This window comes from Moraxella sp. CTOTU47724 (assembly GCF_032014955.1).
GTDB lineage: Bacteria > Pseudomonadota > Gammaproteobacteria > Pseudomonadales > Moraxellaceae > Faucicola > Faucicola tetraodonis.
In genome coordinates, this window is the sequence record NZ_DALZSV010000011.1 from 1 (window position 1) to 53,797 (window position 53,797).

General features: G+C 44.6%; 49 protein-coding genes. 15 read left to right on the plus strand and 34 right to left on the minus strand.

Annotation, left to right across the window (positions count from 1 at the left end):
• The 15 genes from lpxA to hrpA form a co-directional block, all read right to left on the minus strand.
• Positions 1-720 (minus strand): acyl-ACP--UDP-N-acetylglucosamine O-acyltransferase (gene lpxA / locus RTR63_RS03910; RefSeq protein WP_312522764.1); only part of this gene is annotated, 720 nt, incomplete at its 3' end.
• 247 nt (positions 721-967) lie between these two features.
• Positions 968-1,483 (minus strand): 3-hydroxyacyl-ACP dehydratase FabZ, encoded by a 516-nt coding sequence (gene fabZ, locus RTR63_RS03915; protein ID WP_312522765.1) that lies wholly within the window; start codon positions 1,481-1,483, stop codon positions 968-970.
• A gap of 129 nt (positions 1,484-1,612) precedes the next feature.
• Complete coding sequence (gene lpxD / locus RTR63_RS03920; RefSeq protein ID WP_201664274.1) at positions 1,613-2,665, minus strand: UDP-3-O-(3-hydroxymyristoyl)glucosamine N-acyltransferase; 1,053 nt, start codon at positions 2,663-2,665, stop codon at positions 1,613-1,615.
• A 110-nt stretch (positions 2,666-2,775) separates the two neighbouring features.
• Positions 2,776-3,288 carry an OmpH/Skp family outer membrane protein gene (locus RTR63_RS03925; RefSeq protein ID WP_257966597.1) on the minus strand — a complete coding sequence of 171 codons (513 nt, stop codon included), beginning with the start codon at positions 3,286-3,288 and terminating at the stop codon, positions 2,776-2,778.
• Between the two features lie 13 nt (positions 3,289-3,301).
• Entirely contained in the window at positions 3,302-5,695 is a 2,394-nt protein-coding gene (gene bamA, locus RTR63_RS03930; RefSeq protein WP_312522766.1) for an outer membrane protein assembly factor BamA, read from the minus strand.
• A 330-nt stretch (positions 5,696-6,025) separates the two neighbouring features.
• Entirely contained in the window at positions 6,026-7,393 is a 1,368-nt protein-coding gene (gene rseP / locus RTR63_RS03935; protein WP_312522767.1) for an RIP metalloprotease RseP, read from the minus strand.
• 129 nt (positions 7,394-7,522) lie between these two features.
• The gene (ispC, locus tag RTR63_RS03940; protein WP_312522768.1) at positions 7,523-8,743 is read right to left on the minus strand and encodes a 1-deoxy-D-xylulose-5-phosphate reductoisomerase; all 1,221 of its coding nucleotides are present in this window, start codon (positions 8,741-8,743) and stop codon (positions 7,523-7,525) included.
• A gap of 266 nt (positions 8,744-9,009) precedes the next feature.
• Positions 9,010-9,897, minus strand: coding sequence for a phosphatidate cytidylyltransferase (locus RTR63_RS03945; RefSeq protein WP_060995103.1), 888 nt, complete (start codon positions 9,895-9,897; stop codon positions 9,010-9,012).
• 19 nt (positions 9,898-9,916) lie between these two features.
• Positions 9,917-10,657 (minus strand): polyprenyl diphosphate synthase, encoded by a 741-nt coding sequence (gene uppS / locus RTR63_RS03950; protein WP_312522770.1) that lies wholly within the window; start codon positions 10,655-10,657, stop codon positions 9,917-9,919.
• 44 nt (positions 10,658-10,701) lie between these two features.
• The gene (gene frr, locus RTR63_RS03955) at positions 10,702-11,256 is read right to left on the minus strand and encodes a ribosome recycling factor (RefSeq protein ID WP_312522771.1); all 555 of its coding nucleotides are present in this window, start codon (positions 11,254-11,256) and stop codon (positions 10,702-10,704) included.
• A gap of 61 nt (positions 11,257-11,317) precedes the next feature.
• The gene (gene pyrH, locus RTR63_RS03960; RefSeq protein ID WP_062330269.1) at positions 11,318-12,046 is read right to left on the minus strand and encodes a UMP kinase; all 729 of its coding nucleotides are present in this window, start codon (positions 12,044-12,046) and stop codon (positions 11,318-11,320) included.
• 212 nt (positions 12,047-12,258) lie between these two features.
• Positions 12,259-12,603 (minus strand): DMT family transporter, encoded by a 345-nt coding sequence (locus RTR63_RS03965; RefSeq protein ID WP_060995106.1) that lies wholly within the window; start codon positions 12,601-12,603, stop codon positions 12,259-12,261.
• A 14-nt stretch (positions 12,604-12,617) separates the two neighbouring features.
• On the minus strand, positions 12,618-14,105 hold the full coding sequence (gene rimO / locus RTR63_RS03970; RefSeq protein ID WP_312522772.1) for a 30S ribosomal protein S12 methylthiotransferase RimO: 1,488 nt from the start codon (positions 14,103-14,105) through the stop codon (positions 12,618-12,620).
• Positions 14,106-14,244: 139 nt separating this feature from the next.
• On the minus strand, positions 14,245-14,721 hold the full coding sequence (locus tag RTR63_RS03975; RefSeq protein WP_312522774.1) for a hypothetical protein: 477 nt from the start codon (positions 14,719-14,721) through the stop codon (positions 14,245-14,247).
• Positions 14,708-18,901 carry an ATP-dependent RNA helicase HrpA gene (gene hrpA / locus RTR63_RS03980; protein ID WP_312522818.1) on the minus strand — a complete coding sequence of 1,398 codons (4,194 nt, stop codon included), beginning with the start codon at positions 18,899-18,901 and terminating at the stop codon, positions 14,708-14,710. The genes RTR63_RS03975 and hrpA overlap by 14 nt, the downstream gene beginning before the upstream one ends.
• Before the next feature lie 245 nt (positions 18,902-19,146).
• On the opposite strand from hrpA, the gene RTR63_RS03985 reads away from it, so the two are divergent.
• Positions 19,147-19,815: an alpha/beta hydrolase gene (locus RTR63_RS03985; protein ID WP_060995107.1), complete on the plus strand. Its 669-nt coding sequence runs from the start codon at positions 19,147-19,149 to the stop codon at positions 19,813-19,815.
• Positions 19,816-19,880: 65 nt separating this feature from the next.
• Here the strand turns inward: RTR63_RS03985 and RTR63_RS03990 are convergent, their stop codons facing one another.
• Together RTR63_RS03990 and wrbA are read right to left on the minus strand one after the other, a co-directional pair.
• Positions 19,881-20,303, minus strand: a complete 423-nt coding sequence (locus tag RTR63_RS03990; protein WP_007116810.1) for a hypothetical protein — start codon at positions 20,301-20,303, stop codon at positions 19,881-19,883.
• Between the two features lie 13 nt (positions 20,304-20,316).
• Complete coding sequence (gene wrbA, locus RTR63_RS03995; protein WP_096488807.1) at positions 20,317-20,922, minus strand: NAD(P)H:quinone oxidoreductase; 606 nt, start codon at positions 20,920-20,922, stop codon at positions 20,317-20,319.
• A 250-nt stretch (positions 20,923-21,172) separates the two neighbouring features.
• Here wrbA and RTR63_RS04000 point away from each other — a divergent pair, with 250 nt between their 5' ends.
• Positions 21,173-23,194 (plus strand): YihY/virulence factor BrkB family protein, encoded by a 2,022-nt coding sequence (locus RTR63_RS04000; RefSeq protein ID WP_312522777.1) that lies wholly within the window; start codon positions 21,173-21,175, stop codon positions 23,192-23,194.
• Positions 23,195-23,279: 85 nt separating this feature from the next.
• Here RTR63_RS04000 and RTR63_RS04005 read toward each other — a convergent pair whose 3' ends face one another.
• Genes RTR63_RS04005 through RTR63_RS04015 form a run of 3 tightly spaced genes read right to left on the minus strand, consistent with a single transcriptional unit; the run spans position 23,280 to position 26,058 of the window.
• On the minus strand, positions 23,280-23,804 hold the full coding sequence (locus RTR63_RS04005) for a DUF2127 domain-containing protein (protein ID WP_312522779.1): 525 nt from the start codon (positions 23,802-23,804) through the stop codon (positions 23,280-23,282).
• 54 nt (positions 23,805-23,858) lie between these two features.
• The gene (locus tag RTR63_RS04010; RefSeq protein WP_312522781.1) at positions 23,859-25,025 is read right to left on the minus strand and encodes a dihydroorotase; all 1,167 of its coding nucleotides are present in this window, start codon (positions 25,023-25,025) and stop codon (positions 23,859-23,861) included.
• Positions 25,026-25,074: 49 nt separating this feature from the next.
• Entirely contained in the window at positions 25,075-26,058 is a 984-nt protein-coding gene (locus RTR63_RS04015) for an aspartate carbamoyltransferase catalytic subunit (protein ID WP_409418195.1), read from the minus strand.
• A 296-nt stretch (positions 26,059-26,354) separates the two neighbouring features.
• On the opposite strand from RTR63_RS04015, the gene RTR63_RS04020 reads away from it, so the two are divergent.
• A complete protein-coding gene (locus tag RTR63_RS04020) occupies positions 26,355-27,332 on the plus strand; it encodes a class 1 fructose-bisphosphatase (RefSeq protein ID WP_312522783.1) in 978 nt (325 codons plus the stop codon).
• On the plus strand, positions 27,332-28,108 hold the full coding sequence (locus RTR63_RS04025) for a TrmH family RNA methyltransferase (RefSeq protein WP_312522784.1): 777 nt from the start codon (positions 27,332-27,334) through the stop codon (positions 28,106-28,108). Before RTR63_RS04020 ends, RTR63_RS04025 begins: the two co-directional genes overlap by 1 nt.
• 69 nt (positions 28,109-28,177) lie before the next feature.
• Here the strand turns inward: RTR63_RS04025 and RTR63_RS04030 are convergent, their stop codons facing one another.
• The 3 genes from RTR63_RS04030 to xthA are packed head-to-tail and all read right to left on the minus strand — an operon-like array spanning position 28,178 to position 30,460.
• Positions 28,178-28,360, minus strand: coding sequence for an NF038104 family lipoprotein (locus RTR63_RS04030; RefSeq protein ID WP_159374575.1), 183 nt, complete (start codon positions 28,358-28,360; stop codon positions 28,178-28,180).
• Between the two features lie 43 nt (positions 28,361-28,403).
• Positions 28,404-29,618 carry a bifunctional glutamate N-acetyltransferase/amino-acid acetyltransferase ArgJ gene (gene argJ / locus RTR63_RS04035; RefSeq protein WP_312522786.1) on the minus strand — a complete coding sequence of 405 codons (1,215 nt, stop codon included), beginning with the start codon at positions 29,616-29,618 and terminating at the stop codon, positions 28,404-28,406.
• Positions 29,619-29,647: 29 nt separating this feature from the next.
• The gene (gene xthA / locus RTR63_RS04040; protein ID WP_312522787.1) at positions 29,648-30,460 is read right to left on the minus strand and encodes an exodeoxyribonuclease III; all 813 of its coding nucleotides are present in this window, start codon (positions 30,458-30,460) and stop codon (positions 29,648-29,650) included.
• Positions 30,461-30,746: 286 nt separating this feature from the next.
• Here xthA and RTR63_RS04045 point away from each other — a divergent pair, with 286 nt between their 5' ends.
• Positions 30,747-31,502 (plus strand): IclR family transcriptional regulator, encoded by a 756-nt coding sequence (locus RTR63_RS04045; protein ID WP_312522788.1) that lies wholly within the window; start codon positions 30,747-30,749, stop codon positions 31,500-31,502.
• Between the two features lie 103 nt (positions 31,503-31,605).
• Here the strand turns inward: RTR63_RS04045 and RTR63_RS04050 are convergent, their stop codons facing one another.
• The 9 genes from RTR63_RS04050 to RTR63_RS04090 form a co-directional block, all read right to left on the minus strand.
• A complete protein-coding gene (locus tag RTR63_RS04050) occupies positions 31,606-32,421 on the minus strand; it encodes a Cof-type HAD-IIB family hydrolase (RefSeq protein ID WP_312522789.1) in 816 nt (271 codons plus the stop codon).
• Positions 32,422-32,543: 122 nt separating this feature from the next.
• Positions 32,544-33,470, minus strand: coding sequence for a 3-hydroxyisobutyrate dehydrogenase (gene mmsB / locus RTR63_RS04055; RefSeq protein WP_312522790.1), 927 nt, complete (start codon positions 33,468-33,470; stop codon positions 32,544-32,546).
• A 34-nt stretch (positions 33,471-33,504) separates the two neighbouring features.
• Positions 33,505-34,701, minus strand: coding sequence for an enoyl-CoA hydratase/isomerase family protein (locus tag RTR63_RS04060; protein ID WP_312522792.1), 1,197 nt, complete (start codon positions 34,699-34,701; stop codon positions 33,505-33,507).
• A 13-nt stretch (positions 34,702-34,714) separates the two neighbouring features.
• A complete protein-coding gene (locus RTR63_RS04065) occupies positions 34,715-35,206 on the minus strand; it encodes a hypothetical protein (RefSeq protein WP_312522793.1) in 492 nt (163 codons plus the stop codon).
• Positions 35,169-35,945, minus strand: coding sequence for an enoyl-CoA hydratase (locus RTR63_RS04070; protein ID WP_312522795.1), 777 nt, complete (start codon positions 35,943-35,945; stop codon positions 35,169-35,171). The genes RTR63_RS04065 and RTR63_RS04070 overlap by 38 nt, the downstream gene beginning before the upstream one ends.
• Positions 35,946-35,974: 29 nt before the next feature.
• Positions 35,975-37,135 (minus strand): acyl-CoA dehydrogenase family protein, encoded by a 1,161-nt coding sequence (locus RTR63_RS04075; protein WP_312522798.1) that lies wholly within the window; start codon positions 37,133-37,135, stop codon positions 35,975-35,977.
• A 169-nt stretch (positions 37,136-37,304) separates the two neighbouring features.
• On the minus strand, positions 37,305-38,798 hold the full coding sequence (locus tag RTR63_RS04080) for a CoA-acylating methylmalonate-semialdehyde dehydrogenase (protein WP_312175248.1): 1,494 nt from the start codon (positions 38,796-38,798) through the stop codon (positions 37,305-37,307).
• A gap of 107 nt (positions 38,799-38,905) precedes the next feature.
• Positions 38,906-39,514: a LuxR C-terminal-related transcriptional regulator gene (locus tag RTR63_RS04085; protein ID WP_312522800.1), complete on the minus strand. Its 609-nt coding sequence runs from the start codon at positions 39,512-39,514 to the stop codon at positions 38,906-38,908.
• Positions 39,515-39,578: 64 nt separating this feature from the next.
• The gene (locus RTR63_RS04090; protein WP_312522802.1) at positions 39,579-41,561 is read right to left on the minus strand and encodes a propionate--CoA ligase; all 1,983 of its coding nucleotides are present in this window, start codon (positions 41,559-41,561) and stop codon (positions 39,579-39,581) included.
• Between the two features lie 335 nt (positions 41,562-41,896).
• On the opposite strand from RTR63_RS04090, the gene ppc reads away from it, so the two are divergent.
• Positions 41,897-44,752 (plus strand): phosphoenolpyruvate carboxylase, encoded by a 2,856-nt coding sequence (gene ppc, locus RTR63_RS04095; protein WP_312522804.1) that lies wholly within the window; start codon positions 41,897-41,899, stop codon positions 44,750-44,752.
• Positions 44,753-44,859: 107 nt separating this feature from the next.
• Here ppc and RTR63_RS04100 read toward each other — a convergent pair whose 3' ends face one another.
• Entirely contained in the window at positions 44,860-45,285 is a 426-nt protein-coding gene (locus RTR63_RS04100) for a hypothetical protein (protein WP_312522806.1), read from the minus strand.
• A gap of 145 nt (positions 45,286-45,430) precedes the next feature.
• Here RTR63_RS04100 and RTR63_RS04105 point away from each other — a divergent pair, with 145 nt between their 5' ends.
• Complete coding sequence (locus RTR63_RS04105) at positions 45,431-45,922, plus strand: hypothetical protein (protein ID WP_050324312.1); 492 nt, start codon at positions 45,431-45,433, stop codon at positions 45,920-45,922.
• Positions 45,923-45,990: 68 nt separating this feature from the next.
• On the opposite strand, the gene RTR63_RS04110 is transcribed toward RTR63_RS04105, so the two are convergent.
• Positions 45,991-46,383 carry a hypothetical protein gene (locus RTR63_RS04110; protein ID WP_312522808.1) on the minus strand — a complete coding sequence of 131 codons (393 nt, stop codon included), beginning with the start codon at positions 46,381-46,383 and terminating at the stop codon, positions 45,991-45,993.
• Positions 46,384-46,652: 269 nt separating this feature from the next.
• Here RTR63_RS04110 and RTR63_RS04115 point away from each other — a divergent pair, with 269 nt between their 5' ends.
• From RTR63_RS04115 to gspM, 8 genes are all read left to right on the plus strand, one after another.
• Positions 46,653-47,351, plus strand: coding sequence for an alpha/beta hydrolase (locus tag RTR63_RS04115; RefSeq protein ID WP_312522810.1), 699 nt, complete (start codon positions 46,653-46,655; stop codon positions 47,349-47,351).
• A gap of 200 nt (positions 47,352-47,551) precedes the next feature.
• Positions 47,552-48,676 carry a cell division protein ZapE gene (zapE, locus tag RTR63_RS04120; RefSeq protein WP_159374559.1) on the plus strand — a complete coding sequence of 375 codons (1,125 nt, stop codon included), beginning with the start codon at positions 47,552-47,554 and terminating at the stop codon, positions 48,674-48,676.
• 44 nt (positions 48,677-48,720) lie between these two features.
• Positions 48,721-49,374 carry an FMN-binding negative transcriptional regulator gene (locus RTR63_RS04125; protein ID WP_312522812.1) on the plus strand — a complete coding sequence of 218 codons (654 nt, stop codon included), beginning with the start codon at positions 48,721-48,723 and terminating at the stop codon, positions 49,372-49,374.
• 2 nt (positions 49,375-49,376) lie between these two features.
• The gene (locus RTR63_RS04130) at positions 49,377-49,961 is read left to right on the plus strand and encodes a nitroreductase family protein (RefSeq protein WP_312522813.1); all 585 of its coding nucleotides are present in this window, start codon (positions 49,377-49,379) and stop codon (positions 49,959-49,961) included.
• Between the two features lie 76 nt (positions 49,962-50,037).
• On the plus strand, positions 50,038-51,264 hold the full coding sequence (locus tag RTR63_RS04135) for an NAD(P)H-dependent glycerol-3-phosphate dehydrogenase (RefSeq protein ID WP_312522814.1): 1,227 nt from the start codon (positions 50,038-50,040) through the stop codon (positions 51,262-51,264).
• Between the two features lie 33 nt (positions 51,265-51,297).
• Positions 51,298-51,750 (plus strand): phosphohistidine phosphatase SixA, encoded by a 453-nt coding sequence (gene sixA, locus RTR63_RS04140; RefSeq protein WP_060995135.1) that lies wholly within the window; start codon positions 51,298-51,300, stop codon positions 51,748-51,750.
• Between the two features lie 36 nt (positions 51,751-51,786).
• The gene (gene gspL / locus RTR63_RS04145; protein WP_312522815.1) at positions 51,787-53,097 is read left to right on the plus strand and encodes a type II secretion system protein GspL; all 1,311 of its coding nucleotides are present in this window, start codon (positions 51,787-51,789) and stop codon (positions 53,095-53,097) included.
• Between the two features lie 21 nt (positions 53,098-53,118).
• Positions 53,119-53,610 carry a type II secretion system protein GspM gene (gspM, locus tag RTR63_RS04150; RefSeq protein ID WP_312522816.1) on the plus strand — a complete coding sequence of 164 codons (492 nt, stop codon included), beginning with the start codon at positions 53,119-53,121 and terminating at the stop codon, positions 53,608-53,610.
• Positions 53,611-53,797: the final 187 nt, after the last annotated feature.

Here is a 53,797-nt window from a genome sequence, read left to right on the forward strand (position 1 = left end):
AGGTTCTTGGGGTAATAGCTGCTCGGTCACCGCGACAATGGCTTCTTCTTTGGTCAGTCCTGAACGGAAAATCACCCGATAAGCTTGGCGCAGATAATCAATAGTCTGCTTTGACCAACCTTTGCGGCGCATGCCTTCGATATTAAGACCATGGCTTTTGGCAGGGTTGCCCGATACCATATTAAAAGCCGCAACATCTTTTAAAATCAAGCTTGCACCACCAATCAAACTATAATCATCAATACTACAAAATTGGTGAATACCTGAATTACCACCGACAATCACATGGTTACCGATGCGGACATGCCCTGCAATCCCCACATTATTAGCCACAATGTTGTCGTTGCCAATTACGCAATCATGCGCAATATGGGTATTGACCATAAACAGATTACGGCTACCAACGCGTGTGATGCCTTTATCTTGTACCGTGCCGCGATGAATACTACAGGCTTCGCGAATGCGATTGTCATCGCCAATTTCTAGCCACGTCTCCTCGCCTTGGTATTTGAGATCTTGGCAGTCTTCGCCAATGCTAGCGAATTGAAAAATCTGGTTACGCTCACCGATACGGGTAAACTTGCTAATGACGACATGGGGGTGAAGCACGGTCTGTGCCCCAATTGTGACATGTTCACCAATAATGCAATACGGCCCTATCTTGACCGACGGGTGTATCGTTGCAGTGGCATCAATAATCGCCGTTGGGTGAATCGTCATGAAAAATCCTTATACGAGCCTACTATTCAAGAAGAACTAAATACATCAAAAATAACTAAATATATAGATTTAGCTGAAACCATAGGCAAAGCTAACTATAAACAGTAGGTTAAAATAAAAACGACATTATAGCATTTTTACTAAAGTATGCCATTTTTATCAAGGATTTTGCTTAACTTAAACAGATTTTATCGTTATAGCTTACTCAAACGCGCCTTATTCAAGCCATGTAAAAATGACGTTAAAGTCATGACTGGTGATATTGGGTACGCTGCTCTGCAATGGTGATTTCTGCACTGGCTGCCAACTCATCACCCACGCACGCTGTACAACTAAATTTATAGATACTGTGACGCTCCATGGTTTTTTCGGCACGTAAAATAAGCTGATCACCGGGGATGACTTGACGTTTAAAACGTACTTTATCGACCCCAGCAAACAGATAAATATAACCATCTCTTGGTTTGACATTTTTGCTGATAAAACCCAGTACACCCGCCACCTGCGCCATGGCTTCAATCATTAAGACGCCTGGCATGATAGGCTCTTCAGGAAAGTGACCATTAAAAAAAGGCTCGTTAATGGTGATGTTTTTAAGACCGGTAATCCACTCATTGGGTTTTACCGCAGTGACTCTGTCTAATAGCATAAAAGGATAACGGTGAGGCAGATAATCACGTAACACAACGGCATTGAGAGGTAATGTCACCCCAATCTGTGCAAGGCCAGCGATGTCTTCATCAATCAACTTATCAAAATCCATGGATATATCCTTTATACTTTTAAATCGTCTTTATCAAAAAAATAGATTTGTGAAAAACAACCATTGTAACGGTTTTAAGATTGAGTTTACAGTTGTTTTCTCAAATTATTTGATGGATAAAGGTAACGATTAACTTTTTGGTTTGCCAAGTTGCTTAAAATTAATATACGCTCTTTTCCATAAGCTATTGGGCATCACTGGCATGCCTGAAGAATATACCCCCGGTTGGTGAATCGATTTGGTTACCATCGTCATGCCAGTAATCGTGACATCATCACAAATTTTGATATGACCTGCAAAACCTGATGCCCCGCCAATCATGCAGCGTTTACCAATTTCTGTACTGCCAGCAATCCCAACACACGCTGCAATCACCGTGCCAGCACCAATTTTTACATTATGGGCAATTTGCACCAAATTATCGATAATGACATGATTACCGATAACCGTATCATTCAGCGCACCACGATCGATACAGGTGTGGCTGCCTACGCTGACATGATCGCCCAGTATCACTCGTCCTAATTGGTGAATTTTTTGCCAACCTGCTTCATCTGTACTGCCTCTAGGGGCAAAGCCAAACCCGTCATTGCCAATGCTGGCATGACTATGCAAGCTGACATGTTTACCCAATACACAATCATGACCGATGTACACGTGCGGCGCGATTAAGCTACCTTCGCCAATCACGACATTGGGCTGAATATTGACTTGGGCATCAATCTTGACGCCATCACCAATGACGCAGTTATCACCAATTTGGCTATACGCCCCAATACGCACATTGTCGCCCAACTGCAGATTGTTACCCAAAATGGCAGTCGGGTGAATCAAACTGTCCGATAAATTAGGGTTGACTGTCTGACGATACGCTTGGGTTGGTTCAAACAATGCGGTCAGTTTGGCATACGCGGCATAAGGTGATTTGACCACGATGGCAACGCTATGGCTTGGGCTTTTTTCCTGTAAGGATGCGGGGACTAGCACGGCACCAGCGCCCGTGGTTTGCAATTTTGATTCAAATAGAGGATTGGCGATAAACGTGATATCGCTGTCGGTGGCATCCTCAAGAGAGGCGATTTTGGAAATTTGTTTCTGCAAATCTTGGTCGGTTTGCGCATTCCCTTGGTCAATGACGTCACTAGCTAAAAAATCCAAAATTTGTGTGAGGGTGAACGCCATTTGATTACTCCAATCGTTTGCTTAAAATTTGCCTTAATTTTACACACAAAATAAAAAACGCAATAGTCGAATATTGCGTTTTTGCTAAAACCTCTGAGTTTAAAAAAATATTATTTTACTTGATCGTTAATCGCTTTGGTAAAATCTGCCGTTACATCCCATTCAGGTTTGACATAACTAACCGTTCTATCACGATTATCAATGAGCACATCAATATTTTTTTGACGCACAATAGTTTCTTTAATGGCTTGGATTTTGGGGGCAATTCGCTGCATCACTTCTGCCTCATTGGCATCAATGATGGACTGGATTTGACTGGCAACCTGTTCATAATTTTGTAGGTTGGTTTGAATTTGCTTACGCAAATCATCCTTTTGTGCTTGGGTCATCTGAGCGTTTTGCGTGGCATATTGTTTTTGCAAACGCTCAATGGTCGCTTTATAGCTGTCAAGCTGCTGCTGCTTTGGTTTGACCGCCGCTTTCACCACGCCAATTTTGGTTTTGGCGATGTTAGTATTGTTAATGGCAACTTGGGAATTCCAAACCGCAACGGTATTGGCAAAAACTGGCATTGCCAATACACTCAAAATACTCGCTGTGGCTAACTGAGTCATTATTTTCATATACATAGACCTTTTAGAATGTACGTCCAATTTCGAACTGTACATTGTCGATTTTATCTTTATCTTTATCGTTGAGCGGAACGGCATAGCTTAATGAGATTGGACCAATTGGGGTAATCCAAGTGAAGCCAGCACCCGCGCTAAACCGCATGTCATTGTCTTTTTCATTTAATAGCGATACGGTATTGCCACCCACTGTGATTTTTTGGTCATATTTATTGGTGGTGTCAAACACTTGTGCCCCTTCAACAAATAACACGGGACGGATTTGGTCTGCCCAATCGCCTTTAAACGGCATTGGCAAGATTAATTCAGTACCCACTTGTGCGAGTGCATTACCGCCAATCTCTTCTGGGTAATTATCGACCCCACTATAATTCTTCACTGGGTAATAACGCTTACTGGTAGGGCCTAAAGTGGCATTCTCATAACCACGCACTGAGCCATAACCCCCTGCAAAGAAGTTTTTCCAGAAAGGTAAATCGTTACCATATCCTAACTTGGTATAACCGCGTAGTACGGTATTTTTTAGGAATGGGCGATAGTAGTTGCCTTGATAGACCAGTTTTTGGTAAGTGGCATCACCAAAAGCCAGTTCCAAATTGACGTTATGTGACATACCGTTGGTTGGAAAACGTCCACGGTCAAGCGTGTTCATATTCCAGCCTAAATTTAGGCTAGCCGTATTAAATGGGTCTGATTCGAATGATTCATTGCCATCAGAGTCTGAACCTACTTGCAGATTACCCTCGTCTTTTAAGTACTGATAGTTTGATACCGCTAACAAAGCGCCTGCTTTGATTTTGGTACTATCAAGTGTGAGACCAGCACTTAAACTCTTATTTTCATCAATCGGATAGCTAAAACCTAAGGTGCCGCCATACGAATCGGTGACATAGTTTGAAATGTTTTTTCTGTCATATTTGGTTTTGCGTGTATAGATACTGGCACTTTGCGATATCCCATCTGGCGTAAAGTACGGGTTGGTATAGCCCAAATTATAACTATCTAACGTCTCAGAACGCGATAACGAAATATTGACTTGATTACCTGTACCCAAAAAGTTAGATTGACTTAAACCTGCTTGGAAGGTGATACCACCACTTTGTGAATAACCAGCCGCAATGGTACTGGTACCTGATGGCTGCTCCTCTACTGCGACATTGATATCTACCTGATCGGGGGTATTAGGGACAGGTTTGACATCCATGTTGACAGTTTTGAAGAAGCCTGTACGCATCAAACGCGTGCGCGACAAATCGATTTTTTCATTGGCGGCCAATGCGCCTTCCATTTGGCGCATTTCTCGGCGCAATACTTCATCTGCGGTTTTATTATTGCCGGTAAAATTGATACGGCGCACATACACAGGACGCACAGGATCAATAAAGAAATCGACATCTACCGTGCGAGTGTCCTCATTGATACGGGGCACTGGGCGGATTTGGGCAAAATAGTAGCCATCGTTACCATACAGTGTGCCAAGATTTTGTAAGGTTGTAGTCATTTGACGTTGTGAATAACGCTCACCTGGCTTAAATGCCACCTGCTTACGAAGCTTGTCGGTATCGTAGTTGGGCGTACCCATAAAGTTGACATTACCAAATTTATATTGCTCACCTTCAGTAAGATTGAGCTCAATAAACACTTTGTCTTTTTCTGGACTTAAATTAATAGTGGCATCATTGATGGTGAATTTGACGAAGCCCGCGTTTTGGTACATGGCGGTGACATTTTCTAAACTTGCCGCAAGCTTTTCTTTGGCATAGCGGTCAGATTTGCTAATCACATTGATCCATGAGCTTTCTTTGATGCTCATCGCCTGTCTGATTTCTTTGTCGCTAAAATGTTTGTTACCAATTACCTTGATATCGACAACACGCGCCGCTTTACCTTCAACAAAATTAAATTTAAGCGCGACACGGTTATTATCTAAAGGCGTTTGGGTCACTTTAACTTCGCTATTATAATAACCTTGCTGATTGTATTGCTGTTTTAACTCATTTTGCACTTGCTCAACTGTCGCCTGTTTTAACACATTGCCTTCTACGATACCAATACGTTTTAGGCCTTCGGTCAATGCTTCTTTTGGAATGAGTTTATTACCCTCATAAGTGACATTTGCGATAATTGGGCGCTCTACCACGTCAAATACCAATTTATTGCCTGATTGGGATGCTTTAACGTCTGAGAAATTGCCAGTTTCATAGAGGGCTTTGATACTAGCTGCGATATTGGCATCGTTTGCTACTTCACCGGTATTGACAGCAAGCACGGGATAGAGGTTATCAGCGGATACCCGTGTCAATCCATTAAATTGAATATCGCTCACGGTAAAATTTGCCGCTTGTGCATACGAGGTAACGAGTGCTAACGGTGCAACCAAAAATAACGCTGAATTTCGCATATAACTTGTTTCCGAATTGACGACTGCCCAAAGATAATGCATGAAACCTGTCACTTTTAGGTATCCAAAATTAGTTAGCCAAAGGTATTTATCTAGGTTTGTATCTAGGTTTGGTAATCTAAATTTAGTTCGCTAAAAATGACAACTGCTATCAAAAAGGGTGACTTGATTAAACTTCTAGTAATAGTTTGTCTTTGATGGGTAACTTGTATTATCAAAGTACAAGAGATCCGTAAATAAATTTTACTGGCATAAGGTAAGCTAAATTTTGCGTAAAGTCTAGCGAAAAAACAAAACTACAAATCAATATTTTAGCCAAATTTGGGTCGGTTAAAACAAGCGTGAGATATCGTTACCAATCGCCAACAGCATGAAACCTGCAAGCAAAACTAAACCAATATTCATTCCCATCATTTGTACTTTTTCAGGCATAGGTTTACCAAAAATAGCCTCATAGGCATACATGACAATATGACCCCCATCAAGCACAGGTACGGGTAATAAATTGAGCACAGCAAGGCTTAAACTGATAATCGCCATAAATGACAATACCGCTTCCCAACCGATGCTAAAACTTTGATTGGCGACTTTGGCAATGGTAATGGGACCTGATAGGTTTTCAACCCCAATGGTGCCCGTCAACATTTTACCCATTGATTTGAGGGTCATGGCACTTAAATCGACAGTTTGATGCACGGATTTTTCGACCGCTTGGATGGGGGTATATTGAATGGTTTTTATATACTCAGGTGGCGGCGTGACCTTAGATGCTGCTGCCGCTGCGCCAATTTGTCCAAATCGATTGCCCATGGTATCTTTTTTTGCTTGTGGCATGACTTGTAAGGTAGTAATTTTGCCTTGGCGCTGTACTTCAAGGGTTAATAACTGCTCGGGGCTGGATTTGACAACTTGTGAAAACGCCAGCCAATCGCTCACTGGTTGACCGTTGACACGGGTGATGGTATCACCGACTTGCAGACCTTGACGCGCGGCAGCGCTATTTGGGACAATTTCACCGATTACCGCAGGAATTTTTGGTTGCCACGGAATCGCGCCTAGACTATCAATGGGGTTGGTTGCTTTACCCGCTTCTACTTTCATAAAGCGCTGTATTGGCACGGCGACATTGGTTTGACCTTGCGTGCCATTCACTGTTAAATTAACTTGCCCCGACTCGCCCATGCGATCGGCTAACGCATAATTAATATCTTGCCAGCTTTGAATGGGTTTATTATCGACCGCAACAATTTCGTCACCGACTTTTAGACTGGTTTGACTGACAGGTGAATTGGGCAAAATACTGCCGACTTTGGTCGCCAATACTTGGGTTGGAGTGATAAATAGCAGCCAATACAAAAAAATCGCAATCAGTAAGTTCATCACCGGACCTGCTGCGACAATGGCGATTTTTTTCCAAGGTTGTTGGTTATTAAAGGCTAAATGACGTTCAGCTGGATTGACTTTGCCTTCTCGCTCATCGAGCATTTTGACATAACCGCCAAGCGGAATCGCAGAGACAGCGTAATTAATCCCCGTTTTTTTACTTGTCCAGCTTAGCAGCTTTGGACCAAACCCAATTGAATAGGTCAATACCTTGACACCGCATAGCCGAGCAACAATGTAATGCCCCCACTCATGTAGCGCAACCAAAGGTCCTAGTACCACAATCGCAGCTAAAACGGTCAAGATGAAATTCATGGGTATCCTTTTGACAAAATCACAGGCTAAAAATAATTTAACTATCGGTATATTAATAAGTTATGTAGTCATTCTTAACGATTATCAACCAGTGTTGCCAACTATTTTTAAGCTTTTTTTAAGCATTATTTAAGCGTTTAAATCGGCAATACATTGGTGTGCTTGTTCGCGGCTTAGTTTATCGACCGCCAAAATCGCTTGCAATGACCCAATCGGCTGTTTTTCGGCTTGCAATAGCACTTTTTCATTGATATCGGCAATATCGGTTAAACAGATGTCACCATTTAAAAACGCTTGAACGGCTATCTCATTACTGGCATTTAATGCGATACACGCATAGCTTCCTTGTTGCATGGCTTGATAAGCCAACCCAAGGCATTTAAACTTTTCTAAATCAGGCCGGACAAAATTTAAATTACTTAACTTAAAAATATCTAATCGTTCCACCCCACTGCTGATACGATTGGGGTATGCCATAGCATGGGCAATTGGGGTACGCATATCAGGACTGCCTAGCTGCGCTAAAAAACTACCATCGTTGTATTCAACCATAGAATGCACGATACTTTGCGGATGAATGACCACTTCAATCTCAGAGACTGGCATATCAAATAAAAAACTCGCTTCAATCAGCTCCAAGCCTTTATTCATCATGGTGGCACTATCTACCGATATTTTTTGCCCCATGGACCAGTTCGGGTGTTTGACAGCTTCTGCAACGTTGGCGCGTTTCATATCATCGAGTGTTTTGTGTAAAAATGGTCCACCTGAGGCGGTTAACCAAAGCTTTTTAATACCATGGTTATCGTCATGAATGGCATTGCGCTGTTGTTGCACCGCGGTAGGCAAACATTGAAAAATGGCATTGTGCTCACTATCAATTGGCAGCAATTTGGCATTTGACTGCTTGACGGCTTTAATCATCAGCTCACCTGCCATCACTAACGCTTCTTTATTGGCGAGCAAAATCGTTTTACCCGCGTTAGCCGCTGCCAGCGTTGATGGCAAGCCTGCAGCGCCGACGATAGCCGCAACCACCATATCCACTTCTGCTAGCGTGGCAAGCTCAACCAGACCTTGCTCACCAATCAAAATCTTGCAGCTTAGATGAGCCTCGCTGAGCATCTGCGCAAATGCTGTTTCCTTTTCTTTGGCAACACAAACATAGCTTGGCTCAAATTGCTGGCAAATGCTCAACAGTTTATCCAGCCGCGAAAACCCTGTCACCCCGACCACGTTATACAAATCAGGATGCTGACTGACGACCGATAGCGTACTATCGCCGATAGAGCCTGTTGCGCCCATAATAGCAATGTTTTTTTGCGGTATAGTGTGACTTGAAGATAGCATTACAATGACCTAGTAAGTTGCGGGCAGACGGCGGTTAAACATAACATTTTGCGTTTACAGCGGCAAATTACCACTGTTATAAGCATATTAACATGCGAGAAGATTTTTAAGCATCAATCAACAAGCAGTTGCGCAAAAAAAGATTGAATGAAAAACAAGCTTGCACTCATTAGCGGATTGAATAAATTGATATTGGTTAAATTGGAATTGAACAAATTAATATTAAGCAGATATGAAAATTTTTGAAAAATAAACGCAATGTAGCATTAAATTAAGCCGTAAAATTTCATCGCCCAAAACCCCAACGCAAAAATTGGCACGGCTGAAAGCTGCGAGTCAATGCGATCAAGAATACCCCCATGTCCTGGCAACAATGCCCCGGCATCTTTGACGCCTGCATGGCGCTTTAGCATACTTTCAAACAAATCACCGAACACGGACATGATGATAGTGAGCAACGATAAGAGCAAAAACACGCCAATAGCCGTCATCGACCAATCGTTTAACAAGCCAAAAGAGACGCCAATCACCACCAGCGTGCCCGTAGCAAGTCCACCAAGTAAGCCTTCCACACTTTTATTGGGTGAGACGTGCGGTGACATCTTGCGTCTACCAAGTTTTCGTCCCACAAAGTAAGCACCGCTATCCGCGCACCACACCAATACAAACACATATAGTAGCCACCAAGCTGAAAGTGACCACAGATAATACATCGCAGTAATGGCGGATGACAGTATAATCATACCGATGACATACAAATGCTTACCATACCAAGCTTGCGTATTGTTAGGATAATGGCGAATCCAGCCAATCGATACCGACCAAATCAGCGCCGCAACCATCCAAAAAAATACCCAAGAGGCTATACTACCAGTTAGCTTTGCCATTACCAATAACACACTGACAATCCCTAGCATCACAAGGGTATACATATAATCAATTGGTTTGGCAGGTTTGGTGGGAATTTGGGTGGTAGGCGGTACATAACTGTCGGGATTTTGTTCAAGTGACGGCATGAGCTTTGACCACTCAAAAGCCCCAAAGCCTGCACCGACTAACAATAGCGGCAACATCAAAATAGGCTCGCGGGTGGCAAACATTGCAACGCCAACAATCACTAACAAAATAATGGCGGTTCTAATGCGTTCCCACATGACAATTCCTATTGATTAACTAAAAGCTCAAACCTAATACTTGCTCGCTGGTCTTACCAAATCGACGCTCACGACCCATGAAAATATCAATCATTTGGTCTAATTCAGCCGCCTTGAAATCTGGCCAAAGCGTTTCGGTAAAAAATAACTCAGCATACGCACATTGCCAAAGTAGAAAATTAGAAATGCGGTAATCACCCCCTGTACGGATTAACATATCAACGGCTGGTAAATCCGATAGTGACAGGTGGCGTGCAAAATCGTCTTGGGTAATGGCATCGGCAGTAAGCGCGCCTTCTTCCACTTGTTTGGCGACTTGGCGGCAGGCATTGACGATGTCCCATTGACCGCCGTAGCTGATAGCAATCACCAAACTCATTTTAGTAAAATGGGCAGTTTGCTCTTCTGCATCTTGCATAATCGCGCGTAAATGCGGCGTCAAGGCATCCCTATCGCCGATAAAGCGCAAAGAAATTTGATGACGCAGCATCCGCGGTAATTGGTCATGGACGGTTTGCTCAAGCAGCTTCATTAATAGCGCCACTTCATTGGCTGGGCGCTGCCAATTTTCGCTAGAAAAAGCAAACACCGTCAACGCACGTATACCAATATCCATACAATGCTCAACCAAAGGGTCTAAATTATCTTTGCCGGCAATATGCCCGCCACCGGTTGGTAGCCCATGTGCTTTGGCATAGCGGTTATTGCCATCCATAATGATGGCAATATGTTGTGGCATTGCTGCCTTTGACTCAACCATGACCTACTTCTTATGAATTGGTTCTTTTATTGGATAAATAACGATTAAACGGCCATCAACTCTGCTTCTTTGCTAGAGAGCATTTTATCAATGCTATCAATGTATTTATCAGTCATTTTTTGGATGTCGTCATTGGCGCGGCGTTCCTCGTCTTCTGAGATTTGCTTGTCTTTTACCAAGGCTTTTAAGGCATTGTTGGCATCACGGCGAGCATTACGCACGGATACACGGCGCTCTTCGGCTTCATGACGTGCCAACTTTTGCATATCTTTACGGGTTTCTTCCGTCAATGCGGGTAATGGCACCCGAATCACTTCTGCGCTCATTGGGTTAAGACCCAAATCTGATTCACGAATTGCCTTGTCGACTGCCTGCACCATGCTACGGTCAAAAGGCTGCACTAACAGGGTACGCGAGTCTTCAACGTTGATGCTCGCCACTTGATTAAGTGGCATCTCAGAGCCATAGTAAGACACCATCACACCCTGCAAAATACCAGGATGGGCACGGCCCGTGCGTAATTTGCTAAAGGCATTTTCTAAGGCTTCAATCGCCTTTTTCATTTTGTCTTCGCCTTGTTTTTTAATATCGTTAATCATGTTGTATCCTTTTAAAACTATGTATGTCAAATGTATAAACTATTTTAGTGTATAAACTATCTTAGTGATTGATAACTTTGGTACCTTCTGACTCACCCATCACCACATGAAGCAGCGCGTTGGGTTTTGCCATATCAAATACTTGCAGCGGTACGTTATGCTCACGCAGCAAGGCAATCGCAGTCAAATCCATCACGCCCAACTTTTGATCCAGCACTTGGTCAAAGGTAAGTTCGTCGTATTTGACGGCATCCTCATGGGTATTTGGGTCTTTGTTATACACGCCATCGACTTTGGTGGCTTTTAAGATTAAATTGGCTTCAATCTCGATGCCACGTAAACATGCTGCGGTATCTGTGGTAAAAAATGGATTGCCGGTACCTGCGACAAACACGCACACTTCATTATTCTGTAAATAGCGAATGGCATTGCGGCTGCTGTAGTTTTCAGTCACTTCGCCAATTGGCAAGGCTGACATCAAACGGCATTTGATATTACGGCGCTCCAAGGCGTCACGCATCGCCAAGCCATTCATCACGGTCGCAAGCATACCCATTTGGTCGCCTGTGACACGGCCTACCAAGCCTTGTTTTTGTAGCGCAGCGCCACGATACAAGTTGCCACCACCGACTACGATACCCACTTGCACACCCAATCCTACCAAGTGCGCAATCGCAAGACTCATATTGTCTAATACGCCTGAATCAATCCCCATATCATTTTTGCCTGCCAGGGCCTCACCAGAGAGTTTGAGCAAAATACGTTGGTAACGGGGAGCTTTATCAGACATGGTTGACCTCTTGTTGGCTGTTGGATAGCAAATAATGCAAATGGCGAAATTTTAACAAAATTAACGGTTTTTAGATAGTGTAAAGATAATTTCAACAGTCATTTTAATTTTTACCTTATTCTAACCTTAAAAATTCAATCGGCTTTAGCCATCAAACTATCAAGTCGCTACATTCAAGGTACTATATTAATGTGTGGATTATTAAAGCGTGATTAATGCGTGGCTGAATGAGAAAACAGATTAATCACAATCACACCCAATACAATTAGGCTCATACCCGCAATGGCGGGCAAATCCAATTTGTTACCCAAAATAAAGTAACCAATGATAGCGGTCAACACAATACCTACCCCTGACCAAATGGCATAAGCTATCCCCAGTGGTATGATTTTGATGACTTGTGAAAGAAGATAAAAAGCAATGCCAAAACAAATCATGGTGATGATAGTAGGCAAGGGTTTGCTAAACCCCTCTGATTTTGCCAAAAAAGTTGAACCAGTCACTTCACTAACAATCGCAATCGCTAAAAGACCATACGCTAACATTGATTGAGACATGACAATTGTTATCCTTATAACAGTTCACCTGTAAAACTGGCAAAAAGGTCATACTCATTGGCTTCATCAATGGTGACGGTCAAAAATTCACCGACTTTAACCGATGCATCAATATTATCTACATACACGTGACCGTCAATTTCTGGCGCATCGGCATAGCTACGGCAAATGGCGATATTTTCTTCTTCATCAATCTCATCAACCAGCACTTTTAAGGTTTTACCGACTTTCTCAGCCAGTTTTTCGGCACTGATTTGTTGCTGTAGCGCCATCAGTCGTTCATAGCGTTGTTGTTTGATAGCTTCTGGCACAGGGTTCGGCAAATCATTTGCCGCCGCGCCTTCTATTTCTGAATAGGTAAACGCCCCTACTCTGTCTAATCGCGCCTCTTTAAGCCAGTCAAGCAAATATTCAAAATCTTCTTCTGTCTCGCCAGGGAAACCCACCACGAAGGTGGAACGAATGATAATATCGGGGCAAATCGAGCGCCAAGTTTTGATGCGCTCTAGTACGTTTTCGCTATGCGCGGGACGCTTCATGGCTTTGAGCACATTGGGACTGGCATGCTGGAATGGGATATCAAGGTATGGCAGTAGTTTGTCTTCACTCATCAGTTTGACCACAGCATCGACATGTGGGTAAGGATAGATGTAATGCAAACGCACCCAAATACCCAGACGATTCAGTGCCTCGCACATATCGTAAAATTTGGATTTGATGGGCATGCCATTCCAAAAACTGGTTTTATATTTAAGATCTACGCCATAGGCTGAGGTATCTTGCGAGATGATTAATAGCTCTTTGACGCCTGCGTTTTTGAGCGCAGCCGCTTCAGTCATGATACTGTCAATCGGGCGACTAACGAGGTCACCACGAAAGCTTGGGATGATACAAAATGTGCAACGGTGGTTACAGCCTTCGGATATTTTGACATAAGCATAATGTTTTGGCGTAAGCTTAATGCCCGCATCATTGATTAGGTCGATTTTTGGGTCGTACGTTTTTGATGGTGCAGGTTTGGGCACATAATGCGACACGGCATTGACGACTTCTTCATAGGCATGTGCGCCAGTCACCGCAAGCACGGCTGGGTGCATGGTTTTGATTTTTTCGGCATCTTTGCCAAGGCAACCGGTGACAATCACCTTACCGTTTTTGGTAATCGCCTCACCAATGGCGTCAAGCGATTCTTGCACTGCAGATTCGATAAAGCCGCAAGTATTGACCACCACCAAATCTGCGCCATCATAGTCACTGGCGACTTGGTAGCCATCACGGCTAAGCTCAGTGATAATGCGTTCGCTATCCACCAAGGCTTTGGGGCAGCCAAGCGACACAAAACCAATCTTAGGCGCTTTTGTCGTTACTATACCTTGAGCCAGTTGGTGCGCCGTTTGGCTAGCGCTTTGACCTACAGTACGGTTTTCGTTATGATTGGCTTGGTGGTGATTGGCAGGTTTATTGGTAGCTTGGGGATTAAAAACTTGCGGTTGGCTTGGCATAGACGTCACTTTGAAAATAATTTAATCTTACTATTTTACTAGGTTTAGCATAAATTACCAAATTTTATCACGATTGTTTCGTTCAACCATCACTTCCATTTTTAGCATTATCAATTAAAAAATCATGTTCAAGAATTTTTCAATTTGTAGAAACGTATTTTATCTTTAAACTAAAATCCCTTTTAGTGTTAACCAACTCATAAATCCTATCTACAATTTTGTGACTTACTATTGTTGATTGTGAAAAATCTTTGATTGGTATTTGCTGGATACCGTATAAAGATGTTTGGGTTACTGTATCAACCATATCAAACTTTATAACAGAGATATTGCCTTGCTGAATCAATTGATTTTCAACAATATAGCGAATATTTTTAGTACCCACATTTTGTTCTACTGCATCGAATCCACCTAATGAGTTTAAATCATTGATAATAATTTTTCTCATTTTGGGGTCAAAAAACGGTTTAATACCAATGGTAATCTTGTCACTTGGTTTATCATTTAAGTGTGATAAACCGTGATTTTTAGTGATAGTTTTTGGTTCAATCGCTAAAACATTTAAACTGATGAATGGGAGTAAAATAGTTACAAATACTGTTTTAATGTTTAACATTCAACTCATCCCACAATTTTTCTAGGCGCTTATCTGAGACTGGCACGCGGGTTTTCATCGGCTGGGCAAACAGCTGAATCCGAAACTCCTCAACCAACCAACGATACGGCATAATTGTCTCATCATTACCCTTAACAGACAGCCTTTCCATGTGTTTATCGAGCTGATAAACGGCATCAAGATCGGCATCCAAATTGTGCTCAAGCCTATCAAGTCGCACCAACAACGCCTGCAAATAACGCGGATATTGCTGCCAATCTTGATAACTCATGCGATACACAAAGTCCGACAAACTCAAATCATCGAGCTGGTCTTCGATATCTTCGATACTTTCTTCAAAAATATCACGGTCAAGTAGTAGCAGTTTTTGGCGAATTTGCTGCCACTGCTCATACACCAATTTTAGCTGGGCTAGTACACTTTGCCCAACGCTTAAGAAATTGGCAAGCACCACGGCTTTGGCTTGGTTAAATTCATCCAACGTCAAAGGCAACTGATTGATGGCTATCACCAACTCTTTATCATGAATCCCTGCCGTGAATTTTTCATGGTCAAACTCTGCAACAAATTTTTCAAAAGTGGCATCAAGCGTGGCATGAATCAGTAAATCTTTGAGTCTGTCAAGCTCACCGAGTGGGGCAAAGGCAAGTTTAAAGTTTTTATCAATTTGGCTGGTAAGCTGTCTGGCTTTTGCGCCAAGTTCATTGCCGATTAAAGCAAGCAAGCCTTGACGGTGTTTGTTGAGTGCCACACTGACATCGGTAAATTGCTGAATAGACACAGCCTTTTTATCGCTATAGCTTGGCTGCCCATCAGCAACCAGCGCCGAAAACTGCTTGATCATCACGCCTGCACTGTGGCGGTTTTGCATAAAGTTAAAATGCTCGGGAAACTCGCTATGTACGCCTTTACCACTGGCGACGGCTTGGCTTGTGGTGACTTGATGGCGCAGTTTTAATGCGTCAATATCTCGCCCTTTTTCAATCAGGCGGTTTTTGTCATCGACCAACGCAATTTGTGGCTGCAAATAGGTTTCAACCTCGCTTGGGTTAAAGTCTTTTGGCTCTACAAGTTGGTTGTTTGCCCCACGCACGCCGCGCTGGTTTAAGGCTTGGCACAGTTGCCTTAGCAGTCCGCCATGGTGGTTTTTTTCAAGCGTGTCAAAAATTTGTTTGGCGGTATCGGGCACAGGCACGATTTGACGGCGAATATCTTTGGGCAACGTCTTTAATAGCTGCAAAACCAGCTGATAGCGCCACCCTGCAATACCCCATAATAATTCAACCGCATCAACCTGTGGTAAGGCAACGAGCGGGACTTTAATGGTCACGCCATCATCGTCGCTAGTCGGGTCAAAAATATACGACAGGGGTAGTTTCAGATTACCCAGTTGCCACGTTTCTGGGAAAGCTTGGGTAGCGGGTGCTTGTTCGTTGAGTACATCTTTATCACTAAAAAATAAAAACTGTGGGTCCGTTTTTTCTACTTCTTTTCGCCAATCTTCAAATACTTTACGGCTAGCGATATGCTCAGGCACTCGCTTGGCATAAAAGTCGTATAATTGCTCTTCATCAACCAGCAAGTCTCGACGTCGCAGCTTATCTTCAATCAAGGAGACATCAGCGACTTTATCTATATTATGCTGCAAAAATGGCGGCAATTTGCCCTTTTTACCATCGCCTGTGGACGGGGCATTCAGATTGCCCAACACCAAGGCATCTCGCAAAAAGATTTCTCGAGACTCAGTAAGATTGACTCGCTCATAATTCATCAGTTGTTTGTGTACCACAATCAGACCAAACAGGCTGATTTGGGCGTATGCCTTGACATGCCCCGTTTTGGCTGACCAATGCGGCTCAAAATAATGGTATTTGAGCAAATCCCCTGCCATCGCCAATATCCACTCTGGCTCGATTTTGGCAGCGGTACGCATAAACACCTGCGAGGTCTCAACCACCTCAAACGCCATCACCCATAGCGGATTTTGTTTGAACAAGGTACTGGCAGGAAAAATCTTGGCTTTGTGCTGACGCGCGGTGACATACTCGCCGCGTTTGGCTTTGATTAGCTTGCCGCTTTTATCGACGTCATTGACTTTTTGGGCAATAAACGATAGCAGACCTGTGAGCAATGCTCGGTGAATAGGCACATAACTGGCTGGCTCTTGGTTGATGGTTAATTTTAAGCCATCAACCATTTGCAACAACTGGCTATGGGTTTGTTGCCATTCACGTAAACGCGGCGAGCTTAAAAAATGTTTTTTGGCAAAGCTTTTACGTTGGCTGTTGGTTAGTTTGTCGTTTTCATACGGGCTTTGCGCGATTGGTGCGGCTTCATCATCTAGCGTTTCATTTTTTTGACGGTCAAGATCACTGCTTTTAAATCCACCGCTTTTAAATAAGGCACCATGAATTGCCTGCCAAAGACTGAGATAAAATAAAAAATCGCTGTCGGCTTGGCGAAATAATGCGTGTTTTTGGTCGGCTTGGGTTTGCTTATCGCTCGGGCGTTCTCGAGGGTCTTGTACTGACAAGCCCGATACAATCACCAATAGCTCTTTGAGACAACCGTATTGCTCACCTGCAATCAGCATACGTGCCAAACGAGGGTCAATGGGCATTTTTGCCATCATTTGACCGACTTTGGTAAGTTGATTTGGATGGCGTTTGGATTGACCTTTGCTATTGTTATTAGCTATGCTTAGGCTATTTTCAGTTTTTTTAGTGGCAATCGCACCCAATTCTTCTAATAGTTTACGCCCATCATTGACCAGTCGATTGTCGGGTGGCTGGATAAAGTCAAAGTTTTCTACCTCACCCAGACTCAAGTTTGCCATTTGCAAAATCACCGACGCCAAATTGGTACGCAGAATTTCAGGCTCGGTGAATTCGGGGCGGCTGGTAAAGTCTTCCTCTGAATATAAACGGATACAAACGCCTGCCGCGATACGACCACAGCGACCTTTGCGTTGATTGGCGGCAGCTTGGCTAATCGCTTCAATCGGCAGTCTTTGTACCCGCGAGCGATAGTCATAGCGTGACATCCGAGCAAATCCCAAATCAATGACGTAGCGGATATTGGGCACGGTCAAGGCGGTTTCGGCAACGTTGGTGGCGATGATAATGCGACGACCGCCTGTCGGGTGAAAAATCTGCTGCTGCTCGGCAAAACTTTGACGGGCGAATAACGGCAAAATCTGGGTATGACGGGGGGCATATTGATTTAAAATATCTGCCAAATCATGAATTTGCGCTTCTGTTGCCGCAAAAATCAAAATATCTGCTTGGTCAGCATGCCCTTTACTGGCAGCGTCTTGGTAGCACTCTTCCACCGCTGCGGTAATCGCTCGCGGCAAGTTATCTTCGACATCATCAAAGCTGTCATCATCCGAACCTGTGACAATCTCCTCCGTCAACGGACGGTAGCGCACTTCCACGGGATAACTGCGACCTTCAACCACAAATACAGGCGCGGGCGTCGCTTGTTTGGTTTTACTATCAACGCTAGAAAAATATTGGCTAAACCTTGCTGTGTCGAGGGTTGCCGAGGTGATAATCACCTTTAAATCGGGGCGTTTTGGCAATAAACGCTTGAGATAACCCATGATAAAGTCAATGTTAAGACTGCGCTCGTGGGCTTCATCAATGATAATGGTATCATAGCGGCTCAAAAACTTGTCATGCGCCATTTCGGCAAGCAAAATACCGTCGGTCATCAGTTTGACAATGGAATCGGATGAGCCTTGCTCAGTAAAACGCACTTTGAAGCTCACTGTCTGTCCGAGTGTTTCTCTTAATTCTTCAGCAATGCGATTTGCCACACTACGCGCCGCTAATCGTCTTGGCTGTGTGTGTCCGATTTGTCCTGTTACCCCTCGCCCTGCGAGCATGGCAATCTTAGGTAATTGGGTAGTTTTGCCCGAGCCTGTCTCCCCAGCCACGATGATGACTTGGTGGTCTTGGATGGCTTTGATGAGTCTATCGGCTTGTTGGCTGACAGGCAAATCTTCGTTGAGATGTATGGTTGGCAGACTGGCGATACGGCTTTGCACCCTGTCTTGCGAGTGTTTGAGTTGTTTTTGGTAACGGTCAAATCTTGACGTATAGTCTTCGCTTTCTTTGTCTTTGATTTGTTTTAACTGCTGGGCAAGGCGTGACAGATAATAGCTGTCTTTTGCCATGACCGGTAATTTCACACCATGGTGATTGTCTGTTTGAGGCTTGTCTGGTTGATAATCATTTAATGGTACAGCAGTCGATATAAGTTCTTTCATTCACTTAGGCTATTCTTATGGTAAACATTGCCTAGATAATGTGGTATGAATAAGCTAAAATCAAGCGTTATCCCTATTTTTAAGCTATCGGCTAATTATTTTTATGACAATTAATTTTTATGACATTTGTGTTTCACATGAAAGGAGAATTTATGAGTTTATTAAAAACGGTTGAAGTCATTCACAATCCCAACAATCTGCCTGTTGATAGAGCGGTGATTTGGCTACATGGACTGGGCGCAAATGGTCATGACTTTGAGCCAGTCGTCCCTGACTTGGGACTCGATAGCAAACATGGCATACGGTTTGTATTTCCTCACGCCCCCGCCATTCCTGTAACCATCAACCAAGGCTATGTGATGCCAGCTTGGTATGATATTTTGGAAATGTCGCTTGAGCGCAAAATCGACACCGCACAGATTGAACAATCCGCCCGCTCGATTGGAGAATTAATCGCGCGTGAAGCCGAGCGCGGTGTATCGCCTGAGCATATCGTGATTGCTGGATTTTCACAAGGCGGTGCGGTCGCCTATCAAACCGCGTTAACCTATGACAAACCATTAGCCGGACTGTTAACCCTATCGACTTATTTAGCGACCAAAGACAGCCTAACTTTAAGTGATGCCAATAAAAATCTAAACATTGCCATTCATCATGGTACACAAGACCCTGTTGTCCCAGTACAGCTTGGGCAAGAAGCCAAAGCATGGCTTGAGTCAAAAGGTTATCAGCCGCAGTTTTACAGCTATCCAATGGCGCATCAAGTGTGTATGCCGCAACTCAAAATTATCGGTAAATGGCTAAATGATGTGTTGGCCTAACGATGTTTTAGCATAATTTTTTAGCCTAAAAAGAGCGTACCTGACATGCTGCGCTCTTTTAGCAATTAGCCATTCATTTTTGGCAGTCGTTTTAACAAAATAAATAACCAGTAATTGACCCATCCTAGCAAAACAAAATCCACCAACCACACAGCCATCAATCCCCAATGCGTTTGATACCCGTATTTTAGTGCAACCATACCACTGCCCCCCAAATATACAAAAGTAAGCATACTTAGCAGAAGTAGCGCGTATGGGCTTTTGCCTTTGACAATATAAGGCGTTGATAAGAGCGCAGGTATCAACCATAAAGCTTGCCAAGCAATCCCGCCGACCATAGCAGGCTTTGCACTTGCCAACCAATGCGTCAATAGCGGTACTGCCAGCAATCGAAACCCCAGCCAAACCCACCATACTATGGTTAAGCGGCGGTGGATGGGATAAATGGGTTTGGGGGCAGATAGTGAGTGCGAGTCTTTTTCTCTCATAATGCTTGTTTTCTCATAACGCTTGTAATGCCTTGGCAATTTTGGCTAGACGCTTACCTTGGGCGATGGCTAATGTTTTTTCGTCTGCGCTCATGATGTGATCATGCTTTGCGCCACTGACATGGCTTGCACCATACGGGCTTCCACCTTGGCTCGTGGTATTGAGCGCAGGCTCACTGTACGAAATTCCCACAATTACCATGCCATGATGCAGTAGCGGCGTCATCATACTAGTCAAAGTCGTCTCCTGCCCGCCGTGCATGGTACCCGTACTGGTAAATACAGATGCCGGTTTGTTTTGCAAATCCCCCGCGAGCCAAATTGTGACGCTATTATCCCAAAAATACTTCATCGATGCTGCCATATTGCCAAAATGGGTGGGACTACCCAATGCCAGTCCCACACAGTTTTTTAAGTCATCCATGGTGGCGTACAGGTCACCTTCATCAGGAATACTTGGCGCAACTTTTTCAGTCTCGCTACTGACCTTGGGTACCGTGCGAATCCGAGCGGCTATGCCCGTGCCGCTGTCTTCAATACCTTGTGCGACCAGATACGCCAAATCTTTGGTAGAGCCATTTTGGCTGTAATACAAGACTAAAATATAAGGTTGACTCATGGTTTTTCTCACATCAATTTTGATAATTGTTACGTTAAACTATTTTGCATGGATGAATGTTAATGGATGAATTTTGATGGCAGGATCAAGGCAATCTACTAGCCAGATTGACAATTGCAAAACACCAAAACTGTTCACAGTAATTCAATAAACAATTTTTTTGAATATGATACCATACTGCCATACAATCACTGCCTTTTTCGCCGATTTGATGGTCAAACTTTGAAATTTTTTATCAATAAGAACTATTATGAATGAACTCATTGCCAAACTAAAAAAATTATCCATTTTTAAACATAAATGGGTGCAGTTTTTGATGTATCTTATCAAAAATTTTATCGATGATAATTGTAGCCAAAAAGCTGCGTTATTGACTTATACCACGCTGCTGTCTATTGTGCCGATTTTAACCTTGTTGGTGGTGATTCTCTCCACCATCCCGCAGTTAGCAGAAGCGCGTGAGCAGATTCAAAACTTGATATTTAGCAATATTTTGCCCAGTACCGGATTACAGGTCACCAAGTATCTCAACCAATTTACCAGTAATTCATCGAATCTAACCATTATCGGTGTGGGTATTCTGTTTTTTACCACCATTTCCACTTTAATGACGATTGAAACCGCGTTTAACCAAATTTGGCGTGTTGAAAAAAAAGAGACTAGCTGGCTCAATCTTGTGCGTTACTGGGTGATTATTACCCTGTTACCTATTGTGCTTGCCATCGTCATGATTATCTCAAGTACCGTGCAAAGTTTGAGCTTTTTAAATCAAAAAATTGGCGGTTATGGGATTGACTGGGCGATTTGGGTACAAATCGGCTCGATTGCGATTGTGCTGATGGGGTTGGTGACCATGTATTGGTTTATCCCGCGCTGCCAAGTGCGTTTTAAACATGCGCTGGTTGCCGGTGTTGTGGTTGGAATTATCTTTGAAATCTTAAAACTCACCTTTGGTGCAATTGTTGATAACTTTACCAGTTATAAAGCGGTGTATGGGGCATTTGCAATTTTGCCGTTGTTCTTACTTTGGATTTATATTTCTTGGAATATTATCCTGCTTGGCGTACAAATCAGCTACTGTTTGACCATTTTTGAGACCAAAGAAATTTTCCCACGTCATGCTTTGTTTAGTTTGATGGATATGCTAAACGTGTTGTACCGTGAGCATAAAAAAGGCAATGTCGTCACCGAAGCCGGTCTGCGTGATGTGCTAGGTCGCCAAGAGATGCCAAATTGGTACACTTATATTAGCTTTTTACAAGATAACAATCTCATCACCACCAGTGACAAAGATGAATATGTCCTTAAACGCTCGCTCGATGATTATAGTTTTTGGGATTTTTATCAAAATATGCCCTATCCTTTGCCGCATGAAAAGGATTTGCGAAAACTTAAAAATAACGCGCCTTGGACTGTGCAATGGATTAATACCTTAGCGCGTGGTGAAGCCATGCTCAAATATAATTTTGATGTGTCGATGGCAAGTATTTTTGACAGTATCGCACCGCGTCAGGCTCCAAATGCCGAAGACATCGAGCCAGATAAGGGAAAAAAAGATAAAGGTAAAGGCAACAAACTAGCCGGTCAACGTGAAGGCTCAGGTCTATCAGGCGGTCAAGTCAGTGACGTGGTCAATGAGGATAAACGCATCAAAGAAACCGACGCCGAGCAAGCGACTGGCTTTGATGGTACGCTTGATTTTAAAGGTCAAGGTAGCTTATCGAGTCAACCGCGTGATTTTAATGCCTTAAATAACGAAGAGTTATCGGATGAATTATCACATGAATCATCAGTTGCTAAGCAAAGTCATGATAATCAGACACACTTGTCAAATGATAAGGGGTTAGATGACAAACATCCACTAAAAACGCTTGAAGAAAGTAACAGTGAATACGACAGTCATAGCGAAAATAAAGCCAATCCCTCATCCACACAAAATGGCAATGCCCCAGACGAGCATAAATTTGCGATTGATAATTATTTAAATGCCAATAATTTTGACAATATGCGTTGGGATATTAGTAATTTAGATGACACGAGTTTTAGCAATGAAATTACTACCACCCAAACAGTCGAGTCAAAAATCCTAACGGATGATGACAAAGCGAAAGGTGATAATACAGCGGTAATGGCTAAAATTCGTCAGATTGTACCGGCTATCGTACTCGATAGCCCGTACAATCCTTTTAATTTTATCAAATCAAAAATTGCAGCCAATGCAAACAAAAAATCCCCGCGTATCATTACCGAAAAAGATAAACCAGATAGCTAGACCAGACAACTAGAACAGACAGCTAGTTTGGCGAGTAAAAAAGGGCAGATTCTGCCCTTTTTTACTCGCTTTTTTTATCGATAGCTTAAGCTTGTGTCATCTTTTTACCCAATAACCCTTTGGCGCGCATATTGCGATAGACCACCACAACAATGACGATATTGACTAGCAGTATCAAAAAGTTAAGCCAATTAAACCGATGGCTAAATAACTCATAAACCTCAAGCGGCAAAAACACGCCATAGCCCAATACACTATACCAATACGCCCATATCTTATCTCGATAAAGACCGTAGGTTTCCACAAAACGCAGCAGCGCATAGCCCATGACTATCCAAAAGGCTTTTTGCCAATTTTGGTTGGCGACCCAAGCATAGTGATTCAGTGCTTCTATTTGGTGGTGCAGTGCCATACCCATGATACGATGCAGCGCCTGTGAAACCACCCGCGCAATCCATTGCAATTTATCATGCCCTACAAAAATAATAGCCGCCACCCCCACCGCTACCAATCCTTTTACCAGCTCATAGATAGCGACCATAATGATGGCGTTCTTGGCATGATGCCTATTAGGCACTGTCGGGGGTAACTGCTTAAACGCCTTTGGCATGATTAATTACCGTATCCAATCTTGAAACAAACTTAAAACAAGCTTTAAACAAGCCTAAAAATAGACTTGCTCGACTTTCCCTGTCAGTTCGCTATTGATAAATGGCGTATTTTTGCCTTGCGATATCATCGATTCTTTTGTCACCGTCCAAGTCAGATTGGGGTCAACCAGCACCGCCCCACCCGTTTGATGATAGCTAGCTTCAATTCCAGCGATTTTGGCAGGGTTGAGTGCGATTTTTTCTACTAGCTGCTGCGGGGTTAAAATACCCTCTTTGACCAATTGACAAGCGAGCCCCATAAAAGTATCAAAATTGCTAATACCGGGTTTGCACTCCGCAAATGGCGCTTGTTTAGCGGTTTTTGCCAATGGCTCATGGTGGCTACAAATCGCATCAATCGTGCCATCTTGCAAGCCTTCTTGCAGTGCTTTTTTATCCGTATTGGAACGCAGGGGCGGCAACACATACGCCAAGGCATTAAAACCAATCAACGCATCATCGGTTAAATGTAACTGGTGCATCGCCACATCACAGGTCACCGGCAAGCCCCTTTGTTTCGCCCAGCGAATCAAATCAATCGAGGATTTGGTGGTCAGCTGACCAAAATGTGCCGATACGCCTGTTTCTTCGACAATCAACAGCTGCTTGGATAACGCCACCGTTTCAGCAATCCAAGGAATCCCTGCCAAACCGTGATAAGATGCGATGTAGCCATCATGGGCGACGCCGTTTTTGGATAAACTGGGTTCATCAGGGTAAAAAAATACTTTGATGCCATAGGTCGCTGCATAATCAAGGGCTTGCAGTAGTACGTCATCATTGGCGAATTTGCGACGAGCATTGCTGACCCCGATGATGCCACCTTGCTTCAGCCCAAGCATATTGGCGGGTTTTTCACCTTCAAGACCTGCGGTCATCGCGCCCAATATATGCAGATGAATACCACCATCTTGATAAGCCCGCTCTCGCAAGCCTGCCAGTAATGAGCCATTCTCAAGCACTGGGTTGGTATCGGGTGGTATAACTACATGCAAAAAACCGTTTTTTCGAGCCGCGGCGCCTTCTGATTTTAATGTACCATGCGACTGGTGTCCAGGTTCACGCAGGCGCGCACATAAATCCACTAGCGGCGGTAATAGCCATTTGCCATCGCTGTCGATAGGGTTAAGCTGCGTGGTATCAAATTGCCAGTTGGCAGGTAAAAGATTTTGAAGCGTCATGGTTTTGCCTACTTTGGTTTTGCCTACTTTGTCATTTTTTTCGCTAAATTTAAGATGCGCTGCGCGCGGCACGTTGCCCTTGCATAGCCAGTGCCAACACCGCCATACGTACCGCAATGCCGTTATTGACTTGTTTTAAAATCACCGATTGCTCGCCATCGGCAACAGCTGATGAGATTTCAACGCCGCGATTCATCGGTCCTGGGTGCATGACAAGCGCGTCAGGTTTGGCAAGGGCAAGGCGTTCGGTGGTAATGCCATACGCTTTAAAATACTCGGATGTCGATGGCAACAGCGGCGAGCCAATACGCTCATTTTGAATACGTAGACCAATGATGACATCACAGTCAACCACCGCCGCATTCAAATCGTTATAGACATTGACACCATAACGTTCAATGCCTTTTGGTAATAATGTCTTTGGCGCCACGACGCGAATTTCTTTAACCCCCAAGGTTTTGAGCGCTGCAATGTCCGAACGGGCAACGCGGCTATGCTTGATATCGCCGATAATCGCTACCGTTAATTCCTTAAACGGTCTTGGCGCTTCACGATAAATCGTGAGCATATCGAGCATGGCTTGGGTCGGATGCGCGTGCCAGCCGTCACCACCGTTGATGATGGCAATATTTGGGGTGACTTCGGTTGCCATAAAATGCGCAGCCCCACTCGATGAATGACGCACCACAAAGATATCCGCTGTCATGGCTTCAAGATTCCACAGCGTATCGCGTAAGCTTTCGCCTTTTTGGGTACTGGATTTGGCAATATCGATACTGATGACACTGGCGCCAAGACGTTTGGCAGCCACATCAAAGGTGGTGCGAGTACGGGTAGAATTCTCAAAGAACAAATTCATCACCGTACAGCCTTCAAGCTCATCACTGTTACGGATGCTATTGGGGCGACCGGCATTGTCGGTTAAGTAACCATTGGCTTTTTCGATGATGGCTATCAGCTGGGCTTTGGATAACCCTTCTACACCGATAAAATGCCGCAAATCGCCTGCTGCGGTCAGTTCTGGCTTTGCCATCGCTTGATCAAGCTTGCTCTGTAGCGCTTCGTTGGATAGGGTTTGGGTGTTTAAAATATTCATCAGCCACCTAGATTTGTTGTTATTTGTATAAATTTTGCCTATTTTACCGTAAATCGGCTGGAATAAATACGCCAATATTTTGCGATTATCGCTGATAAGACGGGTCAAAAAGTGCTACAATTTGCGGCAAATTGTCTATATTTTTTTTAATTCATCAGGTCTAAATTCACACTGCTTAATCGTATGTGATTGGCTTAGGGTGTTAATTTATAATTTTATAATAAGGTCTACTTATGTCAAATCTTGAAACTTATCTTGCCGCGCAAAACGCCCAACCTGCCATTGCCGACATCATTACCACCATTACCAAAGTCGGTATTCAAATTAGCGATTTGCTCAAACGCGGCGCTCTCGCAGATATTTTGGGCGAAGCGGGTAACCAAAACGTGCAGGGCGAAGAGCAAAAAAAGCTCGATGTCATTGCCAATGATTTGTTACTAGACGCTTTGAGCAGCAATCCACACTGCGCGGGTGTGGCCTCTGAAGAATTAGATAACGCCACCCCTGCCAATCAAGATGGCGACGTGTTGGTACTGTTTGACCCGCTTGATGGCTCATCCAATATCGATATTAATATGGCAGTCGGTACAATTTTCTCGATTTTACCCTACAACAACCAAGGGTACCCTGCGACAGATGAGGACTTTTTGCAAAAAGGGACGGCGCAGTTGGCATCGGGTTATATTTTGTATGGCACCTCCACTGTGATGTCAATCACGCTTGGCAAGGGTGTCGCCATGTTTAGTCTTGACCCAGACACCAAAGCGTTTGTGCAAATCAAAGACCAAGTGCAAATTAGCGCAGATACCAAGGAGTATGCGATTAATGCCTCCAACTATCGCTATTGGTTGCCACCCATGCAGCGTTATATTGACGAGTTTACGGCGGGAAAAACTGGCGTGCGCGGTAAAGACTTTAATATGCGCTGGGTGGCGGCGATGGTGGGCGATATTCACCGTATTTTGTGCCGTGGGGGGATTTTTAGTTATCCATTTGACACCAAACACCCTGATAAACCGGGTAAACTGCGTCTGATGTATGAAGCCAATCCGATGAGCTTGCTGATTGAGCAAGCAGGAGGTATGAGCACCGATGCAGTCAATCGTATTTTGGATATCGAGCCGACCAGTATCCACCAGCGGGTGCCTGTGGTACTGGGGGCAAAAAACGAAGTTGAATATGTGAAAAAATTACATAAAGAAGTCAAATAATGCTTATCACTTCAAAAGATAACCCAACCATCAAAACTGCCCATGCCCTTCTCACTGCGTCGCGCCAGCGTAAGAAACTGGGCAAAACCGTGATTGAAGGCACGCATTTGCTTGAAGCGTACCTCAACGCCAATCTCACGCCCGACACCGTGATTGTCAGTGAAAGTGGTTTGCACAATGACGAAATCAACGCCCTGCTGGGTCGGCTTAACCAGGTAAAAACGTTAACGGTCAGCGATAATCTGTATAAAGAGATTCGCACGCTGGGCGAGAGCCTGCCCATCATGGCGATGATTGACATGCCGCATTTAGACTTTGATCAGCCCATTACCAGCGATTGCTTAATCATCAATGGTGTCCAAGACAATGGCAATTTGGGTACACTATTTCGCACCGCATCCGCCGTGGGAATTAAAACCATTGTCTGTACGATGGGCACCGCATCGGCGTGGTCGCCCAAAACCTTGCGAGCGGGCATGGGGGCAAATTTTAGTTTAACGATTTATGAAGGCATCAGCGTAGATGAGATTTTGATGAAGGTCAAAGTGCCGATGTTTGCCACGAGCTCACATACCGATCATATTATTTATCAGACTGATTTGAGACAACCGCTAGCCTTGATTATGGGGCATGAAGGACAAGGCGTCGATGAGAGGTTACTTAGTCAATCTGCCCCGATTGCCCTACCACAGCCCAATGGTCAAGAAAGCTTAAACGTGGCGATAGCAGGGTCACTGTGTCTGTATGAAATGTTACGGCAAAGACGCTACGCATGATTGCCATACACGATTGCCATCAATGCCATCAGTGAATGAGTGTGACATAAATCACTAGACAGCCTGTGTTTAGTCTTTTTTGTCCTCACTATCACCTGGTATCACCGCTTTAGCGACGGCTACCGTGCCTTTGACCACCCCTTTGGTGGTCTTATAGGCAACTTTGACAGGGACAGTGACAATTTTATGCACACACCCTTGTAAGATAACAGCGGTAGTCAGCAAAAAAAGCAGGGTGGTTAGTTTTTTCATTCGTTACCTTTAATTGACTTTAAGATTGACTTTAAGATTGACTTTAAGAACGATAATCAGCATTGATTTTGACATACTCGTATGATAAATCACAGGTATAGACAGTATCACTCGCCTGCCCACGACCCAATTCAATATGAATGGTAATTTCAGGACGCTTCATTACCTCACTACCACGCGCCTCGGTATAGTCGTGTGCCAAGCCGCCACGCTCGCAGATACGCACATCATCGAGTGATACCGCCACTTTTGACTGGTCGAGCAGCACGCCCGCTTTACCTACCGCTGCCAAAATACGCCCCCAATTTGGGTCGCTAGCAAAAAATGCGGTTTTTACCAGCGGTGAATGCGCCACTTCATACGCGATTTTGGCACATTCTTCAGCGGTTTCACCACCTGTCACTTTGACCGTGATAAATTTGGTTGCCCCTTCACCATCGCGTACAATTAATTGAGCGATTCGAATCATCACCTTGTTAATTGCCTCATAAATCGCTTGATAATGCGGGTGATTTTCACTGTCAATCACCTCCCCAACTTGTCCTGTGGCAATCAACGTACAGCAGTCATTGGTCGAGGTATCGCCATCCACCGTGATGCGGTTAAATGACTGATTCACCGTGTCGGTCAAGATATTTTGTAGCAATGATTTTTCAATGTTGGCATCGGTTGCCACAAAGCCAAGCATGGTCGCCATATTGGGGCGAATCATCCCCGCCCCTTTTGAGATACCTGTCACCGTGTAAGTTGTACCATCAATTTCCACGATTTCGCTATGTCCTTTTGGGGTGGTATCGGTGGTCATGATACTGTGGGCGGCGCCAAGCCAATTATCGTCGCTTAAATTGGCTAAGGCGCTGTCTAACCCGGCGATGATTTTATCCGCCGGCAAGGTTTCCCCAATCACCCCGGTGGAATAAGGCAATACTTGCTCGGCCGCGACAGCGGTTTTTTCTGCCAATGCCACACAAGTTGTTTTGGCACGCTGTTTACCGTCTTCACCCGTGGCAGCGTTGGCGTTGCCTGTGTTGACAATCAAATAACGGGGACTGTCTTTGGCGATAAATTCTCGCAGCAACTGTACAGGCGCGGCACAAAATTGGTTTTGCGTGGTGACAACCGCGGTATTTGCGCCCGCTATGATGTCAAAAACCGTTAAGTCTTTGCGCCCTGCGTAGCGCACGTGGGCTTCGGTGATGCCAATTTTTACCCCTTTCACTGGGTTTAATTTTACAAGTTCGACATTGCCAACTGGCATGAGAGCGCTCCTTACTGTTGTTTAATTGATTAATCCAAAAAATCTGCCCAAATCGGGGCATGGTCGCTGGGTTTTTCCATGGCACGCAAATCATAGCTGACGCCTGCACCGTTGAGCTTATCCGCCAAATCAGGCGTCATCAAGATATGGTCAATCCGCAGTCCCCGTTTTGGCTCATCGTCAAATCCTTTACTGCGATAATCAAACCAGCTCAGGGCTTGACCGTCGGCATATAACGCCCGATAAGTATCATGCAAATCTGTCGCAAGCAAGGCTTTGTACCACTCTCGCTCCTCTGGCAAAAACGAGCACGTGCCATTTTTTAGCCAACGTTTGACACTATCCTCGCTAATACCAATATCAAAATCAAGCGGCGCAATATTCATATCCCCCATCAAAATCATACTGCGATGTTCTGCTTTGAGCTGCAAGATATAGTCGGTTAAATCAGCATAGAATTTGCGCTTCATCGGAAACTTGGTTTCATGCTTGCGATTTTCGCCTTGCGGAAAATAGCCATTAAGCACATCAATATATTTGCCATTAAAATCATAGCGCGCATGGATAAATCGTCGCTGCGCATCGTCGCTGTCGGTTGGAAAGCCTTTTTGTACAAAAATAGGTTTTTGTCGTGATAATAACGCCACGCCATAATGAGATTTTTGCCCAAAAAATTCGACATGATAGCCCAATTGCTGCACGCTCTTTAGCGGAAATGCGTCATCATGTACTTTGGTTTCTTGTAACCCGATGACATCGGGCGCGATGATATCGCGAATGGCTTCAAGCTGGTGTGGGCGCGCCCGCAATCCATTGATATTAAAACTGACAAAACGCGGCATGTGTTTTCCCCAAATTGATAAATGTGGCTTGGTATTGATAAATGTGGCTTGGTCAAGCGTTAAATGCCGACTATATTAGCGGATATTGCCCGCAAGCTCAATTTGAAAGCATATTGGGTCTGCAACACTGAGGTTATGCAGGATGAACCCGCAAATAGCAGGTGAAGTTTAAAAAAATTTTGGTATAATCAAAAAACCTTGCACTTTAATCACTGCCAACTTTGCAAAATTTTTTTTCAATTTTTTCTGGCGACGTGCTGACCTTAGACTTAAAAAGACAATTATAATGGCTCGAGTTTCTTCTATTACCCGTGTTTTAAAAATCATCGAAGCCGTGTCTGCGGCACAGCGTCCTTTATCGCCGCTGGATTTGTCTGAGATTTTGGATATTCCAAAACCGACCATGCACCGACTGATACAGCAGCTGCAAGAGGAAGGCTTTGTGCGGGTCGATATCAATGGTACGATTGTGCCGGCATCGCGTACGCGGCATATGGCGATTCATCTGTGGCAAAGCCAGCAAGTGGCGATTCAGCGATTTGCGATTTTGCAAATACTGGTGGATAAAATCGGTGAAACCTGTGGCATGGCGGTACCCTATTACGTCAACATGGTATATACCGACCGCGTACCTTGTCCTTCTGCCTTACAAGTGTATATGCCCACTGATTCGCAAGCACCCATTTGGTGTACGGCGGCTGGTAAAATCTACCTCAGTACGCTCACAAAAGATGATAGAGTGACGCTACTAAAAAATTTATCGTTAACCGCTATCACCCCTGCGACGATTACCGATAGGGATGTGCTCAATCAAAGCCTTGAACAGGTAGCCCAGCAGCGCTATGCAATTTCTGATGAAGAATATATTGCCCAAGCGGTCTCAATTGCTGTGGCAATCAATGACACCCAAGGTCGTTACATCGGCTCACTGTACACAACCGCACCTAAAACGCGCAAATCCCTCGATGACTTGATTGGGTTTGTACCTGATATGCAAAAAGCTGCCGATGATATTCGTGATGCGTTTTTTGGGGAAATTTAAATGTTATCCTTGACACTTTTGACAAGGTAAAGTTAAAACGCTCAAAGCAATTTTGTTGATAGATTTTATATAACATAGCGAGGCTTAAACATTTGCTGGCTAATCAATGTGGTAACAAACCCAAATGTTGTAAGCCTTGATAGATACCATCTTCCCACGCAGCTGGACATACATAGTCAGCCGCCGCTTTCACATCGGGATGGGCATTCCCCATCGCCACGCCAAAGCCGACTGTCTGTAGCATTTCGATATCATTCACCCCATCGCCAAATGCCATCGCATCTTCAAAATCCAGCCCCAGTTTATTGAGCGCCTGCGCAATGCCGCGGGCCTTCGAGCCTGTCGCATCTAGAATATCGATACCGTTTTTATGCCAGCGCATGACTTTTAAAGTCGAGGGAAATTCAAAATTTACCTGCGTGTTGTCAGGATGAAATGCCACGACTTGATAAATAGGTATCGACAAATCAATGTCATCATGACGGGCAGTACGGTAAGCTATTTTAAGTGAATTCAAAGCTTCTGACAGTGCATCATCCTCCGCTAACGCGATAATTTCCGTATCGGTCATGTAGGCATACGATAAATTGTTTGATTCAACATAATCGGTAATCAGTTTAATTTGCGCAGTGGTCATCGGATAATGCGCTAATAATTCACCTTGGTGATGACTGCATTGACCGTTGATGGTGACCAGCACATCAATACCCACGGTTTCAATGAGCTCATACACAGCTTTGGGGAACACCGCACGACCCCGACCCGTAGCGATAGCGACCATAATGCCTTGCTGCTTTAATTGTTTGAGTGCCTCAATCGCGGATTGCGGCACTCTTTCTTGCTGCTTGATGTACAACGTATCATCAATATCAAAAAAGACAATTTTCGGTTTTTTGGGGCGTGCTGTTGGCTTAGACATAATAAAACTAATGCGATAAATTGGAATTGACGCTAATTCTACCCTATTTTTGGGTTAACTTTTGAATTAACGACTAGAAAAAAGCTAGAAAAAAATCCTAGCTTTTTGCTGAATGCCAAAACTTATTGCAGAACGTTCGCATCATAATGCGCCATAATGCTTGAGAAATCTTTATCCCCATGTTGCTCGCTATGTTTGCTATACAGTGCCGTGGCTTGGTCTGCCATTGGTGTCACCACCTTGGTATCATCGGCCGTTTGTTTAGCAAGGTTCATGTCTTTAAGCATGAGTTTAGTCATAAATCCACCGGTATAACCACGGCTTGATGGCATGGCATCACCAACATCGGGATGCGGATTACACACTTCCAGCGCCCAGTTACGACCGGTGCTGGCTGACAAAATACTGGCTAAGACTTTTGGGTCTAATCCATTTTTGGCGCCCAAATTCATGGCTTCGGCTGTCCCTGTCATAATCACGCCAAGCAGCATGTTATTACAGATTTTGGCGACTTGACCTGCACCGACCTCGCCCGCGTGAAAGATATTTTTTCCCATGGCCTCTAAAACGGGTTTGACCTGCTCAAATTGCTCAGCTTGCCCGCCCACGATAAAGCTGAGTGTCCCTGCTGCTGCCCCTGCGGTACCGCCTGATACGGGCGCATCCATGAACTGAATGCCTTTATCTGCCGCAGCTTCGGCAACTTCACGCGCATCACTCGCTGCGATGGTACTACTATCGACCAGCAAGGTATTTTTACCCACCACATCGAGCAAGCCTAGATTACCGTCTTTACCCAGATACACCTCTTTGACATGTTGACCTGCAGGTAACATGGTGATGACCATATCCACCTCTTTGCTTGCGTCCACAGGTGAAGTCGCCACGTTTGCCCCTTGTTTGGCAAGGTCGTCTAGCACGGCGGTGTTTAGGTCAAATACGTTTAAGGCAAAGCCATTTTTGATGAGATTTTCTGCCATCGGTTTGCCCATGTTACCAAGTCCGATAAAGGCAATTTTTTTAATGGCTGTTTGTTGATTATTTGACATATACATTCCTTGTATGTTGTGGTGTTTGTAAACTTTATACAGCAAGTTTGGCTAATTTTGCTGAGAGTGAATCGCTACCCAACCAAGACTCAAATGGATGTTCGCTATTGGGGAAAGCTGACGCAAGATGTGACTGGATATAGCGGGCATCGCATTCATCAAGGGTTTTGCTCCATTTTGGCGATTTGTCTTTATCAATCAGTAAAGCGCGTACACCCTCACGAAAATCGGGGTAATTGACACAATGTAGCGACGCATTCATCTCCATATATAGCACTTGCTCAAGCGATAATTTGCTGGCATGTTTAAACATCTCAACCGTTAATGCTGCGCTGACTGGGCAACCGTGCCGATAAGTTTCGACTGCTTTGGTAAGCCATTTATCCGTTTCGCCGTTGACTTTGGTGAAGTTGTCATCGCGCAAGGCTGCGTCTATATCATGCACTGAGCCTTTGTTCACTAGCGTTTGGATGGTATTAAAATGCTTCATCAAATGACTGTCTGCTAAGTGCTCAGTATGATGAATTTTAGCTAAGGCTTGGCTTGCGATATCATGTAAATTGCTGTCAGCTTGCCAATTGGCTTGTTTTAGCGCGTTAATCACTTTGTCGTATTCGCTACTTGCCACGGCATACTCAGCAAGGCTAGAGAAAATCGCATCGTTGGCGTTGCAGTTCGCCCCTGTCAAGCCCAAAAATAGCCCAATTTTGGCAGGCATACGCGACAAAAACCACGAACCTGTGGCATCAGGGTATAAGCCGATGGTAATCTCCGGCATGGCAAAACGGGTGGTTTCGGTGACGATACGATGGCTACACATCGCCATCAAGCCCATACCACCGCCCATGACAATGCCATTACCCCACAAGATAAGGGGTTTTGGGTAAAAGTGCATTTGCCGGTATAGGCTGTATTCGTTTTCGAAGAATTCAACCCCGTACGGATTGGGCTGCTGCATAGGCACTTGGGGCGGGGTGTCAATCATGCTGTCGTACAGTTTGCGGATATTGCCCCCTGCACAAAAGGCTTTTTCGCCACTACCTTTGAGCAAAATGGCGACGATGCTGTCATCAGTTGCCCACTTGCCTAACTGCGCTGCCATGAGTTTGCACATATCGACGCTTAGGGCGTTTAGGGCTTTCGGGTCGTTCAATGTCATCGTGCCGATGTAGTGACCGTCTTGGGTGGCTATCGTTTCAAATATTACAGGTTGTTGATTTTCCTCGTTCATTTTTATTTTCCTATTATAGTCCGATATGTACTAAGCATTTATTTGGGTTATTTTCAACAATCTGACAAAACTCAACTAATTGATAAAGTTGCTTTAAAACAGTGGATTTATCAAAAGTTTGAGTTTGGTTAAAACGGTTTAAATCAAATGTTTGGTTTGCATTTTCAAAAAGTACAACCCAAGCCAAAATTAACTTTTTAAAACTAGTGATTTGATTTGGATAAAGCGTATTCACACCTTCAAAATCTAATCCTTGATAAACCACGTCTTTATCATCAACACTAAAATTAACCCATTCTAAACTATCGGCTAAATATCTAAGTAATTTATCATCAATATAAATATAATGATTTTTTATTAGTAGTTTATTTTCCCATTCTTCATTTAATGGGTGCTCATATGCAAAAACTAAATTGGTAATATCGGTTATGAAGAATAGTTGAATTTCACTCATAAATAGTTTTTGTTTATTTCCACTCTGGCGAGCGTTTTTCAAGGAACGCATTGACGCCTTCTTGTTGGTTATCGCCATCAAATAACTTGATAAATAACTCACGTTCCTTTATCCAGTTAAAACTTGGTGGCTGATAACGTGCCGACATAATCAAGGTTTTACTCGACGCAATCGCATCGGGGGATTGCTTCGCCACTTTTTGAGCCAATTCTAAAGCCGTTTCTAACCCTTTGCCACTTTCCACGACTTCTTCCACCAAACCAATTTGCAGCGCCTTATCTGCCTTGATACGCTCACCGCATAAAATCATACGTTTTGCCCAGCCTTCACCCACCAGCCACGGCAAGTTTTGCGTACCGCCTGCACATGGCAACAAACCAACAGATAGCTCAGGGAGTGCCATTTGGGCATGACTTTCAGCAATGCGGATATCACAGGCAAGCGCACACTCAAGACCGCCGCCCATTGCATAGCCGTTGATACAGGCTATCGACACGCCACGGAAGCTTGATAACGCTTCAAACGCTTCGCCAAACGCCATTGCCATCTCCGCGGCTTGTCCTTTGTCACCACTGGCAAAGCTGTTTAAATCCGCCCCTGCACTAAAGAACTTTTCGCCATCGCCATGCACCACCAAAGCGGTGACTTGCTTGTTGGCGTTTAAATCGCTAATGAGCTGCTTTAAACTGGCTAAGCTGTCCTTTGTCCAAGTGTGTGCAGGCGGATTATTGAGCGTCAAAACCGCAATGTGATTGTCGATGGTTAATTTTAAATTGGTGTAATTTGACATGGTAAATTCCTTTTAAAATGCCTTTAAATTCATTGCAATCTTGCTAACGCCCCATCTTCCATCATTTTGCGAGACACAATCATCCGCATCACTTCATTGGTGCCTTCTAGGATTTGATGAACGCGCAAATCGCGTACATGACGCTCTAGCGGATATTCTTGTAGATAGCCATAGCCACCGTGTAGCTGAAGCGCTTGGTTGGCGATATCAAAACTCAAATCCGTGGCAAGGCGTTTTGCCATCGCACAATACGCCGTGGCATCGGGCGATTTGCTATCCAAATGATACGCCGCCAATCGCACCATTTGGCGTGCCGACACCAAATGGGTGAGCATATCAGCAAGTTTAAACTGCACGTTTTGGAATTGGTCAAGGGTTTTGCCAAACTGGCTACGCTCCTGTACATACTGCACCGCACGGTCGAGAGCAGCTTGAGCCGTACCCACCGCACACGTGGCGATATTGATACGCCCGCCATCCAAGCCTTTCATGGCAAAGGTAAAGCCCTGTCCTTCTTCACCCAGTAGATTTTCGGCAGGGACTTTGACATCGGTAAAATGCACCGCCGCGGTCGGTTGGTTTTTCCAGCCCATTTTATGTTCATTTTTGCCGTAGCTGATACCATCGCTATTGGCATCAACGATAAAGGCAGACACGCCTTTTGCCCCATTGTCCGAGGTGCGCGCCATCACGATAAGCACATCGGTCGCCCCTGCCCCAGAGATAAACATTTTTTGCCCAGTAATGTGGTAATAGTCGCCTTGTTTGACCGCTTTGGTTTTTAATGAACCCGCATCTGAGCCAGCATTAGGCTCTGTCAAACAGTAACTACCCAATTTTTCGCCCGCTAATAGTTCAGGCAAGTATTTTTCGGCAACCTCGGGTTTGGCAAACTCGCCAATCATCCAAGCGACCATGTTGTGAATGGTCATGAATGCGGCAGTTGACGTATCGCCATATGCCAGTTTTTCAAAGATAATTGCCGCATCAAGGCGCGGCAAGCCCAGTCCGCCAAAATCAGGGTTGGTGTAAAGCCCCATAAAGCCCAGTTCACCTGCGGCTTTGAACACGTCTTTGGGAAAATAGCCCGTGGCATCCCATTCGGCAGCGTTAGGTGCTAGCGATTTGGCAGCAAATTGAGCAGCCAAATCGGCAAAGGCTTGTTGGTCTTCGGTAAGGGAAAAATTCATGGTAAATTCCTTTTTATGGCTAAATTACATCCATGCCATCAGTCGTTGCCAAGCGTTGCTTTAACTTAATGCAAAATCACGACGCTTGGCTATATTGGCTATAACGTTTTTAACCTGATAGCCCAATTTAATCAGTCTTAATCACGAAATATTAAATGTTAACGTCTATTTATTTTAATGAAATGGTAGTGTTAACGCCTTTGCTGGCTTCATCATCAAACCAACGGGCGGTGACGGTTTTGGTTTGGGTATAAAACTGCACCGCTTGCTTACCATAAGGACCTAAGTCACCCAACTTACTGGCGCGAGAACCGGTGAATGAGAACATCGGTAGTGGCACTGGAATGGGTAAATTAATACCGACTTGACCCACATCAATATCTTGTTGGAATTTATGGGCTGCCGCACCTGACTGGGTAAAGATGGCCGTGCCATTACCGTTTGGATTGGCATTGATGATGGCAATCGCTTCATCTAGGCTATCGGCGTACATGATATCAAGCACCGGTCCAAAGATTTCTTCTTTGTAGCAAGTCATATCGGTAGTGACGTTATCCAAAATAGTCGGTCCGACAAAATTACCGTTCTCAAACCCTTCCACCTTGATACCACGACCATCGAGCAGGATTTGTGCGCCTTCATCCGCGCCCGCTTGGATTAGACGTTCAACACGCGCTTTGGCCGCTTTTGAAATCACAGGTCCTAAGTCTTTGTCATCTTTACCGGCTGCCACCACCAATTTTTTGGCACGTTCCACGATGTCACCCACCCAGTTTTTGGCTTCACCGACTAGAATCACCACGGATAACGCCATACAGCGCTGACCGGCGGCACCAAATGCGGCACCGGCTAGTTGGTTAAGACATTGCTCTTTATTGGCATCGGGTAGGATGACTGCGTGGTTTTTAGCCCCCATCATACATTGGACACGCTTCCCTGCTTGGCTGGCGCGGTTATAGACGTGTGTGCCGACTGCGGTTGAGCCGACAAATGAGATGGCTTTGATATCGGGGTGGTCACAAATGGCATCAACGGTGTCTTTGCCGCCATGCACCACGTTTAATACGCCTTTTGGGATTCCCGCCTCTAACGCCAGCTCTACCAAGCGCATGGTGACCATCGGGTTTTGTTCTGATGGTTTTAATACGAAGGTGTTACCGGTGGCGATTGCCATTGGGAACATCCAAAGTGGAATCATGGCGGGGAAGTTAAACGGGGTGATACCCGCACACACGCCAAGTGGTTGCTGAATATTATACATATCCACGCCAGTTGCCACGTTTTCGATAAATGCGCCTTGTTGCAGGTTGCCAATGCCTGAGGCATGTTCGACGACTTCAAGACCACGGAACACATCGCCTTTGGCATCGGCTAGGGTTTTGCCTTGTTCTTCGGTGAGCATGGCGGCAAGCTCGTCCATGTTGTCACGAATCAGTTGTTGGTATTTTAAGAAGATGCGCGAGCGGGTGTTGATTGGGGTTTTGCGCCAAGTTTTGAACGCTTCTGCAGCCGCCGCGACAGCTTGGTTAATTTCATTGGGGGTAGTTTGGGGTACTTTGGCAATCACTTGTTGGGTAGCTGGGTTGCTCAGGTCAATCCACTCACTAGTGGTTGATTCGACAAATTCGCCGTTGATGAGTTGTTTTACAGTTTGGGTAGTCATCGTAACAATCCTTGTTTTTACCGTGTTGGGTGTATAGCGTTAGATAGCGTTAAACGCGTTGCAAAACAGTGTGAATGAGTTGGGGGGGTACTGTCAATAATACTTAATTACTTAAGTATTTTTTCTGGAGTAGTTTTGCTAGAGTGGTTTTGCTGGGCGGTTGCCATAGGGTTAATGACAATAATTTTTGAGACTAGCTCACCTTTGCTGCGAGCACCCAGTTTTTTCATTAAGTTGGCTTTATGCACTTCAATGGTTCTGGGGGATAAACCAAGTAACTTACCAATCTCTTTACAGGTATAGCCATTGACCACATACTGCGCGATTTGGGCTTCACGTGCGGTGAGCTGCGATTCGGACAATACTTGCGGTTTTTTTTCAAAATGCCAAATCGCCAGTTTGAAGGGGTCATCTGGGGTTAAGGTGCGTCCGTGGGTGGTTGCCCAAAATATCTCCCCTGTTTTGTGACGCATAAAGCGCTCATCGCAGTAATGCCTATTGGCCTGTAATCCCAAACCTGTTAATGCTTCTTTGCCAATTTTTTCAAAATCTTCGACACTGGGAAACAATTTTTGCATCGATTGATTGAGTAGCTCATCGTGCGCATAACCGAACAAATTGGCAAAGGCATCGTTGAGCGCTTTGATACGCCGATAGCTTAATACCACTATCGGCGTGGGCGCGTGCCTAAAAGCCAGTAAGGCGTAATTTTCCATGACCATCATCACCCCTGATTTTTAAGCACTAACCATTTATTAACTGACAACTTATTGATTGCCATTAATAATCCGCCATCGCTTGTCTGACCGCCTCAATCGCGGTTGGGTCATCCAGCGTACTCATGTCGCCTGTTTCTTTGCCTTCCGCCAGTGCCTTGATAGAGCGGCGTAAGATTTTGCCTGAACGGGTTTTGGGTAAAGCTTTGGGAAAATAAATAGCCGCAGGTTTAGCAAGGGCGCCCAACTGTCTTGCGACTTCACCCACGATTTGCTGCTCAATGCGGAAACGGTTTTCGGTTTCTGCTACTAAGTCATGATTTTTTAGAATACAAAAGGCAATGGGTAGTTCGCCTTTAAGCTCGTCATGGATGCCAACCACCGCCGATTCAGCGACTTCGGGGTGATGACCGATGGCCTCCTCGATTTCCTTGGTACCCAAACGGTGACCTGCCACATTGATGACATCATCGGTTCGCCCTAGAATATAGTAGTAGCCGTATTCATCCATCACGGCATAGTCTGATGTTGCGTATTGTTTGCCATCGAGTAGTGAAAAATAGCCATTGATAAAACGCTCGTCATTTCGCCAAACGGTGGCCAAACAACCGGGTGGTAAAGGTGCGGCTAACACCAGCATGCCTTTTTCATTGGCTTGGCAGGGTTCGCCTGTGGTTTCATTGATGACTTTGGCGTCATATCCAAACATCGGATAGCCGGGTGTGCCTTGTTTGTGTGGCTTGTGGTCGGGATTGTCTGCAAATTTTGGGGCATGGCTTAGGATGGGCCAGCCCGACTCAGTTTGCCAATAGTGGTCAATGATTGGCACGCCCATGTGACCTGTTAGCCACTGGGCAGTTGGCTCATCGAGTGGCTCACCTGCCAAGAAGAATGATTTTAGGCTTGAGATATCGTGACGGCTCATCCACATTTCGTCTTGTTTACGTAGCATCCGCACGCCTGTCGGTGCGGTTAACAAAATATTGACTTTATTGGCTTCGACAATTCGCCACCAAATCCCCGGGTTTGGCGTGGTTGGCAAGCCTTCATATATGATACTGGTCATGCCTGTCAGTAAAGGGGCATAGATGCTAAACGAGTGACCCACTGCCCAACCGATATCCGAAATCGCCCAAAACGTCTCGCCAGCCTTACCGTTATAGACAAAATCCATCGCAGTGGCAAGGGCTACTGCATGACCGCCTGTATCACGCTGTACGCCTTTGGGTGTGCCTGTCGTGCCCGAGGTATATAATAGATACGATGGCGCATTGGACTCTAGCCAAACACAATCGACTTTGGCATTGTTATCAGCACTTATTGCCCGCTCAGTAGCATAGTCGATGTCTTGTGGCTCAGCTGTGTATGGCATAATGCCACGGTCAACCACTAGCACCTTGGTTTTGACTTTGGCTTCTTCGACCGCTTTATTGACCAAGTTTTTATAATTAATGAGCTTACCGCCGCGCAGCCCTGCATCGACTGTAATCACCATTTTGGCTTCGGCATCGTCCATGCGTACGGCGAGGTTATGCGAGGCAAATCCGCCAAATACCACCGAGTGAATCGCCCCGATACGCACACAAGCCAGCATGGCATACGCTGCTTCCAAAATCATCGGCATATAGATGACAACACGGTCGCCTTTGTCGATGCCATGACGTTTTAGCACATCGGCAAAATAGTTCACTTCTTTGTATAGATCGTTGTAAGTTAAACGGCGTTTGGCATAGTCGGTATACAGTTCAACAGGGTTGCCGAGTGCCTTAAAAGCTTTCTGAATATTGGGGTAATTATCAATCATTTCAGCATTGATTTCGGTAGACACCCACACAAAGGCATCTTGCTCTGCCCGGTTTTCAAGATGGCGGTCGACCATGTTGTAACACAAATTGGTTTCCCCACCGACAAACCATTTGGCAAAGGGCAGCTTACTATCATCTAAAATTTGGGTAGGTTGTTGATGCCAATAGATTCGCTTGGCTTGCTCGCCCCAAAAGGCTTGTTTGTCGTTGATGGATTGATGGTATAAGTCAGAGAAATTCATTGGCTGTCCTTAGCTAGAATCTTAACGGATGGTGAAAGTCGCTTGCAGGTTTGGTTTTCAGAGGTTGGCAAAATATCTTATTGCTTAGCAAAGCCTATCATTGCATTCATTCTTTGAATTCACTCCTTGAATTCATTTTATAAACTCGAATGATACGTTTTGTATCGTTTTGAATATAGCAAATAGACTCGATAACGTCAAGCCTTGCCAAAATAATTTTAACGCTGTTTATATTTCGAATTTTTAACGATTAGTATTTCTTATAGTGATAATAGTTTGTGCTAACATAATTGTCCTGTTACACTTTTTAGACTAAAGCAAATAAGGGAAAAGTCATGAGCCAGACCAACGCAAACCCAGCTGAAAATGAAAAAAGCCTTGCACCGCCTCACGTTTTAAGCTTAACCCCTTTAAACTCGCATCCGTCAAATACGGCACTTGTTGAGCTTATCGACAATGATAAAGACTCTCCTTTGCTAGCGGATACCCAGTTACTTAGCCGCGTGCTGATAACGGTCGTTGAGCAGCAAACCTCAGAACCGGTCAAACAAACCATTAATAAACTGTTAAATGGCGAAGACCCCCAGCAGACTATTCAAGCCATTTTGCCAACGCTCAACCATCAACAGCGCAAGAACCTCATTCGGGCTTGTGGCTTATTTGCGCAAGTGTTTAACATCGCCGAAGACATGCACCATGAGCGCCGCCGCCTTGCCCACGAACAAGACGAATCTGCGTCAAAAAGTAGTTTTGCCCATGTGATTGATGAATTAAAAGCCCAAGGGATTGACAGCGATGAGTTGCAAGCACAGCTTGATGATACCTTTATCAGTGCGGTATTGACCGCGCATCCGACCGAGGTTCAGCGTCAAACTATTTTATCACTGCGCCGTCAAATCCGTGCCTTACTTGAGCAATACCACACTGCGATTGGCTATCAACGTCATCGTATCGAGCAGCAACTAGAAGCCACGTTATTGTCGCAGTGGCAAACCAATGAAACCCGCCATTTTAAAATTACTGTCAAAGATGAAATCGACAATGGCATTGCCTATTTTGATTTAAGTTTTTTTGAAGCCCTGCCAAGTTTGTATCGCAAACTAGATTATCAGTTAAAAGAGCGTTTCCCCGATACTGACATGCCAAACTTACTTAATATCGGTGGTTGGATTGGTGGCGACCGTGACGGCAATCCGTTTGTGTCAGCCGATACTCTTCGCTATGCGTTCAAACGCCAAGCGGCAACGGTGTTTTACTTTTATCGTGACCAACTGGGCAAGCTATACCAAGAATTGCCGCTGTCTATCCGCCATGTCAACGTGAGTGATGCGGTACTGGCACTCTCCGAGCAATCCAAAGAAGATAATATCTCTAGAGAAGAAGAGCCTTATCGCCGCGCCATCGGGTTTATCTCATCACGTTTAGTCGCTACCTCGCATACCTTTGATTTGTCTTACGGTTGTCGCTTTGGGCTTAGTGAGCCCTACACTGATTGTGACGAGTTTTTAGATGATTTGTACGTCGTTTATCAGTCATTGGTAGATAATGGCAGTGAGTTACTGGCTAACGAACGACTCACCGATATCATCCGCGCGGTGGAAGTATTTGGTTTTTATTTGATGCCATTGGACTTGCGCCAGTTTTCAGGGATTCATGCCGAAACGGTTCACGATTTGTTCAAACATGCCGATTTGGAAGATTATCTTTCTTTGTCTGAATCCGCACGTCAACGTGTGCTACTGCGTGAATTGGCAACTGCGCGTCCTTTATACAACCCCTATATCACTTATGAGCCACAAACCCATCGTGAGCTAGAGATTTTTCAGGCCGCAGCCGATATCAAAAATCGCTTTGGTGACAAAGCGATTACCCAAAGCATTATCTCCAATGCGGAACAAGTAAGTGATTTGTTGGCATTGGCGTTGTTATTGAAAGAATCAGGGCTATTATTGGTCAAAGATGGCGTACCCGTGAGCCGTATCAATATCGTACCTTTGTTTGAAACCATTGAAGCGCTGCAAAACAGCACCCGCATCATGAGTGAGTTACTAGATAAACCTTGGTACAAATCGGTGCTAGCCAGTCGTGACAATCTGCAAGAGATTATGCTCGGTTATTCAGACAGTAACAAAGATGGCGGTTATGTCACCAGTCAATGGTCGCTATACCAAGCTGAAATTCAGCTGGTGGAAATGGCAGAAAAATATGCCATTCAGCTGCGTCTATTCCACGGTCGCGGCGGTAGCGTGGGTCGTGGTGGTGGTCCGTCATTTGAAGCGATTTTGGCACAACCAGAAGGCTCAGTGGATGGTCAAATCCGTATTACCGAGCAAGGGGAAGTTATTACCGCAAAATATGCCGATGCGGGCAACGCGGAACGCAACCTTGAGACGCTGATTGCTGCAACGCTAAAAGCGAGCCTATTGCCAAGCCATAGCGAAAGCCCTGATAGCGACCTAATGAATCAATTATCGCATGAAGCCTTTAATTGCTATCGCGCGCTTATCACTCAGCCGTATTTTATTGATTATTTCTTGCAGACAAGTTTGGTCAAAGAAATTGCCAGTTTAAATATTGGCTCACGTCCTGCTAGCCGCAAGTCTTTGGCGCGTATTCAAGATTTGCGCGCGATTCCTTGGGTATTTTCTTGGATGCAAAATCGCTTGATGCTGCCAGCGTGGTATGGTTTTGGCACCGCAGTTGAAAAACTGATTGCAGATAACCCAGAAAACTTAGCAAAACTGCAACACAACGCCCAACACAGCGCCTTTATGCAAGCCATGTTATCAAATATGGCACAGGTCATGGCAAAAACCGATATTGAAATCGCCCAAGCCTATGTTGAGCTTGCCAACGATGCCACTGAAGCCAACGCTATTTTTGCACTGATTACTGCAGAATATCACCGCAGCCTTAAAGCCTTGTTGACACTCACCAATAAAGAAACGCTATTGGATGATAACCGTACATTGGCCCGCTCACTTGCGCTACGCTTGCCGTATTTGAATGCCTTAAACTGGTTGCAAGTGGCCTTACTAAAACAACTTCGCGAAGCAACTGCTGATGAAAGCTCTACCACTGAAACCACCGATGAAGCGACTAGCGATAATGAAGCGTCTTATACCGCAGCGCTTAACTTGGTTCATTTAACTATCAATGGTATTGCCCAAGGCTTAAGAAATACCGGTTAGTAAGCGTTCAACATAGCCTTAACTTACCTTTTTAAAAAAATCGCTGGTTGCGTACTGGCGATTTTTTTATTGACGTTTTTTATTGGCGATTTTTTTATTGATGACAATTAACCCAAATAAAGCTTATCAAAATCCAGATGGTGTACCCATTCTCGTAATAGCAATACCTTGGCATAAAACGCTAGGTCATTGGGCATAGCTGGCAAATCTCGCAGTGAGCGATAGCCCGCCAGCACCGCAAAAGCTTTTTCTAGCATCTCAGCCCGAATATAGCCGCCATTGTCATCTTGCTCAAACGCTAGTAAGCGTAAATCCTCTGCCCCTATCACCTTTAATAACTCATCTTTGGGTAATCTAGGTTTTAGCGGTGAAATAGCATCTTCTATGCGCATAATCGCCGTTTCCCATGCCAATTCGGTGGGTGGCAATGCGTGCAATGTCTCTGCAATTACTTTTAGCGTAAGCCCAATGTCCCATAGGTTATCTTGCAACCTTACACCGATATGGTCAGCATTTATTGTTAACACTAACATAGCACGCCCTTTTGTCATTTTGATTCATTATAGCTGGATTGTGATTAAATAGCTTGATTGTCATTAAAATGTGCTCGTCTAACCGGTGGATTTGATTTTATAAAAAAAACCCTTATCTAATAACCATATAAATAAGGGGATAGCCATGTCAGAAATTCAATTTAATGCCAACTTAAAAAAAGCCGAAAACGCTGAGCCACTGACTGAGCAGCAATTAGAGGCACTGGCACAAAAACGTGCCTATTTGCAAGAGCAGGCTGAAGACATCATTGCTATTGCACAATTACAAGATAATTCCGCACTCAACTGTTTACACAAAATCAATGTCCTAGGCGGTACCTCAGAAAAAGCTTACAGAGCCGTAAATACCCGCATCATAACCGACCAAGACCCACATGGCGCTTATCATGCGGTAGCAATGGCACAATCAACTTCGGATTTGCCCTTTGACGTGCCTACCCTCGTAGATATTGTCATTGAGCAAGGTGAGCCAGCATTACAACTGCGGTTGTTAAAGCTATTTGATAGTCAACCGATTGCTGCCGAGCCGATTCCAAAAATTCGTGACAGTATCAATCAGTTAGGCGACAAAGCGGTGATTGCACAGCTTAATCAGCATTTGTTAAATCGCCAGTGACACAAAAACAATAAAGGTTAGGAGCTCTCCTAACCTTTTTTTATTGATAGATGATTTGATTTTGACAATTAGGGGCATCTAAACGTCATGGTATATTCATAATCATCATCGCGGGCAAGGGTTTTTTTGCTACCAAACACACTGCCAATCATACCGATGGCTTGGTCAGCCGCGCGTCCCATGTTTTCATCCAACACACCATTATACTGGTAGCTATCGGTCAACACGATGGGCGATTTCCCTCGGCACTGCTCGGTTGCGATATGTAACGCGTTTAATTTGGCGATATTTTTGCTTTTGCCTAACCCAGTGGTTTCTAATGTGTTGTTCGCGCGCTGTAGCACGGGTAAATTAGTGGGTGTGCTTTGACAAGCAGATAAACTCACTGCTGCTAATAGCGCGATAGTTGTAATTTTTAATGTGGTGATGTTTAATAAAGACGGTTTGAGAGATGATTTCATGATCTGCAGGCTGTCCCTTTTCAATAGCGGTGTTAAAGTTCTCATCAATTATCAATAATCCAGGCAAACTCACCATTTCAACAATAGAATCTGGTCGGTGGCTTGTATTAGTGTGTGGTAAAAATTAAGCCGCCGCAAGTGGTCTTACAAATCATAAAATCCGCGCAACAATTGGCTGCTTTGTTGATTTTCAAACTAGCTATTTTGGGTGAAATTGGTTAGCATGATGGGTGGTTTTTTTAAAGTTTTTTGCTGAGATTAGGACGATTATGCGCTCACCTGCCCATTCACAATTAACCCATTTGCAATTAATAGATGCCCCTTGCGGTAAGCTTGAAGTTGACGCGCTTTGGCAAGCTGACTCAACGGGTGTTGCTAACCCAAACGCCGCGTCGGTTGAGCGTGTTGCCATTCTTTGTCACCCTAATCCATTGCAAGAAGGCACGATGATGAATAAGGTGGTGACCACCATGTATCGTTTTGCCCGCGACCAAAACATGCACGTGGTACGCTTTAATTTTCGCGGTGTGGGTCAGTCAACGGGCGAGTATGGCAATGTGACAGGTGAAATCGAAGACGCGTTAACCGTACTGCAATGGATTCATAGCCAAACCGAGGCGCGCAAGCTATGGATTGGCGGATTTTCGTTTGGCGGATTTGTCGCCGCCAAGCTTGCTCAGCTTGTCAATGAACAAGGCGCATTTTTGGGAGTCGATGATTTTGACATCACGGATTTGGCACTCATCGCCCCTTCTATTGAAAAAAACGACACCTCAGATTTGCTACTGCCCACCGCACAAACCTTTATGATTTATGGTGCGAATGATGAAGTGATTACGCCAAGCTCGCTACAACAATTTGGGGCAAACTTTGGTATTCAAACGCACATCATTGACGATACAGGGCACTTTTTTCATGGTAAATTAGGGGAATTAAAACAGCTACTTGAAGCGTTAAGTAGCAAATAACGCAGTTTTTATTTTATCCTAGTTTCTGATTGGTGTTTTTGATGGGTGTTTTTGATTCAAATTTTTGCTGTATTTGACATCGTGAGCTATCTGGCACCTTAATGCCGTCTATTTAATCGCATCTATTTATTGAATACCCCTACGTCAAAGCACGTTGAAATGAAAATTTGACAACTTTTTAATTTACGCTGAGAGACAACATGCCCAACTCAAATTTACGACCCTTACAACGCTATGAGCTTGCGCTAAAATCTGGTGAGTTTAGCGAAGATGCACAGCAGCGCGCTGCGATGACTTATTTGGACAATGTCTATGAACAAATCATGGACAACCGCGCCAAACAACGTGGGCTATTTAGTTTTTTAAGACGTACTGAGCCGCCCAAAGGGCTATATATGTGGGGCGGCGTGGGTCGTGGTAAGACTTGGATGATGGATATGTTTTTTGAGTCGGTGCCCGCCGACAACAAAATGCGCCAACACTTTCATCACTTTATGAAACGGGTACACGCCGAGCTCAACAAGCTACAAGGTCAACAAGACCCGCTACAAAAAGTCGCCGATATCATCCATAATGAAGCGGATGTGATTTGTTTTGATGAATTTTTTGTCTCCAATGTCTCCGATGCGATGATTTTGGGTGATTTGTTTACCATGCTATTTAAAAAAGGCATCACCTTGGTTGCCACATCAAATATCGCACCAAATGGCTTGTATAAAAATGGTATTCACCGTGACCGTTTTTTACCTGCCATTGCCGAAGTTGAAAAAAACTGTACGGTTATGAACATTGACAGTGGCATCGACTACCGTCTGCGCGTATTGCAGCAAGCCGAACTTTACGTGTCGCCATTGACCAAAGAAAACATCCACTGGCTTGCCAACCGCTTTACCGCGTTAAGCAACAATCAACACATTATCCAAGACCCCATTCATATCAATGGTCGTGATATCGCCATCAAAGGTCGCACCGAAAACACCTTGTACATTGATTTTCGGGCGTTATGTATGCAGCCGCGCTCAGCCAGCGACTTTATTGAAATCGCCAACGAGTTTAGCACGGTGCTGGTGGATGATGTGCCCATACTCAACGATATTATCGCTGACCCGACAAGGCGCTTTATTTACCTCGTCGATGAGTTTTATGATCGCCGCGTCAAGCTTTTGGTACGCGCAGAACAGCCGATTTTACAACTGTATGATGGGCAAAAATTGGCGTTTGAAATTGAGCGCACGCGCTCACGGCTGTTAGAAATGCAATCAGAAGAATATCTCAAAGCGGAGCATCGTTTGGACGAGATAAAAAAAGAAGATATGACCATTTAAATAATCCAAAGCCTTAATTGTTATGCAGGTGAGTGGCTTTAACGATGTATATTCCCAAAGATTTTTCCCAAACCGATTTTGAAGCAGTTAAAGATTTTATTGCTGGGTCGCCATTAGCAAATATAATGGCATTAAACGGCGATTCGATTGAAATCTGCCCTGTTCCGTTACTTTGGCAAGTAGATGAACAAAATCCGCTTGGCTATTTGATGGGTCATGTGGCAAAAGTAAATCCAATTGTAAAAACTGACGCTAAAAACTGGAAAGTTGTTTTCACCAACCAAGGTCATTATATCAGCCCAAATTGGTATCCTACCAAGGCGATGACCCATAAAGAAGTGCCGACGTGGAATTATCAATCGGTAATTTTTTCGGTGACACCGCAGCTAATCACAGACGCAACTCAAATCAAGCAGATTGTCGCGACGATGACGGATTTTTTTGAACATGAGCTTAAACAAACCAACCCCAGTCATAAGCCTTGGTCTTTAAGTGATGCGCCAAGTGATTATATCAATGCCATGTGCCGCGCGATTGTGGGGGTTAAATTGACCATTCATAATTTTGAAGCCAAATTTAAACTTAGCCAAAATAAAACCTTGGATAATCAGCAAGGCGTGATTGACGGTTTAACACAACTGCAATCAGCTTCAGCGGATAATATGGCAACGCTAATCAATCACACCTTTAAGGAATAAAAATGACAAATTCAGAAATTTTAGACTTTATCAAATCGCGCCGTTCAATCGGCAATCTTGTCGCCCCTGCGCCCAACCGCGAGCAAGTCGAACAAGCGATTGAAGTGGCGCTATCTGCCCCCGATCACAAGGATTTAAACCCGTACCGTTTTATTGTGCTTGAAAACCAAGCGCTCAACAACTTAGGCACGGCATTAAAAAATACCGCGATGGCACAAGGTGAAACTGATGAGAAAACCCTCACCAAAGCCGAAAATATGCCGCTACGTGCGCCAATGATTATCGCGTGTGTGACCAATTTTAAACCCCATGATAAAGTCCCCCATTGGGAACAAATAGCGGCAAGTAGTTGTGCGGTGCAAAATCTCCTGCTTGCCTTGTCGGCACAAGGGTTTGCCACCGTATGGCGCACCGGTCCACTTGCCAATGCGCCTGAGGTCAAACGGTACTTTAATGTAACCGCTGATAACCAAGTCATTGCTTTTGTCTATGTTGGCACAGCCGTGTCGACCATCCCACCGCGTTCTAAGATAGACGTCACACCATTTATTGTTTATGATAATGGCACAAACCAACGGCTAAGCTAGCCGTTTATATATTTTGCTCATGTAAAGGGTGCCCTGTTGTCAGTATTTGCAGGACAAGTGGATTCAAGGATTTTCAATGAAAAAACCCCAGTTAGCAACCAATCTAAGTGAAAATTTAGAAAAGCTGAATGTCAATCGTGAAAAAGCCAGCAAGCTGTTTGCCGACGTCATTGAAAAAGCGGTCAAAAAGTCTAAACCGGACACCACAGCGCTATTAGAGAAAGACTTAGACATAGAGACAGCCTTAGACAATCAGCTCGCCAACGAGCCTGCCCCCCTCAAAATTGCCGTGTTGGGCGGTGGTAGTTTTGGTACGGCGATGGCAAATCTATCGTCCAAAAATGGCTGCGAAGTCACGCTTTGGGTACGCGATAAACGCAGCGTCAAATCGATGCAAAAAACCCATATCAACAAAAAATATTTGCCGGACCATAAGCTAGATGAGCGCCTGCAATTTACCCATGATTTGCAAGCAGCCGTCAAAGGCAAAGATTTGATTTTTGTGGCAGTGCCGAGCTCAGCGTTTCGCGAAACTTTACAAAAAATTGCGCCTTTTATCAGCGCTCAAGCCATCGTGTCTTTAACCAAAGGTATGGAAAAAGATACCTTTGCGCTAATGAGTGATGTGATCGCAGATGAATTACCCAATGTGGCTTTTGGCGTGATGAGCGGCCCCAATCTCGCCAAAGAAATCATGAATAATATGCCGTCTGCCACCGTGATTGCCAGCCAATCTGCAGCGCTACGGCTCGCGGTACAAAAAGCGCTGCACAGTGCGTTTTTTCGCGTGTTTGCCAGTGATGATTTAATTGGCGTGGAGCTTGGCGGTGCGCTCAAAAATATTTATGCCATCGCCATGGGCATGGCGGCTGCCTATGACATCGGAGAAAACACCAAAGCCATGATTTTAACCCGCGCATTGGCTGAGATGAGCCGATTTGGCGTCCAAGCCGGGGCTAATCCGCTGACCTTTTTGGGGTTGTCGGGCGTGGGTGATTTGTATGCAACTTGCTCATCGACCTTAAGCCGTAACTACCAGATTGGTAATATGCTAGGGCGTGGCATGAGCCTTGACCAAGCCATCAAAAAACTGGGGCAAACCGCGGAAGGCATTAATACTATCCAGCAGGTGAATGAAAAAGCCATGAAAGAGGGTATTTATATGCCGATTACTCATGCCTTGCACGATATTATCTATGAAGACAAAGCGCCGCTTGGGGTTGCGTTAAACTTAATGGAAGCAGGATTTAGAAGTGATGTGGAATTTGTCATGCCGCATCAAGTACGGCCAACGCATAACTGACAAACATAACTTTAAATATTTTTAGGTAAATATATGCAATTAATTTTAGTTCGTCATGGCGATGCAGGCGCGTATACCCTGCCAGACCATGAAAGAAATTTATCAGCACTGGGTCAGGCCCAAGCTTCACAGACCGCACAATGGCTTGCCGAAAACTTTGAGCCCGATCATTTTATCGTCAGTCCTTACAACCGCGCCCAGCAAACCCTTGCCCAAATCCAGCAATTTTTTCCCCATGTGCCTGTGACCACGTATGAGGGCATCACCCCTGATAACGATGCAGACATCGCCGTGGATGCGCTAGGCGAATTGGTTGGCGACTGCATGGTGGTGGTTTGTCATATGAATATCATTGCCAAAATCGCCCATATTCTCACGGATGAACCGCTAGAGGGTTTTGCGCTGGCTGAAGCGCGTGTATATGATATGGGTATATTGGCACCCAGTCTTGCCGCTGAGATAAAACGCTTTGTTCCCACCTGTTAGGTGATTTAATTTGTCAATTTTGTGTAGGACACTTCTGTGATTCATATTTGGTTGCCAACTCAGCATGCTGCCTTACGTTTATGGCAACAAACCACCCAGACTTGGCAAACGGCTGACAATTGGCAAACGCTTGCGACCCTTGCCAATCTGCAAACCACGCAATCAGCCAAGCTGCAAGCCTGTCTCTATTTTCCTAGTGTCAGTTTATTAACAATCCAGCCTACCCTCTCAGCAAGCCAGCTCAACACTTTGGGCGACACCGGCAGGCGCTATTTATTTGAAGATATTAGCATTGGGTCGGTAGAAGATTTACAAGTCAAAATCCAGCCAACCTCAACCAACAGCGAATTCCCCGCGTTATTTGGGCTTCATGCTGCCGATATTCATTCATGGATCAATGCTGCCTCGTTGGCGGGTATTGAGCTAGTCGCTTTACTGCCAGATTTTTTATTGCTGCCGACCATAGATACCAGAATAGATACTAGAGTTGATACTAGCATAAATACGAGCACAAACATGAGGAATGCAGAGACGAGGGCTACGCCTACTACAAGCGCGGTCTACTACCAAGATGCAGATACCCAGCTATTAAAACTGCATACTTATCACGGCATGGCAGTTAGTTTTTTACCGCTGGTACTCACCAAATTACCCATGCTAGAAACGCTATATTTAACGGGTTCTCACGATGAAACCGTTGCCCAGCAATTAACTAGTATGCCTAATTTATCCATTGCATCATCTGAGTTGTTGTCTACCCCAATCAAAGACCCGGTCAGACATTTTTTTAACTTTGCCACAATCAAAGGTAAAACGACGCTTGCGCCTTATGCCAAAGTCATCGCCCTAATCACGGTTTGTGCCCTGCTGACAGCCTTTGTGGTCGATGCACTTCGTTGGTATTATTACAACCAAGCGCAAAAACAAGCCGCAACTTTGCTAGCTCAGCAATATGCCCAGTGGTTCCCCAATGAGCCGCTTAGTAGCAAACTTACGCTGCAGCGACAGTTATCTGGCAAATTAACCACCCAGCAATCAGCCACGCCAAGCGTACTTGAGACATTATCGTCAATACAGCCTGTATTGCAGCAGTACCAACTGACCGCCAAGCAGCTTAATTTTCAAAATAATCACTTACAACTGCAGCTTTTATCATCAAGCGCCGATTCATTAAACAAAGCCGTCAATGACATGGTAAACAAAGGGATAAAAGCCAAGCTAGGGTCTGTGGATGCTGCTATGCCCGCTGCAATGTCTTCGAACACTGCCAGTGCGGTTTCCAGTGCAGTGGCGCCAACTTCTGCTGGCAGTGCCCTTGCCATGATAGATATTGAATTGGCAGACTAAACCTACGACTGAGATGAATTTATGAAACCGCACGCCTCACTGAGCCAATCCCTGCAAAAACTAACCACGCCTCTGGGTCATGCCTTTCAAAATTTATCACGTCGTGATCAGATTGCGCTGCTGATATTGGCAATGTTCTTGCTTTTTTTTGTGGTCGGTGTCGGTGGTTGGACGCTGCATAGCCAAGCCAACCAAGCACAAAAAAAATACGATGACACCATGGCAGATGTGTTTTGGCTACGCAGTCAAGCAGGTAACATCAATCCCAACCAAACCCAACAAGTCAGTCAAGCCGATGCTATCAAACAAATACTTAGCCAATCAGGTATTGTCAATGCGCAAGTGGTCGAGAATGGCAATACTATCCAAGTTGCTTTTAGTCACGCGCAGGCCAGCGTAATCACCAATATATTTAATCAGTTTCAACAACAAGGTATCCGCATCCAGCAACTACAAATCAACCAGCCAGCCCTCGATAAACTTGAAGTACAGTCTGTTTTATCTATTAACTAATGGTAAAAGTAAACAGTGGTAAAAGACCATAAAAAACGATGCACTTGGCATCGTTGTTTTGGCGCATGGTGGCGCATTGGGTGATTATTTTTGTACCCATTGACGGATTTTATCACGCTCTGCTGGCGTTGCTCTCAACCATAACTGCATAAATTGATCGAGACTATCCGATGAACTGACCGTGGTC

Bases quoted from the DNA above. Each gene is read 5' to 3' on its own strand.
- fabZ (WP_312522765.1), bottom strand. From the start codon at position 1,483: ATGGATTTTGATAAGTTGATTGATGAAGACATCGCTGGCCTTGCACAG.
- lpxD (WP_201664274.1), bottom strand. From the start codon at position 2,665: ATGGCGTTCACCCTCACACAAATTTTGGATTTTTTAGCTAGTGACGTC.
- RTR63_RS03925 (WP_257966597.1), bottom strand. From the start codon at position 3,288: ATGAAAATAATGACTCAGTTAGCCACAGCGAGTATTTTGAGTGTATTG.
- bamA (WP_312522766.1), bottom strand. From the start codon at position 5,695: ATGCGAAATTCAGCGTTATTTTTGGTTGCACCGTTAGCACTCGTTACC.
- rseP (WP_312522767.1), bottom strand. From the start codon at position 7,393: ATGAATTTCATCTTGACCGTTTTAGCTGCGATTGTGGTACTAGGACCT.
- ispC (WP_312522768.1), bottom strand. From the start codon at position 8,743: ATGCTATCTTCAAGTCACACTATACCGCAAAAAAACATTGCTATTATG.
- RTR63_RS03945 (WP_060995103.1), bottom strand. From the start codon at position 9,897: ATGTGGGAACGCATTAGAACCGCCATTATTTTGTTAGTGATTGTTGGC.
- uppS (WP_312522770.1), bottom strand. From the start codon at position 10,657: ATGGTTGAGTCAAAGGCAGCAATGCCACAACATATTGCCATCATTATG.
- frr (WP_312522771.1), bottom strand. From the start codon at position 11,256: ATGATTAACGATATTAAAAAACAAGGCGAAGACAAAATGAAAAAGGCG.
- pyrH (WP_062330269.1), bottom strand. From the start codon at position 12,046: ATGTCTGATAAAGCTCCCCGTTACCAACGTATTTTGCTCAAACTCTCT.
- RTR63_RS03965 (WP_060995106.1), bottom strand. From the start codon at position 12,603: ATGTCTCAATCAATGTTAGCGTATGGTCTTTTAGCGATTGCGATTGTT.
- rimO (WP_312522772.1), bottom strand. From the start codon at position 14,105: ATGCCAAGCCAACCGCAAGTTTTTAATCCCCAAGCTACCAATAAACCT.
- RTR63_RS03975 (WP_312522774.1), bottom strand. From the start codon at position 14,721: ATGTTAAACATTAAAACAGTATTTGTAACTATTTTACTCCCATTCATC.
- hrpA (WP_312522818.1), bottom strand. From the start codon at position 18,901: ATGGCAAAAGACAGCTATTATCTGTCACGCCTTGCCCAGCAGTTAAAA.
- RTR63_RS03985 (WP_060995107.1), top strand. From the start codon at position 19,147: ATGAGTTTATTAAAAACGGTTGAAGTCATTCACAATCCCAACAATCTG.
- RTR63_RS03990 (WP_007116810.1), bottom strand. From the start codon at position 20,303: ATGAGAGAAAAAGACTCGCACTCACTATCTGCCCCCAAACCCATTTAT.
- wrbA (WP_096488807.1), bottom strand. From the start codon at position 20,922: ATGAGTCAACCTTATATTTTAGTCTTGTATTACAGCCAAAATGGCTCT.
- RTR63_RS04000 (WP_312522777.1), top strand. From the start codon at position 21,173: ATGAATGAACTCATTGCCAAACTAAAAAAATTATCCATTTTTAAACAT.
- RTR63_RS04005 (WP_312522779.1), bottom strand. From the start codon at position 23,804: ATGCCAAAGGCGTTTAAGCAGTTACCCCCGACAGTGCCTAATAGGCAT.
- RTR63_RS04010 (WP_312522781.1), bottom strand. From the start codon at position 25,025: ATGACGCTTCAAAATCTTTTACCTGCCAACTGGCAATTTGATACCACG.
- RTR63_RS04015 (WP_409418195.1), bottom strand. From the start codon at position 26,058: ATGGCAAAGCCAGAACTGACCGCAGCAGGCGATTTGCGGCATTTTATC.
- RTR63_RS04020 (WP_312522783.1), top strand. From the start codon at position 26,355: ATGTCAAATCTTGAAACTTATCTTGCCGCGCAAAACGCCCAACCTGCC.
- RTR63_RS04025 (WP_312522784.1), top strand. From the start codon at position 27,332: ATGCTTATCACTTCAAAAGATAACCCAACCATCAAAACTGCCCATGCC.
- RTR63_RS04030 (WP_159374575.1), bottom strand. From the start codon at position 28,360: ATGAAAAAACTAACCACCCTGCTTTTTTTGCTGACTACCGCTGTTATC.
- argJ (WP_312522786.1), bottom strand. From the start codon at position 29,618: ATGCCAGTTGGCAATGTCGAACTTGTAAAATTAAACCCAGTGAAAGGG.
- xthA (WP_312522787.1), bottom strand. From the start codon at position 30,460: ATGCCGCGTTTTGTCAGTTTTAATATCAATGGATTGCGGGCGCGCCCA.
- RTR63_RS04045 (WP_312522788.1), top strand. From the start codon at position 30,747: ATGGCTCGAGTTTCTTCTATTACCCGTGTTTTAAAAATCATCGAAGCC.
- RTR63_RS04050 (WP_312522789.1), bottom strand. From the start codon at position 32,421: ATGTCTAAGCCAACAGCACGCCCCAAAAAACCGAAAATTGTCTTTTTT.
- mmsB (WP_312522790.1), bottom strand. From the start codon at position 33,470: ATGTCAAATAATCAACAAACAGCCATTAAAAAAATTGCCTTTATCGGA.
- RTR63_RS04060 (WP_312522792.1), bottom strand. From the start codon at position 34,701: ATGAACGAGGAAAATCAACAACCTGTAATATTTGAAACGATAGCCACC.
- RTR63_RS04065 (WP_312522793.1), bottom strand. From the start codon at position 35,206: ATGCGTTCCTTGAAAAACGCTCGCCAGAGTGGAAATAAACAAAAACTA.
- RTR63_RS04070 (WP_312522795.1), bottom strand. From the start codon at position 35,945: ATGTCAAATTACACCAATTTAAAATTAACCATCGACAATCACATTGCG.
- RTR63_RS04075 (WP_312522798.1), bottom strand. From the start codon at position 37,135: ATGAATTTTTCCCTTACCGAAGACCAACAAGCCTTTGCCGATTTGGCT.
- RTR63_RS04080 (WP_312175248.1), bottom strand. From the start codon at position 38,798: ATGACTACCCAAACTGTAAAACAACTCATCAACGGCGAATTTGTCGAA.
- RTR63_RS04085 (WP_312522800.1), bottom strand. From the start codon at position 39,514: ATGGAAAATTACGCCTTACTGGCTTTTAGGCACGCGCCCACGCCGATA.
- RTR63_RS04090 (WP_312522802.1), bottom strand. From the start codon at position 41,561: ATGAATTTCTCTGACTTATACCATCAATCCATCAACGACAAACAAGCC.
- ppc (WP_312522804.1), top strand. From the start codon at position 41,897: ATGAGCCAGACCAACGCAAACCCAGCTGAAAATGAAAAAAGCCTTGCA.
- RTR63_RS04100 (WP_312522806.1), bottom strand. From the start codon at position 45,285: ATGTTAGTGTTAACAATAAATGCTGACCATATCGGTGTAAGGTTGCAA.
- RTR63_RS04105 (WP_050324312.1), top strand. From the start codon at position 45,431: ATGTCAGAAATTCAATTTAATGCCAACTTAAAAAAAGCCGAAAACGCT.
- RTR63_RS04110 (WP_312522808.1), bottom strand. From the start codon at position 46,383: ATGAAATCATCTCTCAAACCGTCTTTATTAAACATCACCACATTAAAA.
- RTR63_RS04115 (WP_312522810.1), top strand. From the start codon at position 46,653: ATGCGCTCACCTGCCCATTCACAATTAACCCATTTGCAATTAATAGAT.
- zapE (WP_159374559.1), top strand. From the start codon at position 47,552: ATGCCCAACTCAAATTTACGACCCTTACAACGCTATGAGCTTGCGCTA.
- RTR63_RS04125 (WP_312522812.1), top strand. From the start codon at position 48,721: ATGTATATTCCCAAAGATTTTTCCCAAACCGATTTTGAAGCAGTTAAA.
- RTR63_RS04130 (WP_312522813.1), top strand. From the start codon at position 49,377: ATGACAAATTCAGAAATTTTAGACTTTATCAAATCGCGCCGTTCAATC.
- RTR63_RS04135 (WP_312522814.1), top strand. From the start codon at position 50,038: ATGAAAAAACCCCAGTTAGCAACCAATCTAAGTGAAAATTTAGAAAAG.
- sixA (WP_060995135.1), top strand. From the start codon at position 51,298: ATGCAATTAATTTTAGTTCGTCATGGCGATGCAGGCGCGTATACCCTG.
- gspM (WP_312522816.1), top strand. From the start codon at position 53,119: ATGAAACCGCACGCCTCACTGAGCCAATCCCTGCAAAAACTAACCACG.